Origin of the sequence: Streptomyces sp. NPDC096193 (assembly GCF_040302905.1) — a bacterium.
Lineage (GTDB): Bacteria > Actinomycetota > Actinomycetes > Streptomycetales > Streptomycetaceae > Streptomyces.
On record NZ_JBEOSJ010000003.1, the window covers coordinates 192,577 to 248,226 of the forward strand.

General features: G+C 67.6%; 60 protein-coding genes and 1 tRNA gene (1 of these 61 only partly in view). 55 read left to right on the top strand and 6 right to left on the bottom strand.

Translation table 11 applies throughout. The annotated features are described in order from the left end of the window. Positions 1-165: 165 nt before the first annotated feature. The 3 genes from ABTX78_RS06310 (at position 166) to ABTX78_RS06320 (ending at position 3,429) form a co-directional block, all read left to right on the top strand. Positions 166-723: a TetR/AcrR family transcriptional regulator gene (locus tag ABTX78_RS06310; protein ID WP_352205665.1), complete on the top strand. Its 558-nt coding sequence runs from the start codon at positions 166-168 to the stop codon at positions 721-723. Between the two features lie 76 nt (positions 724-799). Beyond that, on the top strand, positions 800-2,239 hold the full coding sequence (locus ABTX78_RS06315; RefSeq protein ID WP_352205666.1) for an MFS transporter: 1,440 nt from the start codon (positions 800-802) through the stop codon (positions 2,237-2,239). Between the two features lie 53 nt (positions 2,240-2,292). Further along, positions 2,293-3,429, top strand: coding sequence for a UDP-N-acetylmuramate dehydrogenase (locus tag ABTX78_RS06320; RefSeq protein WP_352205667.1), 1,137 nt, complete (start codon positions 2,293-2,295; stop codon positions 3,427-3,429). Between the two features lie 89 nt (positions 3,430-3,518). Here ABTX78_RS06320 and ABTX78_RS06325 read toward each other — a convergent pair whose 3' ends face one another. Next, positions 3,519-4,589, bottom strand: a complete 1,071-nt coding sequence (locus ABTX78_RS06325) for an adenosine deaminase (protein ID WP_352205668.1) — start codon at positions 4,587-4,589, stop codon at positions 3,519-3,521. A gap of 119 nt (positions 4,590-4,708) precedes the next feature. Continuing rightward, on the bottom strand, positions 4,709-5,935 hold the full coding sequence (locus ABTX78_RS06330; protein WP_352205669.1) for a pyridoxal phosphate-dependent aminotransferase: 1,227 nt from the start codon (positions 5,933-5,935) through the stop codon (positions 4,709-4,711). Between the two features lie 169 nt (positions 5,936-6,104). Between ABTX78_RS06330 and ABTX78_RS06335 the strand changes: the two genes are divergently transcribed. The 14 genes from ABTX78_RS06335 (at position 6,105) to tuf (ending at position 24,145) form a co-directional block, all read left to right on the top strand. Continuing rightward, a tRNA-Trp gene (locus ABTX78_RS06335) sits at positions 6,105-6,177 on the top strand. A 107-nt stretch (positions 6,178-6,284) separates the two neighbouring features. Beyond that, entirely contained in the window at positions 6,285-6,566 is a 282-nt protein-coding gene (secE, locus tag ABTX78_RS06340; RefSeq protein WP_313944702.1) for a preprotein translocase subunit SecE, read from the top strand. Positions 6,567-6,642: 76 nt separating this feature from the next. Further along, on the top strand, positions 6,643-7,566 hold the full coding sequence (gene nusG / locus ABTX78_RS06345; protein WP_352205670.1) for a transcription termination/antitermination protein NusG: 924 nt from the start codon (positions 6,643-6,645) through the stop codon (positions 7,564-7,566). Between the two features lie 163 nt (positions 7,567-7,729). After that, positions 7,730-8,164: a 50S ribosomal protein L11 gene (gene rplK / locus ABTX78_RS06350; RefSeq protein WP_123188882.1), complete on the top strand. Its 435-nt coding sequence runs from the start codon at positions 7,730-7,732 to the stop codon at positions 8,162-8,164. Positions 8,165-8,246: 82 nt separating this feature from the next. Then, positions 8,247-8,969: a 50S ribosomal protein L1 gene (rplA, locus tag ABTX78_RS06355; RefSeq protein ID WP_352205671.1), complete on the top strand. Its 723-nt coding sequence runs from the start codon at positions 8,247-8,249 to the stop codon at positions 8,967-8,969. A gap of 134 nt (positions 8,970-9,103) precedes the next feature. Continuing rightward, positions 9,104-10,045, top strand: coding sequence for an SCO4651 family lipoprotein (locus ABTX78_RS06360; protein ID WP_352205672.1), 942 nt, complete (start codon positions 9,104-9,106; stop codon positions 10,043-10,045). Between the two features lie 351 nt (positions 10,046-10,396). Beyond that, complete coding sequence (gene rplJ, locus ABTX78_RS06365; RefSeq protein ID WP_313944698.1) at positions 10,397-10,924, top strand: 50S ribosomal protein L10; 528 nt, start codon at positions 10,397-10,399, stop codon at positions 10,922-10,924. A 109-nt stretch (positions 10,925-11,033) separates the two neighbouring features. Further along, entirely contained in the window at positions 11,034-11,417 is a 384-nt protein-coding gene (rplL, locus tag ABTX78_RS06370; protein ID WP_142214215.1) for a 50S ribosomal protein L7/L12, read from the top strand. Positions 11,418-11,967: 550 nt separating this feature from the next. Next, on the top strand, positions 11,968-15,450 hold the full coding sequence (rpoB, locus tag ABTX78_RS06375; protein WP_352205673.1) for a DNA-directed RNA polymerase subunit beta: 3,483 nt from the start codon (positions 11,968-11,970) through the stop codon (positions 15,448-15,450). Positions 15,451-15,546: 96 nt separating this feature from the next. Continuing rightward, entirely contained in the window at positions 15,547-19,461 is a 3,915-nt protein-coding gene (locus ABTX78_RS06380) for a DNA-directed RNA polymerase subunit beta' (protein ID WP_352205674.1), read from the top strand. 319 nt (positions 19,462-19,780) lie between these two features. Next, entirely contained in the window at positions 19,781-20,152 is a 372-nt protein-coding gene (rpsL, locus tag ABTX78_RS06385) for a 30S ribosomal protein S12 (protein WP_003948652.1), read from the top strand. Between the two features lie 2 nt (positions 20,153-20,154). Then, positions 20,155-20,625: a 30S ribosomal protein S7 gene (gene rpsG, locus ABTX78_RS06390; RefSeq protein ID WP_147987673.1), complete on the top strand. Its 471-nt coding sequence runs from the start codon at positions 20,155-20,157 to the stop codon at positions 20,623-20,625. Positions 20,626-20,663: 38 nt separating this feature from the next. Beyond that, positions 20,664-22,790, top strand: a complete 2,127-nt coding sequence (fusA, locus tag ABTX78_RS06395) for an elongation factor G (protein ID WP_313944694.1) — start codon at positions 20,664-20,666, stop codon at positions 22,788-22,790. 161 nt (positions 22,791-22,951) lie between these two features. After that, positions 22,952-24,145: an elongation factor Tu gene (gene tuf, locus ABTX78_RS06400; protein ID WP_313944693.1), complete on the top strand. Its 1,194-nt coding sequence runs from the start codon at positions 22,952-22,954 to the stop codon at positions 24,143-24,145. Positions 24,146-24,273: 128 nt separating this feature from the next. Here tuf and ABTX78_RS06405 read toward each other — a convergent pair whose 3' ends face one another. Further along, positions 24,274-26,178: a PIG-L family deacetylase gene (locus ABTX78_RS06405; RefSeq protein ID WP_352205675.1), complete on the bottom strand. Its 1,905-nt coding sequence runs from the start codon at positions 26,176-26,178 to the stop codon at positions 24,274-24,276. Between the two features lie 2,147 nt (positions 26,179-28,325). Between ABTX78_RS06405 and rpsJ the strand changes: the two genes are divergently transcribed. The 31 genes from rpsJ to truA all read left to right on the top strand — a co-directional run bounded on the left by rpsJ (position 28,326) and on the right by truA (position 45,523). After that, positions 28,326-28,634, top strand: a complete 309-nt coding sequence (rpsJ, locus tag ABTX78_RS06410; RefSeq protein WP_003948644.1) for a 30S ribosomal protein S10 — start codon at positions 28,326-28,328, stop codon at positions 28,632-28,634. Positions 28,635-28,648: 14 nt separating this feature from the next. Next, positions 28,649-29,293: a 50S ribosomal protein L3 gene (rplC, locus tag ABTX78_RS06415; protein WP_313944689.1), complete on the top strand. Its 645-nt coding sequence runs from the start codon at positions 28,649-28,651 to the stop codon at positions 29,291-29,293. Positions 29,294-29,298: 5 nt separating this feature from the next. Continuing rightward, positions 29,299-29,958, top strand: coding sequence for a 50S ribosomal protein L4 (rplD, locus tag ABTX78_RS06420; RefSeq protein WP_313944688.1), 660 nt, complete (start codon positions 29,299-29,301; stop codon positions 29,956-29,958). Beyond that, the gene (gene rplW / locus ABTX78_RS06425) at positions 29,958-30,281 is read left to right on the top strand and encodes a 50S ribosomal protein L23 (protein ID WP_352205676.1); all 324 of its coding nucleotides are present in this window, start codon (positions 29,958-29,960) and stop codon (positions 30,279-30,281) included. Before rplD ends, rplW begins: the two co-directional genes overlap by 1 nt. Positions 30,282-30,331: 50 nt before the next feature. Continuing rightward, positions 30,332-31,168, top strand: a complete 837-nt coding sequence (rplB, locus tag ABTX78_RS06430; RefSeq protein WP_108151510.1) for a 50S ribosomal protein L2 — start codon at positions 30,332-30,334, stop codon at positions 31,166-31,168. A 12-nt stretch (positions 31,169-31,180) separates the two neighbouring features. Further along, positions 31,181-31,462, top strand: coding sequence for a 30S ribosomal protein S19 (gene rpsS, locus ABTX78_RS06435; RefSeq protein WP_030351437.1), 282 nt, complete (start codon positions 31,181-31,183; stop codon positions 31,460-31,462). A gap of 40 nt (positions 31,463-31,502) precedes the next feature. Then, positions 31,503-31,850, top strand: a complete 348-nt coding sequence (rplV, locus tag ABTX78_RS06440; RefSeq protein WP_016645177.1) for a 50S ribosomal protein L22 — start codon at positions 31,503-31,505, stop codon at positions 31,848-31,850. Beyond that, positions 31,850-32,704 carry a 30S ribosomal protein S3 gene (gene rpsC / locus ABTX78_RS06445; protein WP_352205677.1) on the top strand — a complete coding sequence of 285 codons (855 nt, stop codon included), beginning with the start codon at positions 31,850-31,852 and terminating at the stop codon, positions 32,702-32,704. Before rplV ends, rpsC begins: the two co-directional genes overlap by 1 nt. A gap of 5 nt (positions 32,705-32,709) precedes the next feature. Continuing rightward, positions 32,710-33,129: a 50S ribosomal protein L16 gene (rplP, locus tag ABTX78_RS06450; RefSeq protein ID WP_313944685.1), complete on the top strand. Its 420-nt coding sequence runs from the start codon at positions 32,710-32,712 to the stop codon at positions 33,127-33,129. Continuing rightward, the gene (gene rpmC / locus ABTX78_RS06455) at positions 33,129-33,353 is read left to right on the top strand and encodes a 50S ribosomal protein L29 (RefSeq protein ID WP_340474765.1); all 225 of its coding nucleotides are present in this window, start codon (positions 33,129-33,131) and stop codon (positions 33,351-33,353) included. Before rplP ends, rpmC begins: the two co-directional genes overlap by 1 nt. Continuing rightward, positions 33,353-33,637 (top strand): 30S ribosomal protein S17, encoded by a 285-nt coding sequence (gene rpsQ, locus ABTX78_RS06460; protein ID WP_313944684.1) that lies wholly within the window; start codon positions 33,353-33,355, stop codon positions 33,635-33,637. Before rpmC ends, rpsQ begins: the two co-directional genes overlap by 1 nt. A 124-nt stretch (positions 33,638-33,761) precedes the next feature. Next, positions 33,762-34,130: a 50S ribosomal protein L14 gene (gene rplN / locus ABTX78_RS06465; RefSeq protein WP_003956455.1), complete on the top strand. Its 369-nt coding sequence runs from the start codon at positions 33,762-33,764 to the stop codon at positions 34,128-34,130. Between the two features lie 2 nt (positions 34,131-34,132). Next, positions 34,133-34,456: a 50S ribosomal protein L24 gene (rplX, locus tag ABTX78_RS06470; protein WP_142214201.1), complete on the top strand. Its 324-nt coding sequence runs from the start codon at positions 34,133-34,135 to the stop codon at positions 34,454-34,456. Further along, a complete protein-coding gene (gene rplE, locus ABTX78_RS06475) occupies positions 34,456-35,013 on the top strand; it encodes a 50S ribosomal protein L5 (RefSeq protein ID WP_352205678.1) in 558 nt (185 codons plus the stop codon). The genes rplX and rplE overlap by 1 nt, the downstream gene beginning before the upstream one ends. A 3-nt stretch (positions 35,014-35,016) precedes the next feature. Further along, positions 35,017-35,202: a type Z 30S ribosomal protein S14 gene (locus ABTX78_RS06480; RefSeq protein WP_003948630.1), complete on the top strand. Its 186-nt coding sequence runs from the start codon at positions 35,017-35,019 to the stop codon at positions 35,200-35,202. Positions 35,203-35,411: 209 nt separating this feature from the next. Next, positions 35,412-35,810: a 30S ribosomal protein S8 gene (gene rpsH, locus ABTX78_RS06485; RefSeq protein ID WP_005313538.1), complete on the top strand. Its 399-nt coding sequence runs from the start codon at positions 35,412-35,414 to the stop codon at positions 35,808-35,810. 21 nt (positions 35,811-35,831) lie between these two features. Further along, a complete protein-coding gene (rplF, locus tag ABTX78_RS06490; RefSeq protein ID WP_313944682.1) occupies positions 35,832-36,371 on the top strand; it encodes a 50S ribosomal protein L6 in 540 nt (179 codons plus the stop codon). A 3-nt stretch (positions 36,372-36,374) separates the two neighbouring features. After that, entirely contained in the window at positions 36,375-36,758 is a 384-nt protein-coding gene (gene rplR, locus ABTX78_RS06495) for a 50S ribosomal protein L18 (protein ID WP_328671276.1), read from the top strand. A gap of 46 nt (positions 36,759-36,804) precedes the next feature. Then, complete coding sequence (gene rpsE / locus ABTX78_RS06500; protein WP_313944680.1) at positions 36,805-37,410, top strand: 30S ribosomal protein S5; 606 nt, start codon at positions 36,805-36,807, stop codon at positions 37,408-37,410. Continuing rightward, on the top strand, positions 37,410-37,592 hold the full coding sequence (gene rpmD, locus ABTX78_RS06505; protein WP_018550611.1) for a 50S ribosomal protein L30: 183 nt from the start codon (positions 37,410-37,412) through the stop codon (positions 37,590-37,592). The genes rpsE and rpmD overlap by 1 nt, the downstream gene beginning before the upstream one ends. A gap of 1 nt (position 37,593) precedes the next feature. Beyond that, positions 37,594-38,049, top strand: coding sequence for a 50S ribosomal protein L15 (rplO, locus tag ABTX78_RS06510; RefSeq protein ID WP_313944679.1), 456 nt, complete (start codon positions 37,594-37,596; stop codon positions 38,047-38,049). Positions 38,050-38,298: 249 nt separating this feature from the next. Then, on the top strand, positions 38,299-39,618 hold the full coding sequence (secY, locus tag ABTX78_RS06515; RefSeq protein ID WP_352205679.1) for a preprotein translocase subunit SecY: 1,320 nt from the start codon (positions 38,299-38,301) through the stop codon (positions 39,616-39,618). Continuing rightward, positions 39,618-40,277: an adenylate kinase gene (locus ABTX78_RS06520; RefSeq protein ID WP_352205680.1), complete on the top strand. Its 660-nt coding sequence runs from the start codon at positions 39,618-39,620 to the stop codon at positions 40,275-40,277. Before secY ends, ABTX78_RS06520 begins: the two co-directional genes overlap by 1 nt. A 100-nt stretch (positions 40,278-40,377) precedes the next feature. Then, positions 40,378-41,220 carry a type I methionyl aminopeptidase gene (gene map / locus ABTX78_RS06525; RefSeq protein WP_352205681.1) on the top strand — a complete coding sequence of 281 codons (843 nt, stop codon included), beginning with the start codon at positions 40,378-40,380 and terminating at the stop codon, positions 41,218-41,220. A gap of 157 nt (positions 41,221-41,377) precedes the next feature. Further along, entirely contained in the window at positions 41,378-41,599 is a 222-nt protein-coding gene (gene infA / locus ABTX78_RS06530; protein WP_003956442.1) for a translation initiation factor IF-1, read from the top strand. Between the two features lie 58 nt (positions 41,600-41,657). Beyond that, positions 41,658-41,771 carry a 50S ribosomal protein L36 gene (rpmJ, locus tag ABTX78_RS06535; protein WP_003956441.1) on the top strand — a complete coding sequence of 38 codons (114 nt, stop codon included), beginning with the start codon at positions 41,658-41,660 and terminating at the stop codon, positions 41,769-41,771. 202 nt (positions 41,772-41,973) lie between these two features. After that, on the top strand, positions 41,974-42,354 hold the full coding sequence (gene rpsM / locus ABTX78_RS06540; RefSeq protein WP_313944675.1) for a 30S ribosomal protein S13: 381 nt from the start codon (positions 41,974-41,976) through the stop codon (positions 42,352-42,354). A gap of 65 nt (positions 42,355-42,419) precedes the next feature. Continuing rightward, positions 42,420-42,824 carry a 30S ribosomal protein S11 gene (gene rpsK, locus ABTX78_RS06545; RefSeq protein WP_003956432.1) on the top strand — a complete coding sequence of 135 codons (405 nt, stop codon included), beginning with the start codon at positions 42,420-42,422 and terminating at the stop codon, positions 42,822-42,824. A gap of 130 nt (positions 42,825-42,954) precedes the next feature. Beyond that, the gene (locus ABTX78_RS06550; RefSeq protein WP_003956430.1) at positions 42,955-43,977 is read left to right on the top strand and encodes a DNA-directed RNA polymerase subunit alpha; all 1,023 of its coding nucleotides are present in this window, start codon (positions 42,955-42,957) and stop codon (positions 43,975-43,977) included. Between the two features lie 97 nt (positions 43,978-44,074). Beyond that, positions 44,075-44,575, top strand: coding sequence for a 50S ribosomal protein L17 (gene rplQ, locus ABTX78_RS06555; protein ID WP_352205682.1), 501 nt, complete (start codon positions 44,075-44,077; stop codon positions 44,573-44,575). Between the two features lie 78 nt (positions 44,576-44,653). Then, positions 44,654-45,523: a tRNA pseudouridine(38-40) synthase TruA gene (gene truA / locus ABTX78_RS06560; RefSeq protein WP_352205683.1), complete on the top strand. Its 870-nt coding sequence runs from the start codon at positions 44,654-44,656 to the stop codon at positions 45,521-45,523. Here the strand turns inward: truA and ABTX78_RS06565 are convergent. Then, a complete protein-coding gene (locus ABTX78_RS06565; RefSeq protein WP_352205684.1) occupies positions 45,494-46,423 on the bottom strand; it encodes a hypothetical protein in 930 nt (309 codons plus the stop codon). The two genes, truA and ABTX78_RS06565, sit on opposite strands and share 30 nt — an antisense overlap. Before the next feature lie 55 nt (positions 46,424-46,478). On the opposite strand from ABTX78_RS06565, the gene ABTX78_RS06570 reads away from it, so the two are divergent. The 4 genes from ABTX78_RS06570 to glmM all read left to right on the top strand — a co-directional run bounded on the left by ABTX78_RS06570 (position 46,479) and on the right by glmM (position 50,838). Then, complete coding sequence (locus ABTX78_RS06570) at positions 46,479-48,101, top strand: ABC-F family ATP-binding cassette domain-containing protein (RefSeq protein ID WP_352205685.1); 1,623 nt, start codon at positions 46,479-46,481, stop codon at positions 48,099-48,101. A 230-nt stretch (positions 48,102-48,331) separates the two neighbouring features. Further along, positions 48,332-48,775 (top strand): 50S ribosomal protein L13, encoded by a 444-nt coding sequence (gene rplM, locus ABTX78_RS06575; RefSeq protein ID WP_266381617.1) that lies wholly within the window; start codon positions 48,332-48,334, stop codon positions 48,773-48,775. Between the two features lie 44 nt (positions 48,776-48,819). Then, entirely contained in the window at positions 48,820-49,338 is a 519-nt protein-coding gene (rpsI, locus tag ABTX78_RS06580) for a 30S ribosomal protein S9 (RefSeq protein WP_313944669.1), read from the top strand. Positions 49,339-49,479: 141 nt separating this feature from the next. Further along, positions 49,480-50,838, top strand: coding sequence for a phosphoglucosamine mutase (glmM, locus tag ABTX78_RS06585; protein ID WP_352205686.1), 1,359 nt, complete (start codon positions 49,480-49,482; stop codon positions 50,836-50,838). 141 nt (positions 50,839-50,979) lie between these two features. Here glmM and ABTX78_RS06590 read toward each other — a convergent pair whose 3' ends face one another. Continuing rightward, the gene (locus ABTX78_RS06590) at positions 50,980-51,924 is read right to left on the bottom strand and encodes a DUF389 domain-containing protein (RefSeq protein ID WP_352205687.1); all 945 of its coding nucleotides are present in this window, start codon (positions 51,922-51,924) and stop codon (positions 50,980-50,982) included. A gap of 11 nt (positions 51,925-51,935) precedes the next feature. Next, a complete protein-coding gene (coaA, locus tag ABTX78_RS06595; protein ID WP_352205688.1) occupies positions 51,936-52,931 on the bottom strand; it encodes a type I pantothenate kinase in 996 nt (331 codons plus the stop codon). Between the two features lie 77 nt (positions 52,932-53,008). Between coaA and glmS the strand changes: the two genes are divergently transcribed. The 3 genes from glmS to ABTX78_RS06610 all read left to right on the top strand — a co-directional run. Then, the gene (gene glmS / locus ABTX78_RS06600; protein WP_352205689.1) at positions 53,009-54,856 is read left to right on the top strand and encodes a glutamine--fructose-6-phosphate transaminase (isomerizing); all 1,848 of its coding nucleotides are present in this window, start codon (positions 53,009-53,011) and stop codon (positions 54,854-54,856) included. Then, positions 54,853-55,221 carry a holo-ACP synthase gene (locus tag ABTX78_RS06605; RefSeq protein WP_313944664.1) on the top strand — a complete coding sequence of 123 codons (369 nt, stop codon included), beginning with the start codon at positions 54,853-54,855 and terminating at the stop codon, positions 55,219-55,221. Before glmS ends, ABTX78_RS06605 begins: the two co-directional genes overlap by 4 nt. Before the next feature lie 101 nt (positions 55,222-55,322). Next, positions 55,323-55,650 carry the beginning of an NAD(P)H-hydrate dehydratase gene (locus tag ABTX78_RS06610; RefSeq protein ID WP_352205690.1) on the top strand. Its footprint extends 1,112 nt past the window's final position, so 328 of the gene's 1,440 nt are visible here — the first part of the coding sequence; it begins with the start codon at positions 55,323-55,325; the stop codon falls past the right edge of the window.

The following is a 55,650-nucleotide window of genomic DNA, read 5'->3' on the forward strand; positions in this document are numbered from 1 at the left end:
CCGTGCTCCACTGCGGTGTGAACCCGGGTGGCCCCTGCAACGAGACCAACGGCATCGGCGCCAGCCGCGCCTGCCCCGGCCCTCCCGTATGTCACGCTCCGCAGTTCCGTACGTGACATCGCTCACGGTTTGCCAGGCTAGTGATTGCTCACTAACTTTGTTCGCATGGTCAGGATGAGCGCAGAAGAGCGACGCGAGAGTGTCATCCGTGCGGCGATCTCGGAGTTCGCGCTGGGTGGTTACCACGGCACCTCCACCGAGGCGATCGCCAAACGGGTGGGTGTCTCGCAGCCGTATCTCTTCCGCCTTTTCAAGAACAAGAGGGAGCTGTTCCTCGCCGCTGCGCTGCGCTGCCTCGAAGAGACGCCCCGGGCGCTGGCCGATGCACTGGAGGTGCGGCCGGACGTCACGCCCAAGGAGGCGATGGCCGCGGCGTACATGGGGCTGATCGACGACCGGGAGCAGCTGCTGATGCAGATGCAGACCTATGTCGCGGTGGCCTCCGCCGAAGCCGCGGGCGACCACGCCTTCGGGGAGGCGATCCGGGCCGGCTGGGCGGAGATCTGGGACCACGCGCGGGTCGCGCTGGGGGGAACCCGCGACACGGCCGACTTCGTGGGCTGCGGCATGCTGATCAATGTGCTGGTGGCGTTGGGGTATCCGCGGGATCACCGGGTGTGGTCCGGGCTCAACATGGCCGAGCTGGACGCCGTCCGTCGGTGACGGATGCCTGGCCCCGTGCCGGGGTGACGTCTGTCCATAAAAGTTAGTAATCAATAACTAATCTACTGGGGGAGTTATGGACCAGCAGTCAGTCCGGCGCGGTTCCGCCGTCTGGGCGCTCGTCATCACCAGCGTCGCCGGCTTCATGGCGGCACTCGACAATCTCGTCGTCACCACCGCTCTGCCGTCCATCCGCGAGGACCTCGGCGGTGCGCTGGAGGACCTCGAGTGGACGGTGAGCGCGTACACCCTCACCTTCGCCGTCTTGCTGATGTTCGGAGCCGCGCTCGGCGACCGGTTCGGCCGCCGCCGGCTGTTCATGGCCGGCCTCACGATCTTCACCGGTGCCTCGGCCGCGGCGGCGCTCGCGCCCGGCATCGACTCCCTCATCGCCGCCCGGGCCGTCCAAGGCGTCGGCGCGGCCGTCATGATGCCGCTCACCCTCACGCTGCTCACGGCCGCCGTCCCCGCCGCGCGGCGCGGAGCCGCACTCGGCATATTCGGCGCCGTGACCGGTCTCGCCGTCGCCAGCGGGCCGCTCATCGGCGGCAGTCTCACCGAACACATCTCCTGGCAGTGGATCTTCTGGCTGAACGTGCCGATCGGGATCGCGCTGCTGCCGCTCGCCCGGCTGCGTCTCGACGAGTCGTACGCGCCCAGCGCCCGGCTCGACGTCCCCGGCACCCTTCTCGTCAGCGGCGGCCTGTTCGGCATCGTCTACGCCCTGGTCAACGGACAGGCGGACGGCTGGAGCAGCCTCCCGATCCTGGCCGGGCTCATCGTGGGCACGCTGCTGATCCTGGCGTTCATACGCCACGGCATGGTCGCCAAGAACCCCATGCTCCCCATGCGTCTCTTCCGTGACCGTGCCTTCTTCGGGATCAACATCGCCTCCCTGTTGATGTTCCTCGGCATGTTCGGATCGATCTTCCTGCTCAGCCAGTTCCTCCAGGGCGTGGCCGGCTACTCGCCCACCGAGGCCGGACTGCGGATGCTCCCGTGGACCGGAATGCCGCTGATCGTCGCGCCCATCGCCGGATACCTCTCCGACCGGATCGGCGGTCGGCCCGTCGTCGCCACCGGTCTGGCCCTCCAAGCGGTCGGCCTCGGTCTGTTCGCCATGGTCCTGGAGCCGGGGGTGTCGTACGCGGCGCAGCTTCCCGGCCTGATCCTCGGTGGCGTCGGCATGGCGATGTACTTCGCCCCCGCCGCGAGCGTGGTCATGTCCAGCGTCCGGCCGGGCGAGCAGGGCATCGCCTCCGGCGCCAACAACGCCCTGCGCGAGGTCGGCGGAGCGCTCGGTGTCGCGGTGCTGGGTGCGGTCTTCGCCGCCCAGGGCGGGTACGAGACCCCCGACGCGTTCAGTGACGGCACCGTCCCGGCGCTGTGGATCGGGTCGGCGGCCGTCGCGCTCGCCGCGGTGATCGCGCTGATGATCCCGGGCCGGGGCCGCTCGGGCGGGCCCGTGGGGGAGACGGCGCACGATCTCAAGCAGCGGGAGCCGGCCGTGGCGTGACCGGCGGCGCCGGGCGCACGTCTCCCGCCCCCGCCGCCGCGCACCCGGGCCCCATGACCCGCGCCCCCTGCCGTACCCACCCCCGGTCCGTGGCCCCGCCGAGCGGCGCGGCCACGGACCGTACCCTTGTCCCCGTGCAGGAACTCCACGACGCTCCCCTCGCCCCCCTGACCACCTTCCGGCTCGGCGGCCCCGCGACCCGGCTCGTCACGGCCACGACCGACGACGAGGTGATCGCCGCCGTACGTGCGGCGGACACGGCGGGCACCCCGCTGCTGATCATCGGTGGCGGCAGCAATCTCGTCATCGGCGACAAGGGCTTCGACGGCACGGCCCTGCGCATCGCGACCGAGGGCTTCCGGCTGGAGGGCACTCGGCTGGAGCTCGCCGCCGGTGAGGTCTGGACCGACGCGGTCGCCCGCACCGTCGAGGCGGGACTCGCGGGCATCGAGTGTCTGGCCGGCATCCCCGGCTCGGCCGGCGCCACCCCGATCCAGAACGTGGGCGCGTACGGCCAGGAGGTCTCCTCGACCATCACCGAGGTGGTCGCCTACGACCGCGGCAGCGGCGAGACGGTCACCCTCTCCAACGCCGAGTGCGCCTTTTCCTACCGCCACAGCCGTTTCAAGGAGCACCCCGAGCGCTACGTCGTGCTGCGCGTCCGCTTCGAGCTGGAGGAGGCGGGAGGCCTGAGCGCGCCTCTGAAGTATGCGGAGACCGCCCGCGTGCTCGGTGTGGAGCCCGGTGACCGCAAGGAGCTCGCGGAGGTCCGCCGGGCCGTCCTCGGCCTGCGCGCGGGCAAGGGCATGGTCCTGGACCCCGAGGACCACGACACCTGGTCGGCCGGGTCCTTCTTCACCAATCCGATCCTGGAGGCGGACGAGTACGCGGCCTTCCTCGACCGCGTCCGCGAGCGCCTCGGCGACGAGACCGCCCCGCCCGCGTACCCGGCCGGCGACGGCCGCACGAAGACGTCGGCCGCCTGGCTGATCGACAAGGCAGGCTTCACCAAGGGGTACGGCACGGGGCCCGCCCGTATCTCCACGAAGCACACCCTCGCGCTCACCAACCGGGGCGGGGCCACCACCGAGGACCTGCTGGCGCTCGCCCGCGAGGTCGTGACCGGCGTCCGCGAGGCCTTCGGGGTGACGCTGGTCAATGAGCCGGTGACGGTCGGCGTCAGCCTCTGACCCCGGTCGCGTCGGCATCCGGGCCGTCGGAGGCCACGCGCCTCCACCCCCCGTACGACCGTCGAAGTGCCGTCGCGGGAGGCCGGACTTCAGGCCGCGGGTCCCCCCGGGGCTGCCAGCCACTCGTCGACGCCCGTCAGCAGCTTCTGCTTGGTCTCGGGCGGGGCCGCGGAGCCGCGCACCGACTGGCGGGCCAGTTCGGCCAGCTCCTCGTCGGTGAAGCCGTGGTGCCTGCGGGCCAGTTCGTACTGGGCGGCCAGGCGGGAGCCGAAGAGCAGCGGGTCGTCCGCGCCCAGCGCCATCGGCACGCCCGCCTCATACAGCGTCCGCAGTGGCACGTCCGAGGGCTTCTCGTACACCCCCAGCGCCACGTTGGAGGACGGGCACACCTCGCAGGTGATCCCGCGCTCGGCGAGCTTGCGCAGCAGCCGGGGATCCTCCGCCGCCCGGACCCCGTGGCCGACGCGCGAGGCGTCCAGATCGTCCAGGCAGTCGCGTACGGACGCCGGGCCCGACAGCTCGCCGCCGTGCGGCGCCGCCAGCAGTCCGCCCTCCCGCGCGATCGCGAAGGCGCGGTCGAAGTCCCGTGCCATGCCCCGGCGTTCGTCGTTGGAGAGCCCGAAACCCACCACCCCGCGGTCGGCGTACCGCACGGCGAGCCGGGCGAGCGTCCGCGCGTCCAGGGGGTGCTTCATACGGTTCGCGGCCACCAGCACGCGCATCCCCAGCCCGGTCTCCCGCGACGCGCTGTCCACCGCGTCCAGGATGACCTCCAGAGCGGGAATCAGCCCGCCCAGCATCGGGGCGTACGAGGTGGGGTCGACCTGGATCTCCAGCCAGCCGGAGCCGTCCCGCACGTCCTCCTCGGCGGCCTCGCGCACCAGTCGCTGGATGTCCTCGGGGGAGCGCAGACAGGACCGCGCCATGTCGTAGAGCCGCTGGAAGCGGAACCACCCGCGTTCGTCCGTGGCCCGTAGCTTGGGCGGCTCGCCGCCGGTCAGTGCGTCCGGCAGGTGCACGCCGTACTTGTCGGCCAGTTCGAGCAGGGTGCCGGGCCGCATCGACCCGGTGAAGTGCAGGTGCAGATGCGCCTTGGGCAGGAGGCTCACATCTCGTACGGGAGGGGGATTCGGGGAGTGTCCCTCGGAAAAGTCCAGCATTCCAGGATCTTGCCGCACCTCGCGGCGTCCGGGCAGCCCCTTTCCCTGATCGTGGCCTTGCCCGAACGAAGAAGCGGGTCCGGGCAGCAGCCCGGACCCGCTTCCCGTGACAGCGAAGATCAGTCGCGTGCTTCCGCGAGGAGCTTCTGGAGGCGGGAGACGCCCTCCACCAGGTCCTCGTCGCCGAGAGCGTAGGAAAGCCGCAGATAGCCCGGCGTGCCGAAGGCCTCGCCCGGGACGACCGCCACCTCGGCCTCGTCCAGGATCAGCGCCGCCAGCTCCACCGACGACTTCGGGCGCTGTCCGCGGATCTCCTTGCCCAGGAGTCCCTTCACCGACGGGTACACGTAGAACGCGCCCTCCGGCTCCGGGCAGACCACGCCGTCGATCTCGTTGAGCATCCGCACGATCGTCTGCCGGCGGCGGTCGAAGGCGGTGCGCATCTCGGCCACCGCGTCCAGGCTGCCGGACACCGCGGCCAGCGCCGCGATCTGGGCGACGTTGGAGACGTTGGACGTCGCGTGCGACTGGAGGTTGGTCGCGGCCTTGACCACGTCCTTCGGGCCGATGATCCACCCCACACGCCAGCCGGTCATGGCATAGGTCTTGGCCACACCGTTGACGACGATGCACTTGTCGCGCAGCTCTGGAACGAGCGCCGGCAGCGAGGAGAAGGTGGCGTCGCCGTACACCAGGTGCTCGTAGATCTCGTCCGTCATCACCCACAGTCCGTGCTCGACGGCCCAGCGGCCGATGGCCTCGGAGTCCTCGCGGCTGTAGACGGCGCCGGTCGGGTTGGACGGGGAGACGAACAGGACGACCTTCGTACGGTCGGTGCGCGCGGCCTCCAGCTGCTCGACGGAGACCCGGTAACCGGTCGTCTCGTCGGCCACGACCTCGACCGGGACGCCGCCCGCGAGCCGGATCGACTCGGGGTAGGTCGTCCAGTACGGAGCGGGCACGATGACCTCGTCACCCGGGTCCAGGATCGCCGCGAACGCCTCGTAGATCGCCTGCTTGCCGCCGTTGGTCACCAGGATCTGCGCGGGGTCCACGGCGTAACCGGAATCCCGCAGCGTCTTGTCGGCGATGGCCTTCTTCAGCTCGGGCAGACCGCCGGCGGGCGTGTAGCGGTGGTACTTCGGGTTGCGGCAGGCCTCGATCGCAGCCTCGACGATGTAGTCGGGCGTGGGGAAGTCGGGCTCACCCGCGCCGAAGCCGATCACCGGACGCCCGGCGGCCTTGAGGGCCTTGGCCTTGGCGTCGACGGCGAGGGTGGCGGACTCGGAGATCGCACCGATGCGGGCGGAGACCCGGCGCTCGGTCGGAGGGGTTGCAGCGCTCATACGGCCATCGTCCCAGACCGCAAACGCGCCAGGCACACGTGTTTCGCGTAGCGGACAGAAAGCGCTCCGGAGCTATCTGTTCGACGCGGGGCCCCCGACCACGTACACTCACTCGTCGTTGGCCCACACCGACCACGTCTGCGGATGCGGTAGGTTGGGGAAACCACAAAGGGTCGTAGCTCAATTGGTAGAGCACTGGTCTCCAAAACCAGCGGTTGGGGGTTCAAGTCCCTCCGGCCCTGCTACACACACCTTCGCCAGGTTGTGTGCGCATGTACGTTATTCAATGAACCGCCGTGCGGCTCCACCGGGCGCGGCACGGCCACGACCCGGAATCAGGTGAAAGAACGTGACGGACGCCGTGGGCTCCATCGACACGCCTGATGCCGAGGACGAGGCGCCCTCGAAGAAGTCCCGCAAGGGCGGAAAGCGCGGGAAGAAGGGCCCTCTGGGCCGCCTCGCGCTCTTCTACCGGCAGATCGTCGCCGAGCTTCGCAAGGTCGTCTGGCCGACTCGGAACCAGCTGACGACGTACACCACAGTGGTGATTGTCTTCGTAGTCGTCATGATTGGTCTGGTGACCGTGATTGACTATGGGTTCCAGGAAGCCGTCAAGTACGTCTTCGGCTGATGCCCGCGAAGGGCGCCGGTAGCGGCGCCCCTTTCGCATGTTCCACCCCGTCTGTAGTCAGGAAGAAGCAGCCACCGTGTCTGACCCGAACGTGAACGACGCCGTTGAGCCGAGCGACAGCCTCGAGTCCCCTGAGGACGAGCTCGACATCGTCGAGGCGGCCGACGAGGACCAGGCGGAACTTGCTGACGCCGCCGCGGGCGAGCCGGCCGAGGTAGCGGCGGTCCGCGTCGAAGAGGATGCCGAGGCCCTGGCCGAGGTCGACGAGGACGAAGCCGCAGCCGCAGCCGACGAGTCCGATGAAGACGCCGACGCCGACGTCGAGGGCGAGTCCGACGAGGACGCCGCCGCCGACGAGGAGCTCCTCGTCGAGGAGGCCCCGGCCGACCCGGTCGCCGCGCTCCGTGACGAGCTGCGCGGTCTGCCCGGCGAGTGGTACGTCATCCACACCTACGCGGGCTACGAGAAGCGCGTGAAGGCGAACCTGGAGCAGCGTGCCGTCTCGCTGAACGTCGAGGACTTCATCTACCAGGCCGAAGTGCCCGAGGAAGAGATCGTCCAGATCAAGAACGGCGAGCGTAAGAACGTGCGGCAGAACAAGCTGCCCGGTTACGTGCTCGTCCGCATGGACCTGACGAACGAGTCCTGGGGCGTCGTCCGCAACACCCCGGGTGTCACCGGCTTCGTGGGCAACGCCTACGACCCGTACCCGCTGACGCTGGACGAGATCGTCAAGATGCTGGCGCCCGAGGCCGAGGAGAAGGCCGCCCGTGAGGCCGCGGAGGCCGAGGGCAAGCCGGCTCCGGCCCGCAAGGTCGAGGTCCAGGTGCTGGACTTCGAGGTCGGCGACTCGGTCACCGTCACCGACGGTCCGTTCGCGACGCTCCAGGCGACGATCAACGAGATCAACCCGGATTCGAAGAAGGTCAAGGGTCTCGTCGAGATCTTCGGCCGCGAGACCCCGGTCGAGCTGAGCTTCGACCAGATCCAGAAGAACTGATTCTGGAACACACGCCTCCGAACAGGTCAGAACGGCTCTCGCAGCCGCTCTGACCTGCTCGGTTTTTGGCCGCACAGTCATACCCGTTATCGTTGTGCGGTATGCCTCCATCCGGATGATCGGCTGGAGCGCTGGAAACTCTCACTAGGACCCGGAGAGAGCAATGCCTCCCAAGAAGAAGAAGGTCACGGGGCTTATCAAGCTCCAGATCCAGGCCGGCGCGGCCAACCCGGCTCCGCCGGTCGGCCCCGCACTGGGTCAGCACGGCGTCAACATCATGGAGTTCTGCAAGGCCTACAACGCCGCGACCGAGTCGCAGCGTGGCATGGTCGTGCCGGTGGAGATCACGGTCTACGAGGACCGCTCCTTCACCTTCATCACCAAGACTCCGCCGGCCGCCAAGCTGATCCTCAAGGCCGCGGGTGTGGACAAGGGCTCTGGCGAGCCGCACAAGACGAAGGTCGCCAAGCTGACGCGCGACCAGGTCCGTGACATCGCCACGACGAAGATGCCCGACCTGAACGCCAACGACCTGGACGCCGCCGAGAAGATCATCGCCGGCACCGCCCGTTCCATGGGCATCACGGTCGAGGGCTGACAGTCCCCGTACGACCTCAGTGGCAGGGCCAAGCGCTGGTCCGAACCACGACTCCACGCCTGAACACACAACAGGAGCAGAAGTGAAGCGCAGCAAGAACCTCCGCGCTGCGGATGCCAAGATCGACCGGGAGCGCAACTACGCCCCGCTCGAGGCCGTCCGTCTCGCCAAGGACACCGCCGCCACCAAGTTCGACGGAACCGTCGAGGTCGCCTTCCGCCTGGGTGTCGACCCCCGCAAGGCCGACCAGATGGTCCGTGGCACCGTCAACCTTCCGCACGGCACCGGCAAGACCGCCCGGGTCCTGGTCTTCGCGACCGGTGACCGTGCTGCGGCCGCGGAAGCCGCGGGCGCCGACATCGTCGGCTCCGACGAACTGATCGACGAGGTTGCGAAGGGCCGTCTGGACTTCGACGCCGTCGTCGCCACCCCGGACCTCATGGGCAAGGTCGGCCGCCTCGGCCGCGTGCTCGGTCCGCGTGGTCTGATGCCGAACCCGAAGACCGGCACGGTCACCCCGGATGTCACCAAGGCTGTGAACGACATCAAGGGCGGCAAGATCGAGTTCCGCGTCGACAAGCACTCGAACCTGCACTTCATCATCGGCAAGGTCTCCTTCGACGAGACGAAGCTGGTCGAGAACTACGCCGCGGCTCTGGAGGAGATCCTCCGTCTGAAGCCGTCCGCCGCGAAGGGCCGCTACATCAAGAAGGCGACCCTGACCACGACGATGGGCCCCGGCATCCCGCTGGACTCCAACCGCACCCGCAACCTCCTCGTCGAGGAGGACCCGGCCGCCGTCTGATCCTGACGGCAGCCGCGGGTCTCGCGCATCGAAGCCGGCCCCGCACCTCCCCGGAGGTGCGGGGCCGGCTTTTCGTTGTCCCGCTGTCGTACGTGTGCGCTACGGTTCGAATTCGTCACGACGAGGGGTGGGGCATGAGCATGTCCGCATGGAGGCGCGCGGGCGTCTCGCTGGCGGCAGTGGCCGTCATGACCGCAGCAGCGGCCGGGTGCCAGGGCGGGAACGGCACCGAGAAGGCTGCCGGTGCGCCGGAGAAGGACCGTACGACGCAGTCCCGCGACGCGGTGACGCAGGTCCTCACGGCGGCCTACAAGAAGACGTCGGCCGCGAAGTCGGCCAAGGTCCGGATGACGATGACCGCGCCGGCCACGATGGACGACGGCGGCACCATGGAGCTTTCCGGGGTCATGGGCTGGGACCCCACCGTGATGGACATGACCATGAAAGGGTCCATGCTCAAGGCGGACCCGGGCATGCCCGCGCAGGTCCGCATGGTCTGGCAGAACGACGTCATGTACATGGACATGGGCACGAAGATGGCCCAGGACATGGACGGCAAGCGCTGGATGAAGCTGGACCTCGGCGCCATGGCGGCGGACTCGGGGGACAAGGCGCTGCAGAAGCAGCTGACCGGTGGCCTGCAGAACATGAACCAGGACCCGGCCCAGCAGCTCGCCATGCTGCTCGACTCCCCGAACGTGAAGCACGTCGGAGCGGAGAAGATCGACGGGGTGGAGGCCCAGCACTACAAGGGCACGCTCACCGTCGAGGAGATGCTGGCCTCCAACGAGTCGCTGAAGGTGCTCGGTGAGAAGGAGCGCAAGGACCTGCTCGCCGGTGTCGAGAAGGCCGGCATCAAGGGGTACGAGACCGAGGTCTGGGTCAACGACGACGAGTATCCGGTGCGGATGGACGTCGGCATGGACACCCCCGAGGGCAAGGTCACGATCGTCACCCACTACACGGACTACGGCACCGAGGCCGCCGTCCAGGCGCCGCCGGCGAAGGACACCTTCGACCTCATGGGGATGCTCAAGGAGCTCGGTGAGGGCATGGAGTCCTCCGGGCAGAGCTGATCCGGGGGACCGCCGACGAGCCCGTCGGCGCCCCCGCAGGCCCGATTTGCTCGACCTGGGCCGCTTCACGTAGTCTTCCCCAGAAGCCAAAGACCGCTGGTCGTTGCTGCGCCTTCGCAAGAGGGTGTGGCGGCCGAAGGATTCGCTGAACTGCGAACGACCCGCGCAGGTGACTGTGGAAGTACTCCCGGACGGTTCCGTCCGGTCGAGTTCACGCCCCGTGCACCTGTGCCGGGGCGTTTCGTTTTGTGCAGAGCCCCTTCTCCACGTGCCTGATTCAGGCGGTCCGGCGACGTGCGGTTGATCGAAAGGTCAGCCGAGGATCATCACCCCGGAAGGAGGCCGAGGCACATGGCGACGTCCGACAAGGTCGCAGCCGTTGCAGAAATCACGGAGAAGCTCCGCGGTTCCAATGCAGCTGTTGTGACGTCCTACACCGGACTGACCGTGGCGCAGCTCAAGGAGCTTCGCCGTTCTCTCGGCGAGAACGCTCAGTACCGAGTGGTGAAGAACACGCTGACCCAGATCGCGGCCAAGGAGGCCGGGATCGAGCTGGACGAGCACCTCAAGGGCTCGACGGCTGTTGCCTTCGTCACCGGTGACCCGGTGGTGGCGGCGAAGGGACTGCGTGACTTCGCCAAGGACAACCCCGCTCTCGTCATCAAGGGCGGTGTCCTTGAGGGTAAGGCGCTGTCCGCCGACGAGATCAAGAAGCTTGCGGACCTCGAGTCCCGCGAGGTTCTGCTCGCCAAGCTGGCGGGCGCCATGAAGGGCAAGCAGTCGCAGGCTGCCGCGCTCTTCCAGGCGCTCCCGTCGAAGTTCGTCCGCACCGCGGAAGCGCTTCGCGCCAAGAAGGCCGAGCAGGGCGGTGCCGAGTAATCGGCTCGCGCATTGACCGGGGCTATGTGACGCACCGGTCGTAGCGGGCCTGTACGCCCGCCTTCATGTACATCCCGGCACCAGCCGATTTAGTGGAAGGACCGCCATCATGGCGAAGCTCAGCCAGGACGACCTGCTCGCGCAGTTCGAAGAGATGACCCTCATCGAGCTCTCCGAGTTCGTGAAGGCCTTCGAGGAGAAGTTCGACGTCACCGCCGCCGCTCCGGTCGCCGTTGCCGCTGGTGGCGCCGCTGCCGCCCCGGCCGAGGCCGAGGCCGAGCAGGACGAGTTCGACGTCATCCTCACGGGCGCCGGCGAAAAGAAGATCCAGGTCATCAAGGTCGTGCGTGAGCTGACCTCCCTGGGTCTGAAGGAGGCCAAGGACCTCGTCGACGGCACCCCGAAGCCGGTTCTCGAGAAGGTCGCCAAGGAGGCCGCCGAGAAGGCTGCCGAGTCCCTCAAGGCCGCCGGCGCCTCCGTCGAGGTCAAGTGACCTTCTGAGTCTCCCACCGTCGGTTCCGCTCAGGTTCCGCGGGAGGCACAGCGAAGGGCGATCACCCATTGGGGTGGTCGCCCTTCGGCGTTGTGGACAGGGCGCATTGCGCTTCCGTTTGCGACGAGTATCGTGATCTTCGCCGTGCGTCCCGCACCCTGGTCAGTGACGATCCCGTCAGCCGGTTGGGTTGGGGGGCCTTGACGAACCGCACGGAGCGCGCAATTCTCAGGACGCGTCGTCACAACGATCCGGATCCGAGGCATGGATCGACGACCGAACGGGCAGTAAGGATGTGCGCCTCCCGGCGCGAGGGCTTACGCGGAGTTGAGAACAACGAGGGTCTCGAAAACCCGCACTGGACATCAGTGTGCCAAGTGGCTACACTGACCCTTTGCGCTGCCTGTTAGCTGCCTCCTGCCCGTCACCAGGGGCATCCCCACGCATGAGCACAGAGGATTGAACGTCCCCCAGCTGGGATTTCTTCCTCCGTGTCCGGCATGGGACCGGTACGCGCGTAGTGAGTCCGAGCCCTCGGAAGGACCCCCTCTTGGCCGCCTCGCGCAACGCCTCGACCGCGAATACGAACAACGGCGCCAGCACCGCCCCGCTGCGCATCTCTTTTGCAAAGATCAAGGAGCCCCTCGAGGTTCCGAACCTCCTCGCGCTGCAGACCGAGAGCTTTGACTGGCTCCTCGGCAATGCCGCCTGGAAGTCTCGAGTCGAGGCGGCCCTGGACAGCGGACAGGACGTCCCCACGAAGTCCGGTCTGGAGGAGATCTTCGAGGAGATCTCCCCGATTGAGGACTTCTCCGGGTCGATGTCCCTGACCTTCCGCGACCACCGCTTCGAGCCTCCGAAGAACTCCATCGACGAGTGCAAGGAGCGCGACTTCACGTACGCGGCCCCGCTCTTCGTCACCGCCGAGTTCACCAACAACGAGACCGGCGAGATCAAGTCCCAGACGGTCTTCATGGGCGACTTCCCGCTCATGACCAACAAGGGCACGTTCGTCATCAACGGCACCGAGCGTGTCGTGGTGTCGCAGCTGGTCCGCTCGCCGGGTGTCTACTTCGACTCCAACATCGACAAGACGTCCGACAAGGACATCTTCACGGCCAAGATCATCCCGTCCCGGGGTGCCTGGCTCGAGATGGAGATCGACAAGCGCGACATGGTCGGTGTCCGCATCGACCGCAAGCGCAAGCAGTCCGTCACCGTCCTCCTGAAGGCTCTCGGCTGGACCACCGAGCAGATCCTCGAGGAGTTCGGCGAGTACGAGTCGATGCGCGCCACCCTGGAGAAGGACCACACCCAGGGCCAGGACGACGCGCTGCTCGACATCTACCGCAAGCTCCGCCCGGGCGAGCCGCCTACGCGTGAGGCTGCTCAGACGCTGCTCGAGAACCTCTACTTCAACCCGAAGCGCTACGACCTCGCCAAGGTCGGCCGCTACAAGGTGAACAAGAAGCTCGGCGCCGACGAGCCGCTGGACGCCGGCGTGCTCACCACCGACGACGTCATCGCGACCATCAAGTACCTGGTCAAGCTGCACGCCGGTGAGACCGAGACGGTCGGCGAGAGCGGTACCCAGATCGTCGTCGAGACCGACGACATCGACCACTTCGGCAACCGTCGTCTGCGTAACGTCGGCGAGCTCATCCAGAACCAGGTCCGCACGGGTCTGGCTCGTATGGAGCGCGTCGTGCGTGAGCGCATGACGACCCAGGACGTCGAGGCGATCACGCCGCAGACCCTGATCAACATCCGGCCGGTCGTCGCCTCCATCAAGGAGTTCTTCGGCACCAGCCAGCTGTCGCAGTTCATGGACCAGAACAACCCGCTGTCGGGTCTCACCCACAAGCGCCGTCTGTCGGCGCTCGGTCCGGGTGGTCTCTCCCGTGAGCGGGCCGGCTTCGAGGTCCGAGACGTTCACCCGTCGCACTACGGCCGCATGTGCCCGATCGAGACCCCCGAAGGCCCGAACATCGGTCTGATCGGCTCGCTCGCGTCCTACGGCCGCGTCAACGCGTTCGGCTTCGTCGAGACCCCGTACCGCAAGGTCACCGACGGCCAGGTCACCGACGAGGTCGACTACCTGACCGCCGACGAGGAAGACCGGTTCGTCATCGCCCAGGCGAACGCGACGCTCTCCGACGAGCTGCGCTTCACCGAGCCGCGCGTGCTGGTCCGCCGTCGTGGCGGCGAGGTCGACTACGTCCCGCCGACCGAGGTCGACTACATGGACGTCTCGCCGCGCCAGATGGTGTCGGTCGCGACGGCCATGATCCCCTTCCTCGAGCACGACGACGCCAACCGTGCCCTCATGGGCGCGAACATGATGCGTCAGGCCGTTCCGCTGATCACGGCGGAGGCGCCGCTGGTCGGTACCGGCATGGAGTACCGCTGTGCGGTCGACGCCGGTGACGTCATCAAGGCCGAGAAGGACGGTGTGGTCCAGGAGGTCTCCGCGGACTACGTCACGGTCGCCAACGACGACGGCACGTACACCACGTACCGCGTCGCGAAGTTCTCGCGCTCCAACCAGGGCACCTCGGTGAACCAGAAGGTCATCGTGGACGAGGGCTCGCGCGTCGTCGAGGGCCAGGTCCTCGCCGACGGTCCCGCCACCGAGCAGGGCGAGATGGCGCTCGGCAAGAACCTGCTGGTCGCGTTCATGCCGTGGGAGGGTCACAACTACGAGGACGCGATCATCCTGTCGCAGCGCCTCGTGCAGGACGACGTCCTCTCCTCGATCCACATCGAGGAGCATGAGGTCGACGCCCGTGACACCAAGCTCGGCCCCGAGGAGATCACCCGGGACATCCCGAACGTCTCCGAGGAGGTCCTCGCCGACCTCGACGAGCGCGGCATCATCCGTATCGGTGCCGAGGTCGTCGCCGGCGACATCCTCGTCGGCAAGGTCACGCCCAAGGGTGAGACCGAGCTGACCCCGGAGGAGCGTCTGCTCCGCGCGATCTTCGGTGAGAAGGCGCGTGAGGTCCGTGACACCTCGCTGAAGGTGCCGCACGGTGAGACCGGCAAGATCATCGGCGTGCGCGTCTTCGACCGCGAGGAGGGCGACGAGCTTCCCCCCGGTGTGAACCAGCTGGTGCGCGTGTACGTGGCGCAGAAGCGCAAGATCACCGACGGTGACAAGCTCGCCGGCCGTCACGGCAACAAGGGCGTCATCTCGAAGATCCTGCCGATCGAGGACATGCCGTTCCTGGAGGACGGCACCCCGGTCGACATCATCCTCAACCCGCTGGGTGTCCCGTCCCGAATGAACCCGGGACAGGTTCTCGAGATCCACCTCGGCTGGCTCGCCAGCCAGGGCTGGAAGGTCGAGGGCAGCGAGGAGTGGATGGAGCGTCTGAAGGCGATCGGCGCCGATGAGGTCGCCGGTGGCACGAACGTCGCCACCCCGGTCTTCGACGGTGCGCGCGAGGACGAGATCTCCGGTCTCTTCGAGTCCACGATCCCGAACCGCGACGGCAACCGGATGGTCCAGCCGTCCGGCAAGGCCAACCTGTTCGACGGCCGCTCCGGTGAGCCGTTCCCGGACCCGATCTCGATCGGGTACATGTACATCCTCAAGCTCCACCACCTGGTCGACGACAAGCTCCACGCCCGTTCGACCGGTCCGTACTCGATGATCACCCAGCAGCCGCTGGGTGGTAAGGCCCAGTTCGGTGGCCAGCGATTCGGCGAGATGGAGGTGTGGGCGCTCGAGGCATACGGAGCCGCCTACGCCCTCCAGGAGCTGCTGACCATCAAGTCCGACGACGTGACCGGCCGCGTGAAGGTCTACGAGGCCATCGTCAAGGGCGAGAACATCCCCGAGCCCGGCATTCCCGAGTCCTTCAAGGTGCTCATCAAGGAAATGCAGTCGCTCTGCCTCAACGTGGAGGTGCTGTCCTCGGACGGTATGTCCATCGAGATGCGCGACACGGACGAGGACGTCTTCCGCGCAGCGGAGGAGCTCGGAATCGACCTGTCCCGGCGCGAGCCGAGCAGCGTCGAAGAGGTCTGACGGGTCTGGCCGGGACCTCCTCGTGAGGTCCCGGCCCTGCCCCGGACCCCGTACAGACCATGATTGAGACACGACCCTGAGAGGGATTGACGCATAGTGCTCGACGTCAACTTCTTCGACGAGCTCCGGATCGGCCTGGCCACCGCTGACGACATCCGTCAGTGGAGCCACGGCGAGGTCAAGAAGCCCGAGACGATCAACTACCGCACGCTCAAGCCCGAAAAGGACGGACTCTTCTGCGAGAAGATCTTCGGTCCGACCCGGGACTGGGAGTGCTACTGCGGCAAGTACAAGCGTGTCCGCTTCAAGGGCATCATCTGTGAGCGCTGTGGCGTCGAGGTCACGCGCGCCAAGGTGCGCCGTGAGCGGATGGGCCACATCGAACTGGCCGCCCCCGTCACCCACATCTGGTACTTCAAGGGTGTCCCGTCCCGCCTGGGCTACCTGCTGGACCTGGCGCCGAAGGACCTCGAGAAGGTCATCTACTTCGCCGCGTACATGATCACGTTCGTGGACGAGGAGCGCCGTACGCGCGACCTGCCCTCGCTGGAGGCCCACGTCTCCGTCGAGCGTCAGCAGGTCGAGAACCGCCGCGACTCCGACCTCGAGGCCCGTGCCAAGAAGCTCGAGACCGACCTGGCCGAGCTCGAGGCCGAGGGCGCGAAGGCCGACGTGCGCCGCAAGGTGCGCGAGGGTGCCGAGCGTGAGATGAAGCAGCTGCGCGACCGTGCGCAGCGCGAGATCGACCGCCTCGACGAGGTGTGGAACCGCTTCAAGAACCTCAAGGTCCAGGACCTGGAGGGTGACGAGCTGCTCTACCGCGAGCTGCGTGACCGCTTCGGCACGTACTTCGACGGCTCGATGGGTGCCGCGGCGCTGCAGAAGCGCCTGGAGTCCTTCGACCTCGACGAGGAGGCCGAGCGCCTCCGCGAGATCATCCGTACCGGCAAGGGCCAGAAGAAGACCCGTGCGCTCAAGCGCCTCAAGGTCGTCTCCGCGTTCCTGCAGACCAGCAACAGCCCCAAGGGCATGGTGCTGGACTGCGTGCCGGTCATCCCGCCGGACCTGCGTCCGATGGTGCAGCTGGACGGTGGCCGCTTCGCGACCTCCGACCTGAACGACCTGTACCGCCGTGTGATCAACCGCAACAACCGCCTCAAGCGTCTCCTTGACCTCGGTGCCCCCGAGATCATCGTGAACAACGAGAAGCGGATGCTGCAGGAGGCCGTCGACGCGCTGTTCGACAACGGCCGCCGCGGTCGCCCGGTCACCGGTCCCGGTAACCGCCCGCTGAAGTCCCTCAGCGACATGCTGAAGGGCAAGCAGGGTCGTTTCCGTCAGAACCTGCTCGGCAAGCGAGTCGACTACTCGGCGCGTTCCGTCATCGTCGTCGGTCCGCAGCTGAAGCTGCACCAGTGCGGCCTGCCCAAGGCCATGGCGCTGGAGCTCTTCAAGCCGTTCGTGATGAAGCGCCTGGTGGACCTGAACCACGCGCAGAACATCAAGTCGGCCAAGCGCATGGTCGAGCGTGGCCGCACCGTCGTGTACGACGTCCTCGAAGAGGTCATCGCCGAACACCCGGTGCTGCTGAACCGTGCGCCGACCCTGCACCGCCTCGGCATCCAGGCCTTCGAGCCGCAGCTGGTCGAGGGCAAGGCCATCCAGATCCACCCGCTCGTCTGCACCGCGTTCAACGCGGACTTCGACGGTGACCAGATGGCCGTGCACCTGCCGCTCTCCGCGGAGGCGCAGGCCGAGGCCCGCATCCTGATGCTGTCCTCGAACAACATCCTCAAGCCGGCCGACGGCCGTCCGGTCACCATGCCCACCCAGGACATGGTGCTCGGCCTCTTCTTCCTCACCACGGACGAGGAGGAGCGCGAGGTCAAGGGCGAGGGCCGGTCCTTCGGCTCCACCGCCGAGGCGATCATGGCGTTCGACGCCAAGGAGCTCTCGCTCCAGGCGAAGGTCGACATCCGCTTCCCGGTGGGCACCATCCCGCCGCGCGGCTGGACCCCTCCGGCCGTCGAGGAGGGCGAGGACGGCGTCGGCGAGCGTGTGTACCAGCAGGGCGACAGCTTCCGGCTGCGCACGACGCTGGGCCGCGCGCTCTTCAACGAGCTGCTGCCCGAGGACTACCCGTTCGTCGACTACTCGGTGGGCAAGAAGCAGCTCTCCGAGATCGTGAACGACCTCGCCGAGCGCTACCCCAAGGTCATCGTGGCGGCGACGCTCGACAACCTGAAGTCCGCGGGCTTCTTCTGGGCGACCCGTTCCGGTGTCACCGTGGCCATCTCCGACGTCGTGGTCCCCGAGGCCAAGAAGGCGATCGTCAGGGGCTACGAGGAGCAGGACGAGAAGGTCCAGAAGCAGTACGAGCGCGGTCTGATCACCAAGCAGGAGCGCACGCAGGAGCTCATCACCATCTGGACCAAGGCGACCAACGAGGTTGCCGAGGCGATGAACGCGAACTTCCCGAAGACCAACCCCATCTTCATGATGGTGAACTCGGGTGCTCGCGGAAACATGATGCAGATGCGTCAGATCGCCGGTATGCGTGGTCTGGTGTCCAACGCCAAGAACGAGACGATTCCGCGTCCCATCAAGGCGTCGTTCCGTGAGGGCCTGTCCGTGCTGGAGTACTTCATCTCCACGCACGGTGCCCGTAAGGGTCTGGCGGACACCGCCCTGCGTACCGCCGACTCGGGTTACCTGACCCGTCGTCTGGTGGACGTCTCGCAGGACGTGATCATCCGCGAGGAGGACTGCGGCACCGACCGTGGCCTCAAGCTGAAGATCGCCGAGCGGGGTGCCGACGGCTCCCTGCGCAAGACCGAGGACGTCGAGACCTCCGTGTACGCGCGGATGCTCGCCGAGGACGTCGTCGTCGACGGCAAGGTCATCGCGCCGGCCAACGTCGACCTGGGTGACGTGCTCATCGACGCCCTGGTGGGCGCCGGTGTCGAGGAGGTCAAGACCCGCTCGGTCCTGACCTGTGAGTCCGCGGTCGGCACCTGTGCCTTCTGCTATGGACGCTCGCTGGCCACCGGCAAGCTGGTCGACATCGGTGAGGCGGTCGGCATCATCGCCGCCCAGTCCATCGGTGAGCCCGGTACCCAGCTGACGATGCGTACCTTCCACACCGGTGGTGTGGCCGGTGACGACATCACCCAGGGTCTGCCCCGTGTCGTCGAGCTCTTCGAGGCCCGTACGCCCAAGGGTGTCGCCCCGATCTCGGAGGCGGCCGGCCGCGTCCGTATCGAGGAGACCGAGAAGACCAAGAAGCTCGTCGTCACCCCGGACGACGGCAGCGACGAGACGGCGTTCCCGATCTCGAAGCGTGCCCGTCTCCTGGTGGGCGAGGGCGACCACGTCGAGGTGGGCCAGAAGCTCACCGTGGGTGCCACCAACCCGCACGACGTACTGCGGATCCTCGGTCAGCGCGCGGTCCAGGTCCACCTGGTCGGCGAGGTCCAGAAGGTCTACAACTCGCAGGGTGTGTCGATCCACGACAAGCACATCGAGATCATCATCCGGCAGATGCTCCGCCGGGTGACGATCATCGAGTCCGGCGACGCCGAGCTGCTTCCGGGCGAGCTCGTCGAGCGGTCGAAGTTCGAGACCGAGAACCGTCGTGTGGTCACCGAGGGCGGTCACCCCGCCTCCGGCCGTCCGCAGCTGATGGGTATCACCAAGGCCTCGCTCGCGACCGAGTCGTGGCTGTCGGCGGCGTCCTTCCAGGAGACGACCAGGGTTCTGACCGACGCGGCGATCAACGCCAAGTCGGACTCCCTGATCGGCCTCAAGGAGAACGTCATCATCGGTAAGCTCATCCCGGCCGGTACGGGTCTGTCCCGCTACCGCAACATCCGGGTGGAGCCCACCGAGGAGGCCAAGGCCGCGATGTACTCGGCCGTCGGCTACGACGACATCGACTACTCGCCGTTCGGCACCGGCTCCGGCCAGGCCGTTCCGCTGGAGGACTACGACTACGGTCCGTACAACCAGTAAGCGGTAGCGCATCCACAGAGCGGTCACCTCTCGCGAGGTGGCCGCTCTGTGGCTTATGTTGCGGGCAGGTGTGTCCTGCGCGCGTGCATTTGTTTTGACCGGAGCCGATGCGGTAGGTACGCTCTGACCTTGTGCCTGGGGTGTGCCTGGGCTCGTGTGCGTGTCCTCAGCCGCATGACGGGTCTGCAGAATCGGCCACCGTGATCTGTGCTCTCTCTGCTTAGCGGCAGGAGCATGCAGTATCCGACACACCCGACCGCGTGGGTCGGAGATGTTCCAGGTTAGTTTCACTACACGGCACACAGAAACCGGAGAAGTAGTGCCTACGATCCAGCAGCTGGTCCGTAAGGGCCGGCAGGACAAGGTCGAGAAGAACAAGACGCCGGCACTCGAGGGTTCCCCTCAGCGCCGCGGCGTCTGCACGCGTGTGTTCACGACCACCCCGAAGAAGCCGAACTCGGCCCTGCGGAAGGTCGCGCGTGTGCGTCTGACCTCCGGCATCGAGGTCACGGCCTACATTCCGGGTGAGGGACACAACCTGCAGGAGCACTCCATCGTGCTCGTGCGTGGTGGCCGTGTGAAGGACCTGCCGGGTGTTCGTTACAAGATCATCCGCGGTTCCCTGGACACCCAGGGCGTCAAGAACCGCAAGCAGGCCCGCAGCCGCTACGGCGCCAAGAAGGAGAAGTAAGAATGCCTCGTAAGGGCCCCGCCCCGAAGCGCCCGGTCATCATCGACCCGGTCTACGGTTCTCCTCTTGTCACGTCGCTGATCAACAAGATCCTGCTCAACGGCAAGCGTTCCACTGCCGAGCGGATCGTCTACGGCGCCATGGAAGGCCTCCGCGAGAAGACCGGCGCTGACCCGGTCATCACGCTGAAGCGCGCCCTCGAGAACGTCAAGCCGTCTCTCGAGGTCAAGTCCCGCCGTGTCGGTGGTGCCACCTACCAGGTGCCGATCGAGGTCAAGCCCGGTCGCGCCGCCACCCTCGCGCTGCGCTGGGTCGTGGGTTACTCCCGCGCCCGTCGCGAGAAGACCATGACCGAGCGCCTCATGAACGAACTGCTCGACGCCTCCAACGGCCTCGGCGCTTCGGTCAAGAAGCGTGAGGACACGCACAAGATGGCCGAGTCCAACAAGGCCTTCGCGCACTACCGCTGGTAGTCGCTACCCACATCGAGACCGAGAGAAGATTGAGCCTTATGGCCACCACTTCGCTTGACCTGGCCAAGGTCCGCAACATCGGGATCATGGCCCACATCGACGCGGGCAAGACGACGACCACCGAGCGCATCCTGTTTTACACCGGTGTGAGCTACAAGATCGGTGAGGTCCACGACGGCGCTGCCACGATGGACTGGATGGAGCAGGAGCAGGAGCGCGGCATCACGATCACGTCCGCCGCGACGACCTGTCACTGGCCGCTCGAGGACGTCGATCACACCATCAACATCATCGACACCCCGGGCCACGTGGACTTCACGGTCGAGGTGGAGCGTTCGCTCCGCGTCCTCGACGGTGCCGTCACCGTGTTCGACGGCGTCGCCGGTGTTGAGCCGCAGTCCGAGACCGTCTGGCGTCAGGCGGACCGCTACGGCGTGCCGCGTATCTGTTTCGTCAACAAGCTCGACCGCACCGGCGCGGAGTTCCACCGCTGCGTCGACATGATCGTGGACCGCCTCGGCGCGACCCCGATCGTGATGCAGCTGCCGATCGGTGCCGAGGCAGACTTCAAGGGCGTCATCGACCTCGTTCGTATGAAGGCTCTTGTCTGGTCCGCAGAGGCCACCAAGGGCGAGATGTACGACGTCGTCGACATCCCGGCCACGCACACCGAGGCGGCCGACGAGTGGCGCGGCAAGCTGCTCGAAGCCGTGTCGGAGAACGACGACGAGATGATGGAGCTCTACCTCGAGGGCCAGGAGCCCACCGAGGAGCAGCTCTACCAGGCGATCCGTCGTATCACCATCGCGTCCGGCAAGGGCGGCGGCACCACCGTCACCCCCGTCTTCTGCGGTACCGCGTTCAAGAACAAGGGCGTTCAGCCCCTGCTCGACGCGGTTGTGCGCTACCTCCCCTCGCCCCTCGACGTCGAAGGCATTGACGGCCACGACGTCAAGGACGCGGAGCAGGTCATCACGCGCCGTCCGTCCGACGACGAGCCGCTGGCCGCCCTGGCCTTCAAGATCGCGAGCGACCCGCACCTGGGCAAGCTCACCTTCATCCGGGTCTACTCGGGTCGCCTGGAGTCCGGCACCGCGGTGCTGAACCCCACCAAGGGCAAGAAGGAGCGCATCGGCAAGATCTACCGCATGCACGCGAACAAGCGTGAGGAGATCGAGTCGGTGGGTGCCGGCGACATCGTCGCCGTCATGGGCCTGAAGCAGACCACCACCGGTGAGACGCTGTGCGACGACAAGAACCCGGTGATCCTGGAGTCCATGGACTTCCCGGCGCCGGTCATCCAGGTCGCGATCGAGCCCAAGTCCAAGGGCGACCAGGAGAAGCTGGGTGTCGCCATCCAGCGTCTCGCGGAGGAGGACCCCTCCTTCCAGGTGCACTCGGACGAGGAGACCGGCCAGACCATCATCGGTGGTATGGGCGAGCTTCACCTCGAGGTGCTCGTCGACCGCATGCGGCGCGAGTTCCGCGTCGAGGCGAACGTCGGCAAGCCGCAGGTCGCGTACCGCGAGACGATCCGCAAGGCCGTCGAGCGTATCGACTACACGCACAAGAAGCAGACCGGTGGTACCGGTCAGTTCGCGAAGGTGCAGATCGCGCTGGAGCCCATCGAGGGCGGCGACGCGACCTACGAGTTCGTGAACAAGGTCACGGGTGGCCGCATCCCCCGTGAGTACATTCCGTCGGTTGACGCCGGTGCGCAGGAAGCCATGCAGTTCGGCATCCTGGCCGGTTACGAGATGGTGGGCGTCCGCGTCACCCTTCTCGACGGTGGCTACCACGAGGTCGACTCCTCCGAGCTGGCGTTCAAGATCGCCGGTTCGCAGGCGTTCAAGGAGGGTGCCCGCAAGGCGTCCCCCGTGCTGCTCGAGCCGATGATGGCCGTCGAGGTCACCACGCCCGAGGACTACATGGGTGATGTCATCGGCGACCTCAACTCCCGCCGTGGCCAGATCCAGGCCATGGAGGAGCGCAGCGGCGCTCGCGTCGTGAAGGGCCTCGTGCCCCTCTCGGAGATGTTCGGCTACGTCGGAGACCTCCGCAGCAAGACCTCGGGTCGCGCAAGCTACTCGATGCAGTTCGACTCCTACGCCGAGGTTCCGCGGAACGTCGCCGAGGAGATCATCGCGAAGGCCAAGGGCGAGTAACTCTCCCGAGTTCACGCTTTAGGCTTGTCACCGGAGCCTGCTGGGGCATTCCGGCCGTTACGCAAGTAATCGGTGGGAATGCCCCGGGCCCCGGCATTCCAGCAAAGATCACCTGGCGCCGATGAAGCAAGGCGTACAGAACCACTCCACAGGAGGACCCAGTGGCGAAGGCGAAGTTCGAGCGGACTAAGCCGCACGTCAACATCGGCACCATCGGTCACATCGACCACGGTAAGACGACCCTCACGGCCGCCATTACCAAGGTGCTGCATGACGCGTACCCGGACCTGAACGAGGCCTCGGCCTTCGACCAGATCGACAAGGCTCCTGAGGAGCGCCAGCGCGGTATCACCATCTCCATCGCGCATGTCGAGTACCAGACGGAGTCGCGTCACTACGCGCACGTCGACTGCCCGGGTCACGCGGACTACATCAAGAACATGATCACGGGTGCCGCGCAGATGGACGGCGCGATCCTCGTGGTTGCCGCCACCGACGGCCCGATGCCGCAGACCAAGGAGCACGTGCTCCTGGCCCGCCAGGTCGGCGTTCCGTACATCGTCGTCGCCCTGAACAAGGCCGACATGGTGGACGACGAGGAGATCATGGAGCTCGTCGAGCTCGAGGTCCGTGAGCTCCTCTCCGAGTACGAGTTCCCGGGCGACGACCTTCCGGTCGTCCGTGTCTCGGCGCTCAAGGCGCTCGAGGGCGACAAGGAGTGGGGCCAGTCGGTCCTGAACCTGATGGCCGCCGTCGACGAGTCGATCCCGCAGCCCGAGCGCGACGTCGACAAGCCGTTCCTGATGCCGATCGAGGACGTCTTCACGATCACCGGTCGTGGAACCGTCGTCACCGGTCGTATCGAGCGTGGTGTCCTCAAGGTCAACGAGACCGTCGACATCGTCGGTATCAAGACCGAGAAGACCACCACCACGGTCACCGGCATCGAGATGTTCCGCAAGCTGCTCGACGAGGGCCAGGCCGGTGAGAACGTCGGTCTGCTCCTCCGTGGCATCAAGCGCGAGGACGTCGAGCGCGGCCAGGTCATCATCAAGCCGGGTTCGGTCACGCCGCACACGAGCTTCGAGGCCCAGGCCTACATCCTGTCGAAGGACGAGGGTGGCCGTCACACCCCCTTCTTCAACAACTACCGCCCGCAGTTCTACTTCCGTACCACGGACGTGACCGGCGTCGTGACCCTCCCCGAGGGCACCGAGATGGTCATGCCGGGCGACAACACCGTCATGACGGTCGAGCTGATCCAGCCCGTCGCCATGGAGGAGGGCCTGAAGTTCGCCATCCGTGAGGGTGGCCGGACCGTGGGCGCCGGCCAGGTCACCAAGATCAACAAGTAAATCTTGTCGGTCTGACCTGGTAGCTCCCGCAGAGCACCAAGCAGAAGGCCCCGCACCTCACGGTGCGGGGCCTTCTCGCGTTGTCGGCGGGTGCCGGGTGCCGGGTGCCGGGTGCCGGGTGCCGGGTGTCAGCCGGCCGTGCCGGCCTGCGGGTACCAGAGCCAGGGGTGCGCGTCCGCACCCAGACCGACTGCCGTGGTCCCGGAGCGGGTCACCGTCAGCGCCGGTCCTGGGAGCGGCTCGGTTCCCTGAGTGCGCGTCAGTACGCCCCGGGGTGTGTGGAGTTGGACCCGCCCACGGAGGTCGGTGCCCAGCAGCACCGGGCCGCCGGGCGCGGCGGCCGCGCTCACCGGGCCGTGGCCGTCGAACCGCAGGGTCCGGGCGCGCGCCGGGGCCCCGCCGGCACGGACCGCCGTCACCGGCGCCGCGGTCGGCTTGCGGTAGTAGAGCTCGATGCCGCCGCCGGGGGCCGGCAGCGCGGCGATCGCGTCGCCCGGGGCGGGCAGGTCGGCGCCGTCGACAGCGCGGAAGGTCATCTCCTCGCCGAGGACGTCCTGCGCCCAGTGGTGCACACGATGCCGGCCCGCCGCGAAGACATGGACGCGGCCCGAGCTGTCGACGACGGCGGACAGCCCGTCCTGGACCTCCTCGCCGCCCAGGTCCCGCCAGCGGTCCCAGCGCCCGTCGGTGCTCCGTACCCGTGTGCTGAGGCCCTTGTCGGCGTTGCGCACGAAGAGGTGCACCCGGCCGTCGGGGGCGGTCACCGCGACCGGGACGCCGATGCGCCGACCGCGGTCCTCGTCCCGCTCGGGGTTGCCGAGACCGTCCCAGGCGAGGAACTCCCCACCAGGGGCGCGCTGTTCGAGCAGGACCACCTCGCGGCGGTTCGGCCCGCCGCGGCCGCCGAGGGAGGCGAATCGCAGTCCGAAGACGAGCTGCCGGCCGTCGGGCAGCGCCGCCGATCCGAGCGCGGGGGCGAGCGGCCCTCCGCCCAGGTCGTCCGGGGCGCCCCACTGTCCGCTGCCGGGCCGGGTCTCGCGCCAGCGCACCGCCCGGAGCCCGAGCACCCCGTAGGCCGCGAGACGCCCGTCGGGGTCCGTGGCGACCACGGGACGCGCGCCGGGGTAGCGGTGGTGGGTGGAGCGGACCCAGCCCTTCTTGTTGGTCAGCGGCCGCATGCCGCTCACGTTGTAGTCGCCGCAGCCCGACGGGTTGCCGCACTCCCAGGCGGGATCGCCGCCGTACGGGACGAGATGCGCGGCCTTCTTCTGGACGACCGGGGCCGGGAGGTTCTTGGGCCAGTGCCGGTTGTAGTAGCCGCGGAAGGCGGTGGCGACGAACCCGGGCACCTGCCCGCCGTCCGCCGTCGCGTCCGCCACCCAGCGCACCATCGCGGCCCAGCTGAAGCAGGCGACGGCCGTGTGGTCGGCGTGGTCGGAGTAGCCGCGCTGCTCGCTGTCCTTCTTCCGGGTGGCCTCGTCGCTGTGCTGGATGTCCGGGTCCGGATCGAGCGTCTGGACGACGGTCGGCCGGTACTGCTCCATCAGCCCGACGAGGACGTCGACGAGGCTGTCGTAGTCGTACGCGACCGCCTTGCGCAGCGGGGAGCCCTCGGCCACGACGGTCTGGAGCCCGAGCGCCCGGTCGCGCCAGAGGCTGGGAAGGGCCATCCAGCGGCGGGTGGTGTGCATCGGCAGGTTGAGGAAGATCAGCTCGACCCGGCGGCTGCCGTTGGTGAGCGTGTTGATCTCGGCGAGCCGGTCACCGCGCAGGGAGGCGATGCCCTTGGTCCAGTCGGTGAACCTGTCGAGCCCGAGGAGCGTGGCGTAGGCCTGCCGCAGGCCCTGGTGCCGGGCGGAGGAGTACGCCGGCCGGTCGGCGGGGACGTCCGGGGCGCCGGGTATGTGGTTGCGGCCGTCGTGCTCGCCCGCGGAGACGTACACGCAGACGAGGGGCACTCCGGCGTCGAGCATCCGCTGGGTGTCCGGGTTCATGAAGTACAGGTCGTCGTCGGGGTGGGCGAGTATCTGCATGAGCTGGGCACGGCGGGTACTGGCTATCGCCAGGCCGGGGGCGGGATCGGCGGTGCGGGTGGAGCGCCGGGAGGCCGGGACGGAGCACGAGGAGAGGACGCCGGCGCCGAGGAGCGCGGTGGCGGCAGCGACGACGCTGCGACGGCGGGGCCGGGTTCGCTCGGCGCCCTGTGCGGGGTCGGCTTTCGCGGTGGGCCAGATGCGCTGCGAGGACGTGGAGGCAGCGGGGCCGCCGGCCGGGTACGGGGCCTCGCCGACCGCCGCGGGCCCGGCGGCCCGGGTATCTCGCGGCGCTCGCCGCCGGCCGTGCGCGCGCCCGGTATGCGCTCGGGGCGCGTCGGGGCATGGGCAGGTCTGTCGTTCACGAGTCGTGCTCCGTCCGCTTCCCCCGCAGCGGACGGGTCGTGGCCCCCGGCTGCGTCCAGTGATCTCCCCCACAGCGCGGATGGGCTGGTCAGGGCCGCTTTCCGCGATCAACTAGACGGCTGTTCGATGCCTGGGGTTGCTCTGGACGGCGACATTTGTTCGACCGGGGGCGCCCCAGTCTCTTCGGTCAAGTTGTCTGGGGCCCGCGAGGCCGGTGGGTGCCTCGGTCATGCGTGGCTGTGCCGGCTCCGGTGTGCTCATATGTCCGTCCGGCGTCGGGGACGGGACGGGGGTGTCGTGTGCCGGACGACGGGGTTCCGGGGTCCGTGTCCCCGACCGCCCCGAAGACGCAGGCGCGCGAGGGGAAGCCCGTCCCGATCGAGCTGCAGGATCCTGGTTCGTCCGTTGACAAGGGCCGCCGGTCAGCCTGATGCCGAAGGACGAGGGCAGCTCGACGCATCTGAGCCGTGCCCGCGGGGCCCGCGAGGCGGCCATGCGCCGCCTCCCCGGCTCCCAAGGCCCGGGGCGCGGTTCGTTTGGATCACTTCCGCCGGCCGAGGTTGTCGTTGATGATGACCGTGTGACTCACCGCATCAGCACTCTGATCTCGGCCTTCGGCGTCCTTGCCAGCTTGATGCTGCTCGTTCTCGCCGTTCGCGAGTACCGCTCCGGGGCATCGGCCCTCTGGATCGGGGCTGGAGCTGTGATCTTCCTCAGCGCTTCGTACGCTCTCGTGCGGGACGCGCGGCGGCTCCGCACCGGGCCGACCGTTTGACAGCGGCGCGCCGTTGGTCTGCCCGGTGGTCCAAACGAAGCGGCCCAGTCCTCGGTGAAGATCTCTTCGACGGAGGAAGCGTTGGGTGCGCGCAGGAGCCGGCGACCGTGACCGACGTGGGCGGGGCGAAGGCGAGGCCCAGCACCTCGGAGACCCGGGAGAAGAGTCCGGGGTACTCCTGGAAGATGCGGTGCATCGCGTCGTGCGGCGAGCTGACCATGCGGTTCCTTGCGGGGTTCGGGGCAGCGGGGGAGGGTTGCCGGTGGCACATGCCGCTGACGACCTCACGGAGACCGTGGCGCTCAAAGCAGGGACAGATGTGCGGAGTTGAGAGTCTTCACCCGCAGGTGGGACGGTGCACGACGTCCGCTTCCGTACGCGCCGTGACGGCGTGGGACGAGCCCCCTCGCGGCCCTCGCGGCGTCCGGCGCGTCGAGGGGCGTCGGCACATCGGCCGTTCGTTGCGGGCGGCGTGAGCGAGGAATCCCGCCCCGGGCGGCCGGTCCCGCTTCTGGTGCGCCACCGCTCCAAAGACCCGGTTTCACCCTCGGCCCGATGAGCCCGGTCGGGCGCCCGAGGACGGGAGTTCGCCGCGCGCCGGGGTTTGACAGCAAAAGCCGCCGGGGTAACCTCTTCGGCTCGATTGGCCAGGGCGCGGGCGCGTATGGCAGACTGTCCGGGTTGCTCGGTTGAGTGCCAATGCTGCGCGCCTCCCGCCGGGAGGACCGGAAGCGAGTCCCACAGTACTCGTCGCTCCAACTGCCCACCGGGCAGCGCTGGAGCGGACGTACGGGAATCTTCCGGGAAGTGTCAGCGGGGTACCAGCCAGGCACTCGGTGGGTGTTCTTCCCCCGATGCGCGGCTCAGGCCCGCACCCCCTTGGTTGGGAAATCCTTCGGGAGATCTTCGTAGAGGGAGTGCGACACGCCCGACCGCGTGGGTCGGAGAAGAACGCAGTACCCGCCGAGTTCCGGAGCGTTACGAGAGACAGGACTACTGAGTAGCCATGGCGGGACAGAAGATCCGCATCCGGCTCAAGGCCTACGACCACGAGGTCATCGACTCTTCGGCGAAGAAGATCGTCGAGACGGTGACTCGCACTGGTGCGTCGGTCGCGGGCCCGGTGCCGCTGCCCACTGAGAAGAACGTGTACTGCGTCATCAAGTCGCCGCACAAGTACAAGGACTCGCGCGAGCACTTCGAGATGCGTACGCACAAGCGCCTGATCGACATTCTCGACCCGACGCCCAAGACCGTTGACTCGTTGATGCGCCTGGACCTTCCGGCCGGCGTCGACATCGAGATCAAGCTCTGAGAGGCGCGGAAGAGATGGCAAAGCAGATCAAGGGCGTCCTGGGCGAGAAGCTCGGCATGACCCAGGTCTGGGACGAGAACAACCGTGTCGTCCCGGTGACCGTCGTCAAGGCCGGGCCGTGTGTTGTCACCCAGGTCCGTACGAATGACTCCGACGGCTACGAGTCGGTCCAGATCGCCTTCGGCGAGATCGACCCTCGCAAGGTGAACAAGCCCCTCAAGGGCCACTTCGCCAAGGCCGACGTGACCCCCCGCCGCCACCTGGTGGAGCTCCGTACCTCCGATGCCGCCGAGTACACGCTCGGCCAGGAGATCACTGCCGAGGTGTTCGAGTCCGGCGTCAAGGTCGACGTCACGGGCAAGAGCAAGGGCAAGGGCTTCGCCGGTGTCATGAAGCGTCACAACTTCAAGGGCCTCGGCGCCGGTCACGGTACCCAGCGCAAGCACCGCTCTCCCGGCTCCATCGGTGGCTGTGCCACCCCGGGCCGTGTGTTCAAGGGCCTCCGTATGGCGGGCCGCATGGGCAACGAGCGGGTCACCACCCAGAACCTGACCGTTCACGCCGTTGACGCGGAGAAGGGCCTGCTGCTCATCAAGGGCGCGGTTCCTGGTCCCAACGGCGGCCTGGTCCTGGTCCGCACTGCGGCCAAGGGGGCCTGAGGACTATGAGCACCATTGACATTCTGTCGCCCGCGGGCGACAAGTCCGGGACCGTTGAGCTCCCGGCCGAGATCTTCGACGCCAAGGTCAGCATTCCGCTGATCCACCAGGTCGTCGTCGCGCAGCTGGCCGCTGCCCGCCAGGGCACGCACAAGGTCAAGACGCGTGGCGAGGTCCGTGGTGGTGGCAAGAAGCCCTACCGCCAGAAGGGCACCGGCCGCGCCCGTCAGGGTTCGACCCGTGCGCCGCAGTTCGCCGGCGGTGGCGTTGTCCACGGCCCCGTGCCGCGTGACTACTCGCAGCGGACCCCGAAGAAGATGAAGGCCGCCGCCCTGCGCGGTGCCCTGTCCGACCGGGCCCGTCACTCCCGTATCCACGTCGTCTCCGGCGTGGTCGAGGGTGCGGCTTCCACCAAGGCCGCCAAGACGCTGTTCGGCAAGATCTCGGAGCGCAAGAACCTGCTCCTGGTCGTCGACCGCGCCGACGAGGCCGCGTGGCTGTCCGCCCGCAACCTGCCCCAGGTGCACATCCTGGAGCCGGGCCAGCTGAACACGTACGACGTGCTCGTCTCCGACGACGTGGTCTTCACCCAGGCCGCTTTCGAGTCCTTCGTGTCCGGCGCGCCTACTGGCCGGAACGCTGAGACCGAAGGGAGCGACGCCTGATGACTGAGGCCGTCGTCACCAGCAAGACGTACTCGGACCCGCGCGACATTCTTGTCAAGCCGGTTGTGTCCGAGAAGAGCTACGCGCTGCTGGACGAGAACAAGTACACGTTCATCGTCGACCCGCGCGCGAACAAGACCCAGATCAAGCAGGCCGTCGAGGCGGTCTTCTCGGTCAAGGTCACCGGGGTCAACACGATCAACCGCCAGGGCAAGCGCAAGCGCACCCGCACCGGTTTCGGCAAGCGCTCCAACACGAAGCGCGCCATCGTGACCCTCGCCGAGGGCGACCGTATCGACATCTTCGGCGGCCCGACCTCCTGACGGAGGTCGAGACGTCCAGGATCCGGAATTCTTCCGAGGACTGAGAGACAATGGGTATCCGCAAGTACAAGCCGACGACCCCGGGCCGTCGTGGCTCCAGCGTCGCCGACTTTGTCGAGATCACGCGGTCCACGCCGGAGAAGTCGCTGGTCCGCCCCCTGCACAGCAAGGGCGGCCGTAACAACACCGGTCGTGTGACCGTCCGTCACCAGGGCGGTGGCCACAAGCGCGCCTACCGCGTGATCGACTTCCGTCGTCACGACAAGGACGGCGTGCCGGCCAAGGTCGCTCACATCGAGTACGACCCGAACCGCACCGCGCGCATCGCGCTTCTGCACTACGCAGACGGCGAGAAGCGCTACATCATCGCGCCCAAGGGCCTGACGCAGGGCGACCGTGTCGAGAACGGCCCGGCCGCCGACATCAAGCCCGGCAACAACCTGGCGCTGCGTAACATCCCGGTCGGTACGACCATCCACGCCATCGAGCTGCGGCCCGGCGGCGGCGCGAAGTTCGCCCGTTCCGCGGGTGCCTCCGTGCAGCTGCTGGCGAAGGAGGGCACGATGGCCCACCTTCGTATGCCGTCCGGTGAGATCCGGCTGGTCGACGCCCGCTGCCGCGCCACGATCGGCGAGGTCGGCAACGCCGAGCAGTCGAACATCAACTGGGGCAAGGCCGGCCGTCTGCGCTGGAAGGGCGTCCGCCCGACCGTCCGCGGTGTCGCGATGAACCCGGTTGACCACCCGCACGGTGGTGGTGAGGGCAAGACCTCCGGTGGTCGCCACCCGGTCAGCCCGTGGGGTCAGAAGGAGGGTCGTACTCGCTCGCCGAAGAAGGCATCGAGCAAGTACATCGTCCGCCGCCGCAAGACGAACAAGAAGCGCTAGGAGCGGGTTTAGATGCCGCGCAGTCTCAAGAAGGGGCCCTTCGTCGACGACCACCTGATCAAGAAGGTGGATGTCCAGAACGAAGCAGGCACCAAGAACGTCATCAAGACCTGGTCCCGTCGCTCGATGATCGTCCCGGCCATGCTCGGCCACACGATCGCGGTGCACAACGGCAAGATCCACGTCCCGGTGTTCGTCACCGAGTCGATGGTCGGCCACAAGCTCGGCGAGTTCTCGCCGACTCGCACCTTCCGCGGCCACGTCAAGGACGACCGGAAGTCGAAGCGCCGCTAAAGCGGGGTGACTGACTATGACTTACACCGAAGGGACAACCATGGAAGCCAGGGCCCAGGCGCGGTACATCCGCGTCACGCCCATGAAGGCCCGCCGAGTGGTGGACCTCATCCGTGGCATGGATGCCACGGAGGCTCAGGCGGTCCTGCGTTTCGCCCCGCAGGCCGCGAGCGTGCCGGTTGGCAAGGTGCTGGACAGCGCCATTGCCAACGCTGCACACAACTACGACCACTCCGACGCCTCTTCGCTGGTCATCAGCGAGGCGTACGTGGACGAGGGCCCGACCCTGAAGCGGTTCCGTCCGCGTGCTCAGGGCCGTGCCTACCGGATCCGTAAGCGGACCAGCCACATCACCGTGGTCGTCAGCAGCAAGGAAGGAACCCGGTAATGGGCCAGAAGGTTAACCCGCATGGGTTCCGGCTCGGCATCACCACGGACTTCAAGTCCCGTTGGTACGCCGACAAGCTGTACAAGGACTACGTCAAGGAAGACGTCGCCATTCGTCGCATGATGACGAAGGGCATGGAGCGGGCCGGCATCTCGAAGGTCGAGATCGAGCGCACCCGCGACCGCGTCCGCGTTGACATCCACACCGCTCGTCCGGGCATCGTCATCGGTCGCCGCGGCGCCGAGGCGGACCGCATCCGCGGCGAGCTGGAGAAGCTGACCGGCAAGCAGGTCCAGCTGAACATCCTCGAGGTCAAGAACCCCGAGGTGGACGCTCAGCTGGTGGCCCAGGCCGTCGCCGAGCAGCTCTCCTCCCGCGTCTCCTTCCGTCGTGCGATGCGCAAGTCGATGCAGAGCTCGATGAAGGCCGGCGCCAAGGGCATCAAGATCCAGTGCGGTGGCCGTCTCGGTGGCGCCGAGATGTCCCGCTCGGAGTTCTACCGCGAGGGCCGTGTGCCCCTGCACACGCTCCGCGCGAACGTCGACTACGGCTTCTTCGAGGCCAAGACGACCTTCGGCCGTATCGGTGTGAAGGTCTGGATCTACAAGGGCGACGTCAAGAACATCGCCGAGGTCCGCGCCGAGAACGCCGCCGCGCGCGCCGGCAACCGTCCGGCTCGTGGCGGCGCCGACCGCCCGGCCGGCCGCGGTGGCCGTGGTGGCGAGCGTGGTGGCGGTCGCGGCCGCAAGCCGCAGCAGCCGGGGGCCCAGAGTGGCCAGCCGCAGCCTGCCGAGGCCCCCAAGGCCGACGCCGCCGCTGCCGCTCCGGCTGAGAGCACTGGAACGGAGGCCTGACCGAAATGCTGATCCCCCGTAGGGTCAAGCACCGCAAGCAGCACCACCCCAAGCGCCGCGGTATGGCCAAGGGTGGTACGACGGTTGCGTTCGGCGAGTACGGCATCCAGGCCATGACTCCGGCGTACGTGACCAACCGCCAGATCGAGGCGGCTCGTATCGCGATGACCCGCCACATCAAGCGTGGCGGCAAGGTCTGGATCAACATCTACCCGGACCGCCCGCTGACCAAGAAGCCCGCCGAGACCCGCATGGGTTCCGGTAAGGGTTCCCCGGAGTGGTGGGTCGCGAACGTTCATCCCGGTCGGGTGATGTTCGAGCTGTCCTACCCGAACGAGAAGATTGCGCGTGAGGCGCTTACCCGCGCTGCTCACAAGCTTCCGATGAAGTGCCGGATCGTTCGGCGCGAGGCAGGTGAGTCGTGATGTCTACCGGTACCAAGGCGTCCGAGCTGCGCGAACTGGGCAACGAGGAGCTTGTTGCCAAGCTCAGCGAGGCCAAGGAAGAGCTGTTCAACCTCCGCTTCCAGGCGGCGACCGGTCAGCTCGAGAACCATGGCCGGCTCAAGGCCGTCCGCAAGGACATCGCGCGGATCTACACCCTCATGCGTGAGCGCGAGCTGGGCATCGAGACGGTGGAGAGCGCCTGATGAGCGAGAGCAACGTGACTGAGAAGACCGAAACGCGCGGATTCCGCAAGACCCGTGAGGGTCTCGTCGTCAGCGACAAGATGGACAAGACTGTCGTCGTCGCCGTCGAGGACCGCGTCAAGCACGCGCTGTACGGCAAGGTCATCCGCCGTACGAACAAGCTCAAGGCGCACGACGAGCAGAACGCTGCCGGCGTCGGCGACCGCGTCCTCATCATGGAGACGCGTCCGCTGTCGGCGACCAAGCGCTGGCGCATCGTCGAGATCCTCGAGAAGGCCAAGTAGTCCCCGCGAGGGGACTGCTGAGAAACAGAATCCCTGAGGGGTTTCCCTCAGGACAGTTCCGCCAGGCTCGGCAGGGGCACCCAGGTGCCCCTGCCGGGAACCGGCAGACGATCAGGAGATAGACGTGATCCAGCAGGAGTCGCGGCTGCGTGTCGCCGACAACACTGGTGCCAAGGAGATCCTTTGCATCCGTGTTCTCGGTGGTTCCGGCCGCCGCTACGCGGGCATCGGTGACGTCATCGTCGCCACCGTCAAGGACGCGATCCCCGGTGGCAACGTGAAGAAGGGTGACGTCGTCAAGGCGGTCATCGTTCGCACCGTGAAGGAGCGCCGCCGCCAGGACGGCTCGTACATCCGCTTCGACGAGAACGCCGCTGTCATTCTCAAGAACGACGGCGACCCTCGCGGCACCCGTATCTTCGGCCCGGTGGGTCGTGAGCTGCGCGAGAAGAAGTTCATGAAGATCATCTCGCTCGCGCCGGAGGTGCTGTAAGCATGAAGATCAAGAAGGGCGACCTGGTTCAGGTCATCACCGGTAAGGACAAGGGCAAGCAGGGCAAGGTCATCGCGGCCTTCCCCCGCGAGGACCGCGTCCTGGTCGAGGGTGTCAACCGGGTCAAGAAGCACACCAAGGCCGGTCAGACCGCTCGCGGTTCGCAGACCGGTGGCATCGTCACGACCGAGGCCCCTGTTCACGTGAGCAATGTTCAGCTCGTCGTGGAGAAGGACGGCAACAAGGTCGTCACGCGCGTCGGTTACCGCTTCGACGACGAGGGCAACAAGATCCGCGTTGCCAAGCGGACGGGTGAGGACATCTGATGGCTACCACCACCACTCCGCGTCTCAAGACGAAGTACCGCGAGGAGATCAGCGGCAAGCTGCGTGAGGAGTTCTCCTACGAGAACGTCATGCAGGTTCCCGGCCTCGTCAAGATCGTGGTCAACATGGGTGTGGGCGACGCCGCCCGCGACTCCAAGCTGATCGACGGTGCCATCAAGGACCTCACCACGATCACCGGCCAGAAGCCGGCCGTCACCAAGGCCCGTAAGTCCATCGCGCAGTTCAAGCTGCGTGAGGGCCAGCCGATCGGTGCCCACGTCACGCTTCGTGGCGACCGCATGTGGGAGTTCCTGGACCGCACCCTGTCGCTCGCGCTTCCGCGCATCCGCGACTTCCGTGGTCTGTCTCCCAAGCAGTTCGACGGCCGTGGCAACTACACCTTCGGTCTCACGGAGCAGGTCATGTTCCACGAGATCGACCAGGACAAGATCGACCGCGTCCGGGGTATGGACATCACCGTGGTCACCACGGCGACCAATGACGATGAGGGCCGCGCCCTCCTTCGTCACCTCGGCTTCCCGTTCAAGGAGGCGTGAGCCGTGGCGAAGAAGGCTCTCATTGCCAAGGCCGCCCGCAAGCCCAAGTTCGGCGTGCGTGGCTACACGCGCTGCCAGCGTTGCGGTCGTCCCCACTCCGTCTACCGTAAGTTCGGCCTGTGCCGCGTGTGCCTTCGTGAGATGGCTCACCGTGGCGAGCTGCCGGGCGTGACCAAGAGCTCCTGGTAATTCCCTTCTTGGGAATTCCCGGAGACTCTCGGTAAGCATCTGGTCGGCGGGAGCCCTCCCTCACATGCCGTAGGCTTGTGGGGTTGGGCGTCCGCCGCCCGTACGACTTACTACGCCGTAGGTCCCCGCACCGCACCCGTCCCGCCACTGAGTGGGGAGAGGGATGGCGCATACAGGAAACCCCGGCGAGAGAGGCCGAAGGCCAATTCATGACCATGACTGATCCGATCGCAGACATGCTCACGCGTCTGCGTAACGCAAACTCGGCGTACCACGACTCCGTCGTGATGCCGCACAGCAAGATCAAGTCGCACATCGCGGAGATCCTCCAGCAGGAGGGCTTCATCACCGGCTGGAAGGTCGAGGACGCCGAGGTCGGCAAGAACCTCGTCCTCGAGCTGAAGTTCGGCCCGAACCGCGAGCGCTCGATCGCCGGCATCAAGCGGATTTCGAAGCCGGGTCTGCGCGTGTACGCGAAGTCCACCAATCTGCCGAAGGTTCTCGGCGGCCTGGGCGTGGCGATCATCTCCACGTCCCACGGTCTCCTGACCGGCCAGCAGGCTCAGAAGAAGGGCGTGGGTGGGGAAGTCCTCGCCTACGTCTGGTAGTCGGGAACGGAGGAAAAGCTCATGTCGCGTATCGGCAAGCTCCCCATCCAGGTTCCCGCCGGTGTGGACGTCACCATCGATGGCCGCACGGTCGCGGTGAAGGGCCCCAAGGGGTCCCTCGCGCACACCGTCGCCGCGCCGATCGAGATTGTTAAGGGCGAGGACGGCGTTCTCAACGTCACCCGTCCCAACGACGAGCGTCAGAACAAGGCCCTTCACGGCCTGTCCCGCACGCTGGTGGCGAACATGATCACCGGTGTGACCCAGGGATACACGAAGGCGCTCGAGATCAGCGGTGTCGGTTACCGCGTCGCCGCGAAGGGCTCCAACCTGGAGTTCCAGCTCGGCTACAGCCACTCGATCCTGGTGGAGGCGCCCGAGGGCATCTCCTTCAAGGTCGAGTCGCCGACCAAGTTCTCGGTCGAGGGCATCGACAAGCAGAAGGTCGGCGAGGTCGCCGCTAACATCCGCAAGCTGCGCAAGCCCGACCCGTACAAGGCCAAGGGCGTCAAGTACGCGGGCGAGGTCATCCGCCGCAAGGTCGGAAAGGCGGGTAAGTAAGCCATGGCATACGGTGTAAAGATCGCCAAGGGTGACGCGTACAAGCGCGCCGCCATCAAGCGTCGTCACATCCGCGTCCGTAAGCACGTCTCCGGCACGCCGGAGCGTCCGCGCCTCGTCGTGACGCGCTCCAACCGCAACATCGTGGCGCAGGTCATCGACGACATCGCGGGCCACACGCTCGCGTCGGCGTCGACCCTGGACAGCTCGATCCGCGGTGGCGAGGGCGACAAGAGCGCCCAGGCCAAGCAGGTCGGCGCGCTCGTCGCCGAGCGTGCGAAGGCTGCCGGTGTCGAGGCTGTCGTGTTCGACCGTGGTGGCAACAGGTACGCCGGGCGCATTGCCGCTCTGGCTGACGCCGCCCGCGAAGCCGGGCTGAAGTTCTGAGCCCCGGTTCCGGGACTAACGGACGTAACAGAGAGAGGTAATTCCAATGGCTGGACCCCAGCGCCGCGGAAGCGGTGCCGGTGGCGGCGAGCGGCGGGACCGGAAGGGTCGCGACGGTGGCGCAGCTGCCGCCGAGAAGACCGCGTACGTTGAGCGCGTTGTCGCGATCAACCGCGTCGCCAAGGTTGTCAAGGGTGGTCGTCGCTTCAGCTTCACCGCGCTCGTCGTGGTCGGAGACGGTGACGGCACGGTAGGTGTCGGTTACGGCAAGGCCAAGGAGGTGCCGGCCGCCATCGCCAAGGGTGTTGAGGAGGCCAAGAAGCACTTCTTCAAGGTCCCCCGTATCCAGGGCACCATCCCGCACCCCATCACGGGTGAGCGTGCCGCGGGCGTCGTGCTGCTGAAGCCGGCTTCCCCCGGTACCGGTGTTATCGCCGGTGGCCCGGTGCGCGCCGTGCTCGAGTGCGCCGGCGTTCACGACATCCTGTCGAAGTCGCTTGGCTCGTCCAACGCGATCAACATCGTGCACGCGACCGTGGCGGCCCTCAAGGGCCTGCAGCGTCCCGAGGAGATCGCGGCTCGCCGTGGTCTGCCCCTCGAGGACGTCGCCCCCGCGGCTCTGCTTCGTGCACGTGCGGGAGCGGGTGCGTAATGGCCCGCCTCAAGATCACGCAGACGAAGTCCTACATCGGCAGCAAGCAGAACCACCGCGACACCCTGCGTTCGCTCGGGCTCAAGCGCCTGCACGACGTGGTTGTCAAGGAGGACCGCCCCGAGTTCCGCGGAATGGTGCACACCGTCCGCCACCTCGTGACGGTTGAGGAGGTCGACTGACATGGCGGAGAACAACCCGCTGAAGGTCCACAACCTCCGGCCCGCCCCGGGCGCCAAGACCGCCAAGACCCGTGTGGGTCGTGGTGAGGCGTCCAAGGGTAAGACCGCTGGTCGTGGAACCAAGGGCACCAAGGCCCGCTACCAGGTTCCGGAGCGCTTCGAGGGTGGGCAGATGCCCCTCCACATGCGTCTCCCGAAGCTCAAGGGCTTCAAGAACCCGTTCCGTACCGAGTACCAGGTTGTCAACCTGGACAAGCTCTCTTCGCTCTACCCCGAGGGTGGCGAAGTCACGGTGGCCGATCTGGTCGCCAAGGGTGCGGTTCGCAAGAACAGCCTCGTCAAGGTCCTTGGCCAGGGCGAGCTTTCCGTGGCGCTGCAGGTGACGGTCGACGCCGTCTCCGGCTCCGCCAAGGAGAAGATTGCCGCTGCCGGCGGCACCGTCACCGAGCTCGTCTGAGACGAGTTCAGTGGCTGAAAGCTGAAACACCGACCGGGGATGCCTCTCAAATGGGGCATCCCCGGTTGGTCGTTCCTAGGGGGCACATCCGCCGGTAAGGTGGCGTGCACTGTTGCTGTAACAAGGGGGTTACCGCCCCCGGACCGCACGGTCTGTCCGACTAGGATCGTGCGGATTGCCTGTTTCGTATTCGTCGATCCTCAAGACCGTCACCTCTGACGCAGTAGCGCGGGGGTCGCAGGAGGCACCGTGCTCACCGCGTTCGCCCGGGCGTTCAAGACGCCCGACCTGCGCAAGAAGCTGCTCTTCACACTCGCCATCATCGTTTTGTACCGGCTCGGATCGCACATCCCGGTTCCGGGTGTCGACTACGGCAATGTGCAGATTTGTGTGGACGCCGCGCAGAAGAACAACAACAGCCTGTTCGGGCTGGTGAACATGTTCAGCGGCGGAGCGCTGCTGCAGATCACCATCTTCGCGCTCGGCATCATGCCGTACATCACGGCGAGCATCATCCTGCAGCTGCTGACCGTCGTGATCCCACGGCTCGAGGCCCTCAAGAAGGAGGGCCAGTCCGGCACGGCGAAGATCACGCAGTACACCCGATACCTGACTGTCGCCCTCGCCGTGCTGCAGGGCACCGGTCTTGTGGCGACGGCTCGCAGCGGTGCGTTGTTCAGCGGCTGTCAGGTGGCCAATCAGATCGTTCCCGACCGGTCGATCTTCACCACCATCGTCATGGTGGTGACCATGACCGCGGGTACCGCCGCCGTCATGTGGCTCGGTGAGCTGATCACCGACCGCGGCATCGGCAACGGCATGTCGATCCTGATGTTCATCTCGATCGCCGCCGGCTTCCCCGGTGCTCTCTGGGCGATCAAGCAGAGCGGCAAGCTCGCCAAGGGCTGGATCGAGTTCGGCACCGTCATCCTGATCGGCTTCGTGATGGTGGCCCTGGTCGTCTTCGTCGAACAGGCGCAGCGCCGGATCCCGGTGCAGTACGCGAAGCGCATGATCGGGCGGCGGTCCTACGGCGGTACGTCCACGTACATCCCGCTCAAGGTGAACCAGGCCGGTGTGATTCCGGTCATCTTCGCTTCGTCGCTGCTGTACATCCCGGCGCTGGTGGCGCAGTTCTCGAGCTCGCAGTCAGGCTGGAAGACCTGGATCGAGGCGCATTTCGTCAAGGGTGATCACCCTTACTACATCGCCACGTACTTCCTCCTGATTGTCTTCTTCGCCTTCTTCTATGTGGCTATCTCCTTCAACCCCGAAGAAGTTGCCGACAACATGAAGAAGTATGGTGGCTTCATCCCGGGTATCCGGGCAGGTCGACCTACTGCCGAGTATCTGAGCTACGTGCTCAACAGGATCACTTGGCCGGGCTCGCTGTACCTGGGTCTGATTGCTCTTGTTCCGACGATGGCGTTGGCGGGCTTCGGAGGCGCGAACCAGAACTTCCCGTTCGGCGGGACGAGCATCCTCATCATCGTGGGTGTGGGTCTGGAGACCGTGAAGCAGATCGAGAGCCAGCTCCAGCAGCGCAATTACGAAGGGTTCCTCCGCTGATGCGAATCGTCCTCGTCGGGCCGCCCGGTGCCGGCAAGGGAACGCAGGCTGCGTACCTTGCCGCGAACCTGTCGATCCCGCACATCTCCACGGGCGACCTCTTCCGCGCCAACATCAGCCAGGGCACCGAGCTGGGCCGCAAGGCCAAGTCCTACATGGACGCCGGTGAGCTGGTGCCGGACGAGGTCACCATCGCGATGGCGAAGGACCGCATGGCACAGACGGACGCCCGCAACGGCTTCCTGCTGGACGGCTTCCCGCGGAACGTCTCGCAGGCCGAGGCGCTCGACGAGATGCTGAAGTCCGAGGGCATGACGCTGGACGCGGTGCTGGACCTGGAGGTTCCCGAGGACGAGGTCGTGCGGCGCATCGCCGGCCGCCGTATCTGCCGCAACGACTCGAGCCACGTCTTCCACCTGTCGTACTCGCCGCCGAAGCAGGAAGGTGTCTGCGACACCTGCGGCGGCGACCTGTACCAGCGTGACGACGACTCCGAGGAGACCGTGCGCAAGCGGCTCGAGGTGTACCACACGCAGACGGAGCCGATCATCGACTACTACCGGAATCAGGGCCTCGTGGTCACGATCTCGGCGCTGGGCAAGGTCACCGACGTGACCAAGCGGGCGATGGAAGCGCTGGGGAAGCTCCCGAACGACTGAGCAGTATCCGCAGTACCTGTGGCCGCGGTGTCCGACGGACGCCGCGGCCGTACTGTTGAGCCAGAGTGACGACGACGTGCAGAGGTGGAAGGCAAAGTCCATGGTGCAGATCAAGACCCCTGAGCAGATCGCGAAGATGCGCGAGGCGGGGCTGGTCGTCGCCGCGATCCACGCGGCGACACGTGAGGCCGCCGTGCCCGGTGCGTCGACGAAGGATCTGGACGAGGTCGCCCGCAAGGTGATCGCCGACCACGGCGCCAAGTCGAACTTCCTGGGGTACGGCGGGTTCCCCGCCACCATCTGCACCTCGGTCAACGAGGTGGTCGTCCACGGCATCCCCGATGAGAAGACCGTCCTCAAGGACGGCGACATCATCTCGGTCGACGCCGGCGCGATCATCGACGGCTGGCACGGCGACGCCGCGTACACCGTCTTCGTCGGCAGCGGGCACGCGCCGGAGCTGGTGGAGCTCTCGCGGGTCACCGAGGAGTCCATGTGGGCCGGTATCGCCGCGATGAAGAACGGCAACCGCCTGGTGGACGTCTCCCGTGCCATCGAGACGTACATCCGCCGGCAGCCCAAGCCCGGCGGCGGCCGGTACGGGATCATCGAGGACTACGGCGGCCACGGCATCGGCACCGAGATGCACATGGACCCGCATCTGCTGAACTATGTCGCGCGCAAGCGCGGCAAGGGCCCCAAGCTGGTTCCCGGTTTCTGTCTGGCGATCGAACCGATGGTCTCGCTGGGCACCCCGCGGACCGAGGTGCTCGCGGACGACTGGACCGTCGTGACCACGGACGGCACCTGGTCCTCGCACTGGGAGCACTCCGTGGCGCTCACGGAGGAAGGGCCGCTGGTCCTCACCGCGCCCGACGGTGGCCGGGCGAAGCTGGCCGAGCTCGGGATCACCGCGGCGCCGGACCCCCTGGCGTCGTCCTGACGCCGTGGCCGGAGTAATGATCTACGTCCATGGGCAAACTTCCCGGATTCGTCTTTTCGAATGGCCTGACGTAGACTGATGCGTCGGCTCTGGTGTACCCGTGTGTCTGCATGCGGTCACATGAGTCGATCAAGGTAGCCGATTCGAAGGGCGAAGCGTGGCCAAGAAGCAAGGTGCCATCGAGATTGAGGGCACCGTGATCGAGTCCCTCCCGAACGCCATGTTCAAGGTGGAGCTCCAGAACGGTCACAAGGTCCTCGCGCACATCTCCGGCAAGATGCGGATGCACTACATCCGTATCCTCCCGGACGACCGGGTCGTCGTGGAGCTGTCTCCGTACGACCTGACGCGTGGGCGGATCGTCTACCGCTACAAGTAGATCTTGTCGTTGCCCCGTCCGCGGGGTGAAGGCACTGACCCGGAGAACCTCACATCCCATGAAGGTCAAGCCGAGCGTCAAGAAGATCTGCGACAAGTGCAAGGTGATCCGCCGTCACGGCCGGGTCATGGTCATCTGCGACAACCTGCGCCACAAGCAGCGCCAGGGCTGACGCACGCCGACCGACCTGCACTCCGCAGTTCTTCGCGCGACGCAAGCAATTTCGTACATACGCAGAACCCGCCCAGCCCCGCACGGGGTCGGCGGCACCTCCGGCGGGGGCCGGGGACCCGGACGTACCACTGCTTCACCCGAGGCGGTCGGCGGTCGGGAGCGGTTCTGCGGAAGACCCCCGATCACACAGGAGCCATTGCATGGCACGCGTTTCCGGTGTTGACATCCCGCGCGAAAAGCGTGTGGAGATCGCACTCACCTACGTCTTCGGTATCGGGCGCACCCGGTCGAAGGAGATTCTCTCCGCGACCGACGTGAACCCGAACACCCGCGTTCGTGACCTGGCCGAAGAGGACCTGGTCAAGATCCGCGAGTACGTGGACGCCAACCTCCGCACCGAGGGTGACCTCCGCCGCGAGATCCAGGCCGACATCCGCCGCAAGGTCGAGATCGGCTGCTACCAGGGCCTGCGCCACCGTCGTGGCCTGCCGGTCCACGGTCAGCGCACCAGCACGAACGCCCGTACCCGCAAGGGCCCGCGTCGCGCCATCGCCGGTAAGAAGAAGCCGGGCAAGAAGTAGTCCTCAGCGGACGCTCATCAGCGGTCTTCGCTGTAGGACCGACCACCTCCCTGTAGGAGAAATAGATGCCCCCCAAGGGACGTCAGGGCGCTGCCAAGAAGGTGCGCCGCAAGGAAAAGAAGAACGTCGCTCACGGCCACGCGCACATCAAGAGCACGTTCAACAACACGATCGTCTCGATCACGGATCCCTCGGGCAACGTGATCTCCTGGGCCTCCGCCGGCCACGTCGGCTTCAAGGGCTCGCGCAAGTCCACCCCCTTCGCCGCGCAGATGGCCGCCGAGTCGGCCGCCCGCCGCGCGCAGGAGCACGGCATGCGCAAGGTCGACGTCTTCGTCAAGGGTCCCGGCTCCGGCCGTGAGACCGCGATCCGTTCCCTCCAGGCCACGGGCCTCGAGGTCGGTTCCATCCAGGACGTCACCCCCACGCCGCACAACGGCTGCCGTCCCCCCAAGCGCCGTCGCGTCTGACCTTCAGCGACCGCTTGACCTGAGTGCCGGGCGGTACGCCTCGAAAGAGACGTACCGCCCGTACCCTTGCAGTACGCAGTACCCGTCGGACGTCAAATAGCGGGCGTCCACGACAAAAAGGATCACAGACATGCTGATCGCTCAGCGTCCCTCGCTGACCGAAGAGGTCGTCGACGAATACCGCTCCCGGTTCGTGATCGAGCCGCTGGAGCCGGGCTTCGGCTACACCCTCGGCAACTCCCTCCGCCGTACGCTCCTCTCCTCGATCCCTGGTGCGGCGGTCACGTCCATCCGTATCGACGGTGTCCTGCACGAGTTCACCACCGTGCCGGGCGTCAAGGAGGACGTCACCGACCTCATCCTCAACATCAAGCAGCTGGTCGTCTCCTCGGAGCACGACGAGCCGGTCGTGATGTACCTGCGCAAGCAGGGCCCGGGTCTGGTCACCGCCGCCGACATCGCCCCGCCGGCCGGTGTCGAGGTGCACAACCCCGACCTGGTCCTCGCCACGCTGAACGGCAAGGGCAAGCTGGAGATGGAGCTGACCGTCGAGCGCGGTCGCGGTTACGTCTCCGCCGTGCAGAACAAGCAGGTGGGCCAGGAGATCGGCCGTATCCCGGTCGACTCCATCTACTCCCCGGTGCTCAAGGTCACGTACAAGGTCGAGGCGACCCGTGTCGAGCAGCGCACCGACTTCGACAAGCTGATCGTCGACGTCGAGACCAAGCAGGCGATGCGTCCCCGTGACGCCATGGCCTCCGCCGGTAAGACCCTGGTCGAGCTGTTCGGTCTGGCGCGCGAGCTCAACATCGACGCCGAGGGCATCGACATGGGCCCGTCCCCGACGGACGCCGCGCTCGCCGCCGATCTGGCCCTGCCGATCGAGGAGCTCGAGCTCACGGTCCGTTCGTACAACTGCCTCAAGCGCGAGGGCATCCACTCCGTGGGTGAGCTCGTGGCGCGTTCCGAGGCGGACCTGCTCGACATCCGCAACTTCGGTGCGAAGTCGATCGACGAGGTCAAGGCGAAGCTGGCCGGCATGGGCCTGGCCCTCAAGGACAGCCCGCCCGGATTCGACCCGACCGCCGCCGCCGACGCCTTCGGCGCCGACGACGACGCGGACGCGGGCTTCGTGGAGACCGAGCAGTACTGAGCCTGACGGCTCTCGCACGCCTTCCCCGCGGCGTCCGCCACGGGGGAACTGACACCGGTACCTGATACGGCCGGTGCAGCACACAAGGAGAAACACCATGCCGAAGCCCGCCAAGGGCGCCCGTCTGGGCGGCAGTGCCGCGCACGAGCGTCTGCTCCTCGCGAACCTCGCGAAGCAGCTGTTCGAGCACGGCCGCATCACCACGACCGAGGCCAAGGCCCGTCGCCTTCGTCCGGTCGCGGAGCGTCTGATCACCAAGGCGAAGAAGGGCGACATCCACAACCGTCGCCTGGTCCTGCAGACGATCACGGACAAGGGCATCGTGCACGCGCTCTTCACCGAGATCGCGCCGCGGTACGCCGAGCGCCCGGGTGGCTACACCCGGATCACCAAGATCGGTGGCCGTCGCGGCGACAACGCCCCGATGGCCGTGATCGAGCTGGTCGAGGGTGAGATCGCGAAGAAGGCGACCGTCGACGAGGCCGAGGCCGCGACCAAGCGTGCGGTCAAGGAGGACGCCCTCAAGAAGGACGCGTCCACCGAGGCCGAGGCCGTCGAGGACGCCAAGCCGGCGGACGAGGCGTCCAAGGACGCCTGAGGCCCTGCCGTGCTGTGAGCGGGTCCGCCCTTCGGGGCGGGCCCGCTCTCGCGTTCCGCCTTGCGAGAGGATCTGTTTGTGAGTGACGAGGCACTGCCGGGACACGTACGGCTGAGACTGGATCTCAGTTACGACGGCAAGGACTTCTCCGGCTGGGCCAAGCAGGCCGGCGGCCGGCGCACGGTCCAGGGGGAGATCGAGGACGCGCTGCGCACGGTGACACGCTCCTCCCGGACGTACGAGCTGACCGTCGCCGGGCGCACCGACGCCGGTGTGCACGCCCGCGGACAGGTGGCGCACGTCGATCTGCCCGAGGACGTGTGGGCCGAGCACCGGGAGAAGCTGCTGAAGCGGCTCGCGGGGCGGCTCTCGCGCGATGTGCGGGTCTGGCGGGCGGAGGAGGCCCCCGAGGGGTTCAACGCCCGGTTCTCGGCCGTCTGGCGGCGTTATGCGTACCGGGTGACCGACCATCCCGGCGGGGTCGACCCGCTGCTGCGCGGTCATGTGCTGTGGCACGACTGGCCGTTGGACGTCGACGCGATGAACGCCGCGGCCGAACGGCTGGTGGGGGAGCACGACTTCGCCGCCTACTGCAAGAAACGTGAGGGCGCCACGACCATCCGCACGCTCCAGCGGCTCGACTGGGAGCGGGACGCATCCGGCGTCATCACGGCGACCGTCAAGGCCGACGCCTTCTGCCACAACATGGTGCGTTCACTGGTGGGCGCGCTGCTGTTCGTGGGCGACGGGCACCGGCCGGTGGAGTGGCCGGCGAAGGTGCTGGCCGCGGGCGTACGGGATTCGGCCGTCCACGTCGTACGCCCGCACGGCCTCACGCTGGAGGAAGTGGGCTACCCCGCCGACGCGTTGCTCGCCGCCCGCAATCTGGAGGCCCGCAACCGGCGGACGCTGCCCGGATCAGCCGGCGGGGGCGGTGGCTGCTGCTGAGGCCTGGGCCTCGCCCCGGCGCACGATCTGGCGGAAGGTGAACTCCGCCAGGTCGTCGCCGGTCTGGAACGCCTTGGTGTCGCCCTTCGTGACCGACTTGGCCTTGGTGTAGCCGGTCGCGGTGAAGTAGGCGTAACGGCCGTAGGAGTTGGCCGTGAAACGGCACACCGGGCCACCCTTGCAGAAGGTCGGCACACCGGCGCCCGGCAGAGGGGCGACATTGCCGCTCGCCTGGGCGACGGCCTTCTTCGCCTCGGCCTCCAGCCCGAAGACCGCGACACCGACGGTGACCGCGATGCCGTCCTTGCTGTAGGTGGCGCGGAAGACCTGGTCGCAGCCGTTCTTTTCGAGGACCCCGCCCAGAGCGCCCTGGGTGGCCGACGAGCAGGTGCCCGTGCGGGCGGTCGCGCCCTTGGCGTAGACCCGGTCGCCCATGGTCAGCTTCTTGCCCGGGAAGAGGGTCTCGGTGCTCAGCGCCGCCGTGTCCTTCTTCTCGCTGGAGATGAAGTCCTTCGGGTTCGGTGGCGGCAGCGGCGCGACCGAGGAGAACGACGGCTCGGGCCGCGTGGAGTCACTGGGCAGTGCCGGAGCCCCGGGCAGCTGACCGGTCGAGTTGTCGGACGCCGTGTTGTTGCCGTCGTCCGAGGAGACGATCGCCGTCGCCACGATTCCCGCGATCGCGGCCGTCGCGAGCGCCCCGCCGCCGATCAGCAGCCATCGCCTGCGGCGGGCGCGGGTCGCGGAGGCGTCGGCGAGCGCGGCCCAGTCCGGAGTGTCTCCCGTACGGGACGAACGCGCGCCGAAGGGATCGAACGGATCCGACGCTCCCTGACGGGAGTTGTACGGATCCTGGTTCTGTGCACCGGACCCCCACTGAGGTCCCCCCTGCCCAAAGCTCATGCCGCGCATCCTAAACCTGTTGGGTGCACAGGGCCGCCGCCCGCAGAATCGGGGCATGGGACATCTAGAGGCCGCACATCTCGAGTACTACCTGCCGGACGGGCGGGTACTGCTCGCGGACGCGTCGTTCAGAGTCGGTGAAGGCGCGGTGGTCGCGCTGGTCGGAGCCAATGGCGCGGGCAAGACGACGTTGCTGAGGCTGATCGCGGGAGAGCTCCAGGCGCACGGCGGCACGGTGACGGTCAGTGGCGGACTGGGCGTGATGCGTCAGTTCATCGGCTCGGTACGTGACGAACGCACCGTCCGGGATCTGCTCGTCTCGCTCGCGCAGCCGCGGATCCGCGAGGCGGCGAAGGCGGTCGACGAGGCCGAGCACCTGATCATGACCGTCGACGACGAGGACGCGCAGATGCGGTACGCGCAGGCGCTGAGCGACTGGGCGGAGGCACGCGGGTACGAGGCAGAGACCCTCTGGGACATGTGCACCACGGCCGCGCTGGGCGTCCCGTACGAGAAGGCGCAGTTCCGCGAGCTGCGGACGCTCTCCGGCGGTGAGCAGAAGCGGTTGGCGCTGGAGGCGCTGCTGCGGGGCCCGGAGGAGGTGCTGCTGCTCGACGAGCCGGACAACTACCTCGACGTGCCCGGCAAGCGCTGGCTGGAGGAGCGGCTCAAGGAGACCCGCAAGACCGTTCTGTTCGTCTCGCACGACCGGGAACTGCTGTCGCGTGCCGCGGAGAAGATCGTCAGTGTGGAACCGAGCCCGGCGGGCTCGGACGTGTGGGTGCACGGCGGCGGCTTCGGGACCTACCACGACGCCCGCAAGGAGCGGTTCGCGCGCTTCGAGGAGCTGAAGCGGCGCTGGGACGAGGAGCACGCCCGGCTGAAGGCGCTGGTGCTGCGGCTGCGGCAGCAGGCGGCGATCAGCCCCGACATGGCGTCGCGGTACCGGGCGATGCAGACCCGGTTCAAGAAGTTCGAGGAGGCGGGACCGCCGCCGGAGCCGCCGCGCGAGCAGGAGATCCGGATGCGGCTGCGCGGCGGGCGCACCGGCGTGCGCGCTCTCACCTGCAAGGGCCTCGAACTCACCGGCCTGATGAAACCCTTCGACCTGGAGGTCTTCTACGGCGAGCGGGTGGCCGTCCTCGGCTCGAACGGCTCGGGCAAGTCCCACTTCCTGCGGCTGCTCGCCGGCGACACGTCCGTGGCGCACAAGGGCGAGTGGAAGCTCGGCGCGCGGGTGGTGCCGGGGCATTTCGCCCAGACGCACGCGCACCCCGAGCTCCTCGGGCGCACACTGGTCGACATCCTGTGGACGGAGCATGCCAAGGACCGCGGCGGCGCGATGTCGGTGCTGCGGCGGTACGAGCTGGAGCGCCAGGGCGACCAGACCTTCGACAAGCTCTCCGGCGGCCAGCAGGCCCGGTTCCAGATCCTCCTCCTGGAGTTGGAGGGCACCACGGCGCTGCTCCTCGACGAGCCCACGGACAACCTCGACCTGGAGTCGGCGGAGGCGCTCCAGGACGGCCTGGAGGTCTACGAGGGCACCGTGCTCGCCGTTACGCACGACCGCTGGTTCGCGAAGTCCTTCGACCGGTATCTGGTCTTCGGCTCGGACGGCGTGGTCCGGGAGACGGCGGAGCCGGTGTGGGACGAGCGGCGGGTCGAGCGGGCGCGGTAGGGCGGGGCGCGTTTTGACCCATACAGGGCTGCGCGGGTAGTCTCGTCGATTGTTATGCGTATTGGCTTCGTCGTTCTCACACGAAGGGCCCTTACGTAGGTTCCCTGGAGCAGTTACCAGTGGCTCGCATACGGGCTTCGTCCCCGGCATTGTGAGCCCCAGCTGCATGATCGCTTCAGAGGATTCGTGTGTCTGGAACCCCATCCACCGAAGAAGCGAAGGCTACGACCGTGCGTACGTACAGCCCCAAGCCCGGCGATGTCACTCGCCAGTGGCACATCATCGACGCGCAGGACATCGTCCTGGGCCGTCTGGCGACTACGGCAGCGAACCTCCTGCGAGGCAAGCACAAGCCGATCTACGCCCCCCACATGGACATGGGCGACTTCGTCATCATCATCAACGCCGAGAAGGTTCACCTCTCCGGCAACAAGAAGACCCAGAAGATGGCCTACCGCCACTCCGGGTACCCGGGTGGTCTGCGCTCCGTCCGCTACGACGAGCTGCTGGCCAAGAGCCCCGAGAAGGCCGTGGAGAAGGCCATCAAGGGCATGATCCCGAAGAACACCCTGGGTCGTCAGATGCTCTCGAAGCTGAAGATCTACGCGGGCGAGAACCACCCGCACGCTGCTCAGCAGCCGGTCCCGTTCGAGATCACCCAGGTCGCGCAGTAGTTCCGGCCACCACCTAAGACGTAAAGAAAGATCTGAGGAGAATCGTGGCCGAGACCACCGCAGAAACCCCCGTCGAGGGCGAAGAGACCTACGCCGAGGTCACCACCTTCGAGTCGGAGACGCCCGTCGAGGGCGAGTACACCTCCGAGTCCCTCGCGTCCCGCTTCGGCGACCCGCAGCCCGCTGCGGGTCTGGGCCGTCGCAAGAACGCCATCGCCCGCGTCCGGATCGTCCCGGGCTCCGGCAAGTGGAAGATCAACGGTCGCACCCTTGAGGACTACTTCCCCAACAAGGTGCACCAGCAGGAAGTCAACGAGCCCTTCAAGGTGCTCGAGCTCGACGACCGCTACGACGTCATCGCCCGCATCTCGGGTGGCGGCGTCTCCGGCCAGGCCGGCGCCCTGCGCCTCGGTGTGGCCCGTGCGCTCAACGAGGCCGACGTGGACAACAACCGCGCCGCGCTGAAGAAGGCCGGCTTCCTGAGCCGCGACGACCGTGCGGTCGAGCGCAAGAAGGCCGGTCTCAAGAAGGCCCGTAAGGCCCCGCAGTACAGCAAGCGCTAATCGCCTGCTCGGCCTGCTTGTACGTACGCCCCGGCAGCACTCAGTGCTGCCGGGGCGTACGTCTTTCCACGACCTCGGGCGTATAACGGGCAACAGGCGCTCGAAGGCCTGCATTTTTCGGAGCATTTTCGGAGGACAGCTGTGGGACGACTCTTCGGCACGGACGGCGTGCGCGGTGTCGCCAATGCGGACCTGACGGCGGAGCTCGCGCTCGGTCTGTCGGTCGCGGCGGCGCATGTGCTCGCTGAGGCGGGGACCTTTGAGGGACATCGGCCGACCGCGGTGGTCGGGCGGGATCCGCGTGCGTCAGGAGAGTTTCTGGAGGCCGCCGTCGTGGCGGGCCTCGCGAGTGCGGGCGTCAACGTCGTGCGCGTCGGGGTGCTGCCGACGCCGGCCGTGGCGTACCTCACCGGTTCGCTCGGTGCGGACCTCGGCGTGATGCTCTCCGCCTCGCACAACGCCATGCCGGACAACGGCATCAAGTTCTTCGCGCGCGGCGGCCACAAGCTGGCCGACGAGCTGGAGGACCGTATCGAGACGGTGTACGAACAGCACCGGACCGGTGAGCCGTGGGAGCGGCCGACCGGCGGGGGCGTCGGCCGGGTCACCGACTACGACGAGGGCTTCGACCGGTACGTCGCGCACCTCATCGCCGTCCTGCCGAACCGGCTCGACGGGCTGAAGGTCGTCCTCGACGAGGCGCACGGTGCTGCGGCATGGGTGTCGCCCGAGGCGTTCGCGCGGGCCGGCGCGGAGGTCGTCACGATCGGCGCGGAGCCCGACGGGCTCAACATCAACGACGGGTGCGGCTCCACGCACCTGGACCCGCTGAAGGCCGCGGTCGTCGAGCACGGCGCGGCGTTCGGCATCGCGCACGACGGCGACGCGGACCGCTGCCTCGCGGTGGACGCGTCCGGCAACGAGGTCGACGGCGACCAGATCCTCGCGGTGCTGGCCCTGGCGATGCGCGAGGCAGGCACCCTGCGCGGGAACACGGTCGTCGCGACCGTCATGTCCAACCTCGGCTTCAAGCTGGCGATGGAGCGCGAGGGCCTTCAGCTCGTGCAGACGGCTGTCGGCGACCGGTACGTCCTGGAGTCGATGAAGGAGCACGGATACGCGCTCGGCGGCGAGCAGTCCGGGCACGTCATCGTGCTCGACCACGCGACGACCGGTGACGGCACGCTCACCGGCCTGATGCTGGCCGCGCGGGTCGCCGCGACCGGCCGCTCGCTCGCCGACCTCGCCGCGGTCATGGAGCGGCTGCCGCAGATCCTGATCAATGTGCCGGACGTCGACAAGTCGCGGGTGAAGACGTCGGCGGAGCTGGCGAGCGCGGTGGCGGAGGCGGAGCGGGAGCTGGGCTCCACGGGCCGTGTGCTGCTGCGTCCGTCGGGCACCGAGCCGCTGGTACGGGTGATGGTCGAGGCGGCGGACATCGAGCAGGCGCGGTCGGTGGCGAGTCGGCTCGCGGACGCGGTGAAGTCCTCGCTGGGCTGATGCGGCTGGTTCCTGTGTGCCCGCGCCCCGGCTGGGGTGCGGGCACACAGGCACCGGAATCAAGCCCCGCGGGGTGCGGGTCGGACCTCGCGCGCCACCCGACCTGTGCGACCGGGACCGTTGGCGCAGCTCCTCGGGTGGTCAGGATGTCCCGGCTGCCGTGCGGCGGCGTTGCAGGGACCACAGCGCCTTCTGGATCAGCAGCGTCAGCGTGCCCGCCAGCACGATGCCCAGCAGGTTCAGCAGCAGTTGCTCCGTCGAGCCCCAGGCCTGTTCGTACTGGCGGAAGCTGAACGCGACCGCCGCGTTCGCCGCCGCCGGGACGGTCGTCACCGAGATCGCCACGCCCACCAGCGCACCCGACTTCGACGACGTCAGCGAGAGCATGCCCGCCGCGCCCGCGAGCACCGCCACGACGAACGAGAACCAGTCGGGGTTGTAGACGAAGCTGGTGTTGGGACGGTCGGCCTTCACCTTCGCCACGTCGAAGAGGTCCACCCAGCTCATGAAGTGGCTGAAGCCGACCGTGATCAGCATGGCGAGCGCGAAGCCCGCGACCAGCGCCACGAACGACCGCGCTGCCAGCCGCGGGGCACGCTGCACCGTCGCCGTGCAGAAGCCGGCCAGCGGACCGAACTCCGGGCCCACCGCCATCGCGCCCACGATGAGGATCGCGTTGTCGAGTACCACACCGCACGCCGCGAGCATCGTCGCCAGCGTCAGAAACGCCAGGTAGGTGATGGAGAGCGTCGACTCCTCGTGGGTCGCGTCGGTCATCTGCGCCCAGAGCACCGCGTCCGCGCCTTCGCCCGGTGCGTCCTTCTCGGCCTTGTCGGCCCGCTTCGACACCGACAGCTCGATGGCCTCGACGGTGATCGAACCGCGCTCGTCGAGGCCCAGGTCCCGCAGACCGGCGATCAGTTCGTCGGCCGCCTCGCGCGCCACGTCGCACAGCACCAGGTCGCCGGCGGGGTCGCGCGCCACGCCCGGGAGGACGGCGAGATGGGCCGTCCCGACCGTCCCCTCGATGAGCCGTACCGCCTCCTCCGTCATGTCCGTCGGGGTGATCAGGCGCAGATGCAGCACCCGCTGCCTCCTCAGAGCTTGCGCAGGGACAGACGTTGGACCTTGTGGTCGGGACCCTTGCGGAGCACCAGGGTGGCACGGCCGCGCGTGGGCGCCACATTCTCCAGCAGGTTCGGCTTGTTGATGGTGCGCCACATCGTCCGGGCGTAGTCCAAGGCCTCGTCCTCGGAGACCTGGGTGTACTTCCGGAAGTACGAGAAGGGGTTCTGGAACGCCGTATCGCGCAGTTTGCGGAAGCGGTTGAGGTACCAGTGCTCGATGTCCTCGGCGCGGGCGTCGACGTACACCGAGAAGTCGAAGTAGTCGGCGAGACCGACGCGGGTGCGGCCGTCCTTGCCGGGCAGCGCGGGCTGGAGGACGTTGAGGCCCTCGACGATCAGGATGTCGGGGCGGCGGACCGTCAGGCGTTCACCGGGCACGATGTCGTACTTCAGGTGCGAGTAGACGGGGGCCGTGACCTCGTCCTTGCCCGCCTTGATGTCGGCGACGAACCGGGTCAGGGCCCGGCGGTCGTACGACTCGGGGAAGCCCTTGCGGGACATCAGCCCGCGGGACTCCAGCTCCTTCATCGGCAGCAGGAAGCCGTCGGTGGTGACCAGTTCGACGCGCGGGTGCTCGGGCCAGCGGGCGAGGAGGGCCTGGAGCAGTCGGGCGACGGTGGACTTGCCGACCGCGACGGACCCGGCCACTCCTATGACGAACGGCGTGCCGCGCTGCGCGCCGTGCCCGCCGCCCGCGTCGCCGAGGAAGGTGTTGAGCGCGCCCCGCAGTTCACCGGTGGCCTGGACGTACAGGTTGAGGAGTCGCGACAGCGGCAGATAGACGTCCCGCACCTCGTCCAGGTCGATGACGTCGCCCAGCCCTCGCAGCCGCTCGACCTCCTCGGCCGTGAGGGGGAGCGGCGTCTTCTCGCGCAGCGCGCTCCATTCCGCGCGGGTGAGGTCGACGTAGGGCGTCGACGCGTGTTCGGCCCGGCGGTGGGCGCTTCGTGGCGGCGAAGAGATCACCTACACATTGTCGGGGGTGCGGGCGGGTTCTGGGTGGTGTGCTCGGTCACGCGGCGCGGCCGCCGTAGGCTGCCGACATGTGCGGAATCGTGGGTTACGTCGGCGGACAGTCGGCGCTTGATGTGGTCATCGCGGGCCTGAAGCGGCTGGAGTACCGGGGCTACGACTCGGCCGGGGTCGCCGTGCTCTCCGACGGCGGGCTGGCCGCGGCGAAGAAGGCGGGCAAGCTCGTCAATCTGGAGAAGGAGCTGGTGGACCGGCCGCTGCCGAGCGGTACCACCGGTATCGGACACACCCGGTGGGCCACGCACGGCGGGCCGACCGACATCAACGCGCACCCCCATCTGGACAACGCGGGCCGTGTCGCCGTCGTGCACAACGGCATCATCGAGAACTTCGCCGCCCTGCGTGCCGAGCTGACGGAGCGCGGACACGACCTCGCCTCGGAGACCGACACCGAGGTGGTGGCGCATCTGCTCGCCGAGAACTTCTCCTCCTGCGGCGACCTCCCCGAGGCCATGCGCCAGGTGTGCCGCCGGCTGGAGGGTGCCTTCACCCTGGTCGCGGTGCACGCGGACGAGCCGGACGTGGTCGTGGGCGCGCGCCGCAACTCACCGCTGGTGGTGGGCGTCGGCGACGGCGAGTCCTTCCTCGCCTCGGACGTAGCGGCGTTCATCACCCACACCCGCTCGGCGCTGGAGCTCGGCCAGGACCAGGTCGTGGAGCTGCGCCGGGACGGGGTGACCGTCACCGACTTCGACGGCGCTCCGGCGGAGGTGCGCGCCTACCACGTGGACTGGGACGCCTCGGCCGCCGAGAAGGGCGGCTACGACTACTTCATGCTGAAGGAGATCGCCGAGCAGCCGAAGGCGGTCGCCGACACCCTGCTGGGGCGGATCAACGCGGAGGGCTCGCTCACCCTCGACGAGGTGCGCATCCCGGCGTCGGTGCTGCGCGAGGCCGACAAGGTCGTCATCGTGGCCTGCGGCACCGCCTTCCACGCGGGCATGATCGCCAAGTACGCCATCGAGCACTGGACGCGGATTCCGTGCGAGGTGGAGCTGGCGAGCGAGTTCCGCTACCGGGACCCGATCCTGGACCAGCGCACGCTGGTGATCGCCATCTCCCAGTCCGGCGAGACCATGGACACCCTGATGGCGCTGCGGCACGCGCGGGAGCAGGGTGCGCGAGTGCTGGCCATCTGCAACACCAACGGCTCGACCATCCCGCGGGAGTCGGACGCCGTGCTCTACACGCACGCCGGACCCGAGGTCGCCGTGGCGTCCACGAAGGCGTTCCTGACCCAGCTCGTGGCCTGCTATCTGCTCGCGCTGTATCTGGGGCAGGTGCGGGGCACCAAGTGGGGCGACGAAATCCGGGCCGTCGTACGGGACTTGGCGAAGATCTCCGGCGAGGTCGACCGGGTGCTGGAGACCATGGAGCCGGTCCGTGCGCTCGCGCGCTCGCTCGCGGACAAGAACACCGTCCTGTTCCTCGGCCGCCATGTGGGCTACCCGGTGGCCCTGGAGGGTGCGCTGAAGCTCAAGGAACTGGCGTACATGCACGCGGAGGGCTTCGCCGCCGGCGAGCTCAAGCACGGGCCGATCGCGCTGATCGAGGAGGATCTGCCGGTGGTGGTCGTGGTGCCGTCGCCGCGCGGCCGTTCGGTCCTGCACGACAAGATCGTCTCGAACATCCAGGAGATCAGGGCGCGCGGGGCGCGGACGATCGTGATCGCGGAGGAGGGGGACGAGACGGTCGTGCCGTACGCGGACTACCTCATCCGTATCCCGGTCACGCCGACGCTGCTCCAGCCGATGGTGGCGACCGTGCCGTTGCAGGTCTTCGCCTGTGAGCTGGCGACGGCCCGCGGCAACGAGGTCGACCAGCCCCGCAACCTCGCCAAGTCGGTCACCGTCGAATGATCATCGGGGTGGGGATCGACGTCGCCGAGATCGACCGGTTCACCGCGTCGATGCGGCGCACCCCCGGAATGGCCGGACGGCTCTTCGTGGAGAGCGAGTTGCTGCTGCCCAGCGGGGAGCAGCGCGGCTATGCCTCCCTCGCGGCCCGGTTCGCCGCGAAGGAGGCGCTCGCCAAGGCGCTCGGCGCGCCCGCGGGTCTGTACTGGACGGACGCCGAGGTGTACGTCGAGGACAACGGCAGGCCCCGGCTGCGGGTGCGCGGCACGGTCGCCGCGCGGGCCGAGGAGCTCGGGGTGCGGTCCTGGCACGTCTCGCTCAGTCATGACGCGGGCGTGGCCTCGGCCGTGGTGATCGCGGAGGGCTGACCGTGGGCCTGCGCCCGCGGGCTCCGTACGGGCAAGTGCGCCCCCGTCCGGCGCACTTGGATCCCGCGCGGGCAGGCACCCGGTGGGGCAGACTCGGGGGCATGCGTACTGCGTACAGCGTCGAGACCGTCAGGAACGCCGAGACCGAGCTGATGGCCCGGCTCCCGGAGGGCGCCCTCATGCAGCGAGCGGCTGCCGGACTGGCCGCCGCCTGTGCCGATCTGCTCGGCCGGGTGTACGGAGCGCGCGTCGTCGTGCTCGTGGGCAGCGGGGACAACGGCGGCGACGCCCTGTACGCCGGTGCCCGGCTCGCCCGCCGCGGCGCGGGCGTCTTTGCCGTGCTCCTCGCCCCGGACCGGACGCATCAGGGCGGGCTCACCGCCTTCACGGCCGCGGGCGGACGCATCACGGACGACCCCTTCGAGGTGC

Bases quoted from the DNA above. Each gene is read 5' to 3' on its own strand.
- ABTX78_RS06360 (WP_352205672.1), top strand. From the start codon at position 9,104: ATGAGCATGTCCGCATGGAGGCGCGCGGGCGTCTCGCTGGCGGCAGTG.
- glmS (WP_352205689.1), top strand. From the start codon at position 53,009: ATGTGCGGAATCGTGGGTTACGTCGGCGGACAGTCGGCGCTTGATGTG.
- ABTX78_RS06405 (WP_352205675.1), bottom strand. From the start codon at position 26,178: ATGCAGATACTCGCCCACCCCGACGACGACCTGTACTTCATGAACCCG.
- ABTX78_RS06320 (WP_352205667.1), top strand. From the start codon at position 2,293: ATGACCCGCGCCCCCTGCCGTACCCACCCCCGGTCCGTGGCCCCGCCG.
- rplW (WP_352205676.1), top strand. From the start codon at position 29,958: ATGACTGAGGCCGTCGTCACCAGCAAGACGTACTCGGACCCGCGCGAC.
- ABTX78_RS06605 (WP_313944664.1), top strand. From the start codon at position 54,853: ATGATCATCGGGGTGGGGATCGACGTCGCCGAGATCGACCGGTTCACC.
- rplX (WP_142214201.1), top strand. From the start codon at position 34,133: ATGAAGATCAAGAAGGGCGACCTGGTTCAGGTCATCACCGGTAAGGAC.
- rplO (WP_313944679.1), top strand. From the start codon at position 37,594: ATGGCGGAGAACAACCCGCTGAAGGTCCACAACCTCCGGCCCGCCCCG.
- rpsH (WP_005313538.1), top strand. From the start codon at position 35,412: ATGACCATGACTGATCCGATCGCAGACATGCTCACGCGTCTGCGTAAC.
- ABTX78_RS06570 (WP_352205685.1), top strand. From the start codon at position 46,479: ATGGGACATCTAGAGGCCGCACATCTCGAGTACTACCTGCCGGACGGG.
- rpmJ (WP_003956441.1), top strand. From the start codon at position 41,658: ATGAAGGTCAAGCCGAGCGTCAAGAAGATCTGCGACAAGTGCAAGGTG.
- rplV (WP_016645177.1), top strand. From the start codon at position 31,503: ATGGAAGCCAGGGCCCAGGCGCGGTACATCCGCGTCACGCCCATGAAG.
- rplQ (WP_352205682.1), top strand. From the start codon at position 44,075: ATGCCGAAGCCCGCCAAGGGCGCCCGTCTGGGCGGCAGTGCCGCGCAC.
- rpsK (WP_003956432.1), top strand. From the start codon at position 42,420: ATGCCCCCCAAGGGACGTCAGGGCGCTGCCAAGAAGGTGCGCCGCAAG.
- fusA (WP_313944694.1), top strand. From the start codon at position 20,664: ATGGCCACCACTTCGCTTGACCTGGCCAAGGTCCGCAACATCGGGATC.
- rpsC (WP_352205677.1), top strand. From the start codon at position 31,850: ATGGGCCAGAAGGTTAACCCGCATGGGTTCCGGCTCGGCATCACCACG.
- rpmC (WP_340474765.1), top strand. From the start codon at position 33,129: ATGTCTACCGGTACCAAGGCGTCCGAGCTGCGCGAACTGGGCAACGAG.
- rpsG (WP_147987673.1), top strand. From the start codon at position 20,155: ATGCCTCGTAAGGGCCCCGCCCCGAAGCGCCCGGTCATCATCGACCCG.
- rpsQ (WP_313944684.1), top strand. From the start codon at position 33,353: ATGAGCGAGAGCAACGTGACTGAGAAGACCGAAACGCGCGGATTCCGC.
- rplK (WP_123188882.1), top strand. From the start codon at position 7,730: ATGCCTCCCAAGAAGAAGAAGGTCACGGGGCTTATCAAGCTCCAGATC.
- ABTX78_RS06325 (WP_352205668.1), bottom strand. From the start codon at position 4,589: ATGCTGGACTTTTCCGAGGGACACTCCCCGAATCCCCCTCCCGTACGA.
- rplL (WP_142214215.1), top strand. From the start codon at position 11,034: ATGGCGAAGCTCAGCCAGGACGACCTGCTCGCGCAGTTCGAAGAGATG.
- rplJ (WP_313944698.1), top strand. From the start codon at position 10,397: ATGGCGACGTCCGACAAGGTCGCAGCCGTTGCAGAAATCACGGAGAAG.
- rpsE (WP_313944680.1), top strand. From the start codon at position 36,805: ATGGCTGGACCCCAGCGCCGCGGAAGCGGTGCCGGTGGCGGCGAGCGG.
- rplP (WP_313944685.1), top strand. From the start codon at position 32,710: ATGCTGATCCCCCGTAGGGTCAAGCACCGCAAGCAGCACCACCCCAAG.
- ABTX78_RS06565 (WP_352205684.1), bottom strand. From the start codon at position 46,423: ATGAGCTTTGGGCAGGGGGGACCTCAGTGGGGGTCCGGTGCACAGAAC.
- rplC (WP_313944689.1), top strand. From the start codon at position 28,649: ATGGCAAAGCAGATCAAGGGCGTCCTGGGCGAGAAGCTCGGCATGACC.
- ABTX78_RS06330 (WP_352205669.1), bottom strand. From the start codon at position 5,935: ATGAGCGCTGCAACCCCTCCGACCGAGCGCCGGGTCTCCGCCCGCATC.
- rplF (WP_313944682.1), top strand. From the start codon at position 35,832: ATGTCGCGTATCGGCAAGCTCCCCATCCAGGTTCCCGCCGGTGTGGAC.
- rplE (WP_352205678.1), top strand. From the start codon at position 34,456: ATGGCTACCACCACCACTCCGCGTCTCAAGACGAAGTACCGCGAGGAG.
- rpsJ (WP_003948644.1), top strand. From the start codon at position 28,326: ATGGCGGGACAGAAGATCCGCATCCGGCTCAAGGCCTACGACCACGAG.
- map (WP_352205681.1), top strand. From the start codon at position 40,378: ATGGTGCAGATCAAGACCCCTGAGCAGATCGCGAAGATGCGCGAGGCG.
- ABTX78_RS06315 (WP_352205666.1), top strand. From the start codon at position 800: ATGGACCAGCAGTCAGTCCGGCGCGGTTCCGCCGTCTGGGCGCTCGTC.
- ABTX78_RS06550 (WP_003956430.1), top strand. From the start codon at position 42,955: ATGCTGATCGCTCAGCGTCCCTCGCTGACCGAAGAGGTCGTCGACGAA.
- rplD (WP_313944688.1), top strand. From the start codon at position 29,299: ATGAGCACCATTGACATTCTGTCGCCCGCGGGCGACAAGTCCGGGACC.
- ABTX78_RS06310 (WP_352205665.1), top strand. From the start codon at position 166: ATGGTCAGGATGAGCGCAGAAGAGCGACGCGAGAGTGTCATCCGTGCG.
- rpsS (WP_030351437.1), top strand. From the start codon at position 31,181: ATGCCGCGCAGTCTCAAGAAGGGGCCCTTCGTCGACGACCACCTGATC.
- rpmD (WP_018550611.1), top strand. From the start codon at position 37,410: ATGGCCCGCCTCAAGATCACGCAGACGAAGTCCTACATCGGCAGCAAG.
- rplR (WP_328671276.1), top strand. From the start codon at position 36,375: ATGGCATACGGTGTAAAGATCGCCAAGGGTGACGCGTACAAGCGCGCC.
- rpsM (WP_313944675.1), top strand. From the start codon at position 41,974: ATGGCACGCGTTTCCGGTGTTGACATCCCGCGCGAAAAGCGTGTGGAG.
- rplB (WP_108151510.1), top strand. From the start codon at position 30,332: ATGGGTATCCGCAAGTACAAGCCGACGACCCCGGGCCGTCGTGGCTCC.
- ABTX78_RS06520 (WP_352205680.1), top strand. From the start codon at position 39,618: ATGCGAATCGTCCTCGTCGGGCCGCCCGGTGCCGGCAAGGGAACGCAG.